This is a genomic window from Dactylosporangium sucinum (assembly GCF_014647515.1).
GTDB lineage: Bacteria > Actinomycetota > Actinomycetes > Mycobacteriales > Micromonosporaceae > Dactylosporangium > Dactylosporangium sucinum.
On the sequence record NZ_BMPI01000005.1, the window covers coordinates 167,975 to 223,370 of the forward strand.

54 protein-coding genes (1 of these 54 only partly in view) are annotated in these 55,396 nt (G+C 73.6%); 36 read left to right on the forward strand and 18 right to left on the reverse strand.

Annotated features, from left to right (window positions below):
- Positions 1–138: 138 nt before the first annotated feature.
- From IEZ31_RS06545 to IEZ31_RS06580, 8 genes are all read left to right on the forward strand, one after another.
- Positions 139–993, forward strand: coding sequence for an AAA family ATPase (locus tag IEZ31_RS06545; protein ID WP_190248823.1), 855 nt, complete (start codon positions 139–141; stop codon positions 991–993).
- The gene (locus IEZ31_RS06550) at positions 983–2,020 is read left to right on the forward strand and encodes a vWA domain-containing protein (RefSeq protein WP_190248824.1); all 1,038 of its coding nucleotides are present in this window, start codon (positions 983–985) and stop codon (positions 2,018–2,020) included. Before IEZ31_RS06545 ends, IEZ31_RS06550 begins: the two co-directional genes overlap by 11 nt.
- Positions 2,013–3,125: an XdhC family protein gene (locus IEZ31_RS06555; RefSeq protein WP_190248825.1), complete on the forward strand. Its 1,113-nt coding sequence runs from the start codon at positions 2,013–2,015 to the stop codon at positions 3,123–3,125. The genes IEZ31_RS06550 and IEZ31_RS06555 overlap by 8 nt, the downstream gene beginning before the upstream one ends.
- A gap of 191 nt (positions 3,126–3,316) precedes the next feature.
- Positions 3,317–4,519 carry a sensor histidine kinase gene (locus tag IEZ31_RS06560; RefSeq protein WP_190248826.1) on the forward strand — a complete coding sequence of 401 codons (1,203 nt, stop codon included), beginning with the start codon at positions 3,317–3,319 and terminating at the stop codon, positions 4,517–4,519.
- A gap of 135 nt (positions 4,520–4,654) precedes the next feature.
- Positions 4,655–5,185 carry a (2Fe-2S)-binding protein gene (locus IEZ31_RS06565; RefSeq protein WP_190248827.1) on the forward strand — a complete coding sequence of 177 codons (531 nt, stop codon included), beginning with the start codon at positions 4,655–4,657 and terminating at the stop codon, positions 5,183–5,185.
- Positions 5,182–7,545, forward strand: a complete 2,364-nt coding sequence (locus tag IEZ31_RS06570; protein ID WP_190248828.1) for a xanthine dehydrogenase family protein molybdopterin-binding subunit — start codon at positions 5,182–5,184, stop codon at positions 7,543–7,545. The genes IEZ31_RS06565 and IEZ31_RS06570 overlap by 4 nt, the downstream gene beginning before the upstream one ends.
- Positions 7,542–8,393 carry an FAD binding domain-containing protein gene (locus IEZ31_RS06575; RefSeq protein ID WP_190248829.1) on the forward strand — a complete coding sequence of 284 codons (852 nt, stop codon included), beginning with the start codon at positions 7,542–7,544 and terminating at the stop codon, positions 8,391–8,393. The genes IEZ31_RS06570 and IEZ31_RS06575 overlap by 4 nt, the downstream gene beginning before the upstream one ends.
- A gap of 5 nt (positions 8,394–8,398) precedes the next feature.
- Complete coding sequence (locus IEZ31_RS06580) at positions 8,399–9,121, forward strand: SRPBCC family protein (protein WP_190248830.1); 723 nt, start codon at positions 8,399–8,401, stop codon at positions 9,119–9,121.
- Between the two features lie 114 nt (positions 9,122–9,235).
- Here the strand turns inward: IEZ31_RS06580 and IEZ31_RS06585 are convergent, their stop codons facing one another.
- The 6 genes from IEZ31_RS06585 to IEZ31_RS06610 all read right to left on the reverse strand — a co-directional run bounded on the left by IEZ31_RS06585 (position 9,236) and on the right by IEZ31_RS06610 (position 14,271).
- Positions 9,236–10,684: a serine hydrolase domain-containing protein gene (locus tag IEZ31_RS06585; protein ID WP_190248831.1), complete on the reverse strand. Its 1,449-nt coding sequence runs from the start codon at positions 10,682–10,684 to the stop codon at positions 9,236–9,238.
- A gap of 9 nt (positions 10,685–10,693) precedes the next feature.
- The gene (locus tag IEZ31_RS06590) at positions 10,694–11,299 is read right to left on the reverse strand and encodes a hypothetical protein (protein ID WP_190248832.1); all 606 of its coding nucleotides are present in this window, start codon (positions 11,297–11,299) and stop codon (positions 10,694–10,696) included.
- A gap of 7 nt (positions 11,300–11,306) precedes the next feature.
- Positions 11,307–12,179, reverse strand: a complete 873-nt coding sequence (locus IEZ31_RS06595; protein WP_190248952.1) for an amidohydrolase family protein — start codon at positions 12,177–12,179, stop codon at positions 11,307–11,309.
- Entirely contained in the window at positions 12,179–12,988 is an 810-nt protein-coding gene (locus IEZ31_RS06600) for a metal-dependent hydrolase (RefSeq protein ID WP_190248833.1), read from the reverse strand. Before IEZ31_RS06600 ends, IEZ31_RS06595 begins: the two co-directional genes overlap by 1 nt.
- Before the next feature lie 43 nt (positions 12,989–13,031).
- Entirely contained in the window at positions 13,032–13,697 is a 666-nt protein-coding gene (locus IEZ31_RS06605) for an SDR family NAD(P)-dependent oxidoreductase (protein WP_190248834.1), read from the reverse strand.
- A gap of 64 nt (positions 13,698–13,761) precedes the next feature.
- On the reverse strand, positions 13,762–14,271 hold the full coding sequence (locus IEZ31_RS06610; RefSeq protein WP_190248835.1) for a DUF1707 SHOCT-like domain-containing protein: 510 nt from the start codon (positions 14,269–14,271) through the stop codon (positions 13,762–13,764).
- 184 nt (positions 14,272–14,455) lie between these two features.
- Here IEZ31_RS06610 and IEZ31_RS06615 point away from each other — a divergent pair, with 184 nt between their 5' ends.
- Positions 14,456–15,718, forward strand: a complete 1,263-nt coding sequence (locus IEZ31_RS06615; protein ID WP_190248836.1) for a sensor histidine kinase — start codon at positions 14,456–14,458, stop codon at positions 15,716–15,718.
- A complete protein-coding gene (locus tag IEZ31_RS06620) occupies positions 15,715–16,380 on the forward strand; it encodes a response regulator (protein WP_190248837.1) in 666 nt (221 codons plus the stop codon). The genes IEZ31_RS06615 and IEZ31_RS06620 overlap by 4 nt, the downstream gene beginning before the upstream one ends.
- Here IEZ31_RS06620 and IEZ31_RS06625 read toward each other — a convergent pair.
- Complete coding sequence (locus IEZ31_RS06625; protein WP_190248838.1) at positions 16,377–17,807, reverse strand: GH1 family beta-glucosidase; 1,431 nt, start codon at positions 17,805–17,807, stop codon at positions 16,377–16,379. The genes IEZ31_RS06620 and IEZ31_RS06625 overlap by 4 nt on opposite strands.
- Before the next feature lie 105 nt (positions 17,808–17,912).
- Entirely contained in the window at positions 17,913–18,119 is a 207-nt protein-coding gene (locus IEZ31_RS06630) for a hypothetical protein (protein ID WP_190248839.1), read from the reverse strand.
- A 223-nt stretch (positions 18,120–18,342) separates the two neighbouring features.
- On the opposite strand from IEZ31_RS06630, the gene IEZ31_RS06635 reads away from it, so the two are divergent.
- Genes IEZ31_RS06635 through IEZ31_RS06645 form a run of 3 tightly spaced genes read left to right on the forward strand, consistent with a single transcriptional unit; the run spans position 18,343 to position 20,746 of the window.
- Positions 18,343–19,311 carry an LLM class F420-dependent oxidoreductase gene (locus tag IEZ31_RS06635; protein WP_190248953.1) on the forward strand — a complete coding sequence of 323 codons (969 nt, stop codon included), beginning with the start codon at positions 18,343–18,345 and terminating at the stop codon, positions 19,309–19,311.
- Entirely contained in the window at positions 19,308–20,111 is an 804-nt protein-coding gene (locus IEZ31_RS06640; protein WP_190248840.1) for an SDR family oxidoreductase, read from the forward strand. Before IEZ31_RS06635 ends, IEZ31_RS06640 begins: the two co-directional genes overlap by 4 nt.
- Positions 20,108–20,746, forward strand: coding sequence for a nucleoside/nucleotide kinase family protein (locus tag IEZ31_RS06645; protein ID WP_190248841.1), 639 nt, complete (start codon positions 20,108–20,110; stop codon positions 20,744–20,746). Before IEZ31_RS06640 ends, IEZ31_RS06645 begins: the two co-directional genes overlap by 4 nt.
- A 45-nt stretch (positions 20,747–20,791) precedes the next feature.
- On the opposite strand, the gene IEZ31_RS06650 is transcribed toward IEZ31_RS06645, so the two are convergent.
- Complete coding sequence (locus IEZ31_RS06650; protein ID WP_190248842.1) at positions 20,792–21,760, reverse strand: helix-turn-helix transcriptional regulator; 969 nt, start codon at positions 21,758–21,760, stop codon at positions 20,792–20,794.
- Positions 21,761–21,815: 55 nt separating this feature from the next.
- Between IEZ31_RS06650 and IEZ31_RS06655 the strand changes: the two genes are divergently transcribed.
- From IEZ31_RS06655 to IEZ31_RS06665, 3 genes are read left to right on the forward strand one after another with little or no spacing between them, the layout of a single operon-like run.
- A complete protein-coding gene (locus tag IEZ31_RS06655) occupies positions 21,816–22,208 on the forward strand; it encodes a VOC family protein (RefSeq protein ID WP_190248843.1) in 393 nt (130 codons plus the stop codon).
- Complete coding sequence (locus tag IEZ31_RS06660; protein ID WP_190248844.1) at positions 22,205–22,762, forward strand: YdeI/OmpD-associated family protein; 558 nt, start codon at positions 22,205–22,207, stop codon at positions 22,760–22,762. Before IEZ31_RS06655 ends, IEZ31_RS06660 begins: the two co-directional genes overlap by 4 nt.
- A gap of 5 nt (positions 22,763–22,767) precedes the next feature.
- The gene (locus IEZ31_RS06665; RefSeq protein ID WP_229834330.1) at positions 22,768–23,151 is read left to right on the forward strand and encodes an alginate lyase family protein; all 384 of its coding nucleotides are present in this window, start codon (positions 22,768–22,770) and stop codon (positions 23,149–23,151) included.
- 41 nt (positions 23,152–23,192) lie between these two features.
- Here the strand turns inward: IEZ31_RS06665 and IEZ31_RS06670 are convergent, their stop codons facing one another.
- The 5 genes from IEZ31_RS06670 to IEZ31_RS06690 all read right to left on the reverse strand — a co-directional run bounded on the left by IEZ31_RS06670 (position 23,193) and on the right by IEZ31_RS06690 (position 31,953).
- The gene (locus tag IEZ31_RS06670) at positions 23,193–25,424 is read right to left on the reverse strand and encodes a transglutaminase TgpA family protein (RefSeq protein WP_373294518.1); all 2,232 of its coding nucleotides are present in this window, start codon (positions 25,422–25,424) and stop codon (positions 23,193–23,195) included.
- A gap of 32 nt (positions 25,425–25,456) precedes the next feature.
- On the reverse strand, positions 25,457–26,758 hold the full coding sequence (locus IEZ31_RS06675; protein ID WP_190248846.1) for a DUF58 domain-containing protein: 1,302 nt from the start codon (positions 26,756–26,758) through the stop codon (positions 25,457–25,459).
- Positions 26,759–26,842: 84 nt separating this feature from the next.
- Complete coding sequence (locus tag IEZ31_RS06680) at positions 26,843–27,787, reverse strand: AAA family ATPase (protein WP_229834383.1); 945 nt, start codon at positions 27,785–27,787, stop codon at positions 26,843–26,845.
- Positions 27,788–27,838: 51 nt separating this feature from the next.
- Positions 27,839–30,427 carry a fibronectin type III domain-containing protein gene (locus IEZ31_RS06685; RefSeq protein WP_190248847.1) on the reverse strand — a complete coding sequence of 863 codons (2,589 nt, stop codon included), beginning with the start codon at positions 30,425–30,427 and terminating at the stop codon, positions 27,839–27,841.
- A gap of 107 nt (positions 30,428–30,534) precedes the next feature.
- Entirely contained in the window at positions 30,535–31,953 is a 1,419-nt protein-coding gene (locus IEZ31_RS06690) for a fibronectin type III domain-containing protein (RefSeq protein WP_190248848.1), read from the reverse strand.
- 71 nt (positions 31,954–32,024) lie between these two features.
- Here IEZ31_RS06690 and IEZ31_RS06695 point away from each other — a divergent pair, with 71 nt between their 5' ends.
- The gene (locus IEZ31_RS06695; protein ID WP_190248849.1) at positions 32,025–32,756 is read left to right on the forward strand and encodes a TetR/AcrR family transcriptional regulator; all 732 of its coding nucleotides are present in this window, start codon (positions 32,025–32,027) and stop codon (positions 32,754–32,756) included.
- Between the two features lie 375 nt (positions 32,757–33,131).
- On the opposite strand, the gene IEZ31_RS06700 is transcribed toward IEZ31_RS06695, so the two are convergent.
- Both IEZ31_RS06700 and IEZ31_RS06705 read right to left on the reverse strand, forming a co-directional pair.
- The gene (locus IEZ31_RS06700; protein ID WP_229834332.1) at positions 33,132–34,052 is read right to left on the reverse strand and encodes an AraC family transcriptional regulator; all 921 of its coding nucleotides are present in this window, start codon (positions 34,050–34,052) and stop codon (positions 33,132–33,134) included.
- A 52-nt stretch (positions 34,053–34,104) separates the two neighbouring features.
- Positions 34,105–34,560, reverse strand: a complete 456-nt coding sequence (locus IEZ31_RS06705; RefSeq protein WP_190248850.1) for a hemerythrin domain-containing protein — start codon at positions 34,558–34,560, stop codon at positions 34,105–34,107.
- Between the two features lie 144 nt (positions 34,561–34,704).
- On the opposite strand from IEZ31_RS06705, the gene IEZ31_RS06710 reads away from it, so the two are divergent.
- The 16 genes from IEZ31_RS06710 (at position 34,705) to IEZ31_RS06780 (ending at position 50,419) form a co-directional block, all read left to right on the forward strand.
- Complete coding sequence (locus IEZ31_RS06710; RefSeq protein WP_268241654.1) at positions 34,705–35,055, forward strand: aldolase/citrate lyase family protein; 351 nt, start codon at positions 34,705–34,707, stop codon at positions 35,053–35,055.
- Positions 35,056–35,429: 374 nt separating this feature from the next.
- The gene (locus tag IEZ31_RS06715) at positions 35,430–38,195 is read left to right on the forward strand and encodes a sensor histidine kinase (RefSeq protein ID WP_190248852.1); all 2,766 of its coding nucleotides are present in this window, start codon (positions 35,430–35,432) and stop codon (positions 38,193–38,195) included.
- A gap of 30 nt (positions 38,196–38,225) precedes the next feature.
- On the forward strand, positions 38,226–38,621 hold the full coding sequence (locus IEZ31_RS06720) for a roadblock/LC7 domain-containing protein (protein WP_190248853.1): 396 nt from the start codon (positions 38,226–38,228) through the stop codon (positions 38,619–38,621).
- A complete protein-coding gene (locus IEZ31_RS06725; RefSeq protein ID WP_190248854.1) occupies positions 38,618–39,196 on the forward strand; it encodes a GTP-binding protein in 579 nt (192 codons plus the stop codon). Before IEZ31_RS06720 ends, IEZ31_RS06725 begins: the two co-directional genes overlap by 4 nt.
- Positions 39,197–39,239: 43 nt before the next feature.
- Complete coding sequence (locus tag IEZ31_RS06730) at positions 39,240–40,436, forward strand: ABC transporter substrate-binding protein (protein WP_190248855.1); 1,197 nt, start codon at positions 39,240–39,242, stop codon at positions 40,434–40,436.
- Positions 40,437–40,441: 5 nt separating this feature from the next.
- Positions 40,442–41,311, forward strand: coding sequence for a branched-chain amino acid ABC transporter permease (locus tag IEZ31_RS56125; protein WP_229834339.1), 870 nt, complete (start codon positions 40,442–40,444; stop codon positions 41,309–41,311).
- Entirely contained in the window at positions 41,308–42,246 is a 939-nt protein-coding gene (locus tag IEZ31_RS56130) for a branched-chain amino acid ABC transporter permease (RefSeq protein ID WP_229834341.1), read from the forward strand. Before IEZ31_RS56125 ends, IEZ31_RS56130 begins: the two co-directional genes overlap by 4 nt.
- Complete coding sequence (locus IEZ31_RS06740; protein ID WP_190248856.1) at positions 42,243–42,965, forward strand: ABC transporter ATP-binding protein; 723 nt, start codon at positions 42,243–42,245, stop codon at positions 42,963–42,965. The genes IEZ31_RS56130 and IEZ31_RS06740 overlap by 4 nt, the downstream gene beginning before the upstream one ends.
- Entirely contained in the window at positions 42,962–43,663 is a 702-nt protein-coding gene (locus tag IEZ31_RS06745) for an ABC transporter ATP-binding protein (protein WP_190248857.1), read from the forward strand. The genes IEZ31_RS06740 and IEZ31_RS06745 overlap by 4 nt, the downstream gene beginning before the upstream one ends.
- Before the next feature lie 1,005 nt (positions 43,664–44,668).
- Complete coding sequence (locus tag IEZ31_RS06750) at positions 44,669–45,868, forward strand: cytochrome P450 (protein WP_190248858.1); 1,200 nt, start codon at positions 44,669–44,671, stop codon at positions 45,866–45,868.
- A gap of 196 nt (positions 45,869–46,064) precedes the next feature.
- Positions 46,065–46,769 (forward strand): energy-coupling factor ABC transporter permease, encoded by a 705-nt coding sequence (locus tag IEZ31_RS06755; protein WP_190248859.1) that lies wholly within the window; start codon positions 46,065–46,067, stop codon positions 46,767–46,769.
- Positions 46,766–47,098 (forward strand): PDGLE domain-containing protein, encoded by a 333-nt coding sequence (locus tag IEZ31_RS06760; RefSeq protein ID WP_190248860.1) that lies wholly within the window; start codon positions 46,766–46,768, stop codon positions 47,096–47,098. Before IEZ31_RS06755 ends, IEZ31_RS06760 begins: the two co-directional genes overlap by 4 nt.
- A 1-nt stretch (position 47,099) precedes the next feature.
- Complete coding sequence (gene cbiQ, locus IEZ31_RS06765; protein WP_190248861.1) at positions 47,100–47,864, forward strand: cobalt ECF transporter T component CbiQ; 765 nt, start codon at positions 47,100–47,102, stop codon at positions 47,862–47,864.
- On the forward strand, positions 47,861–48,637 hold the full coding sequence (locus tag IEZ31_RS06770) for an energy-coupling factor ABC transporter ATP-binding protein (RefSeq protein WP_190248862.1): 777 nt from the start codon (positions 47,861–47,863) through the stop codon (positions 48,635–48,637). Before cbiQ ends, IEZ31_RS06770 begins: the two co-directional genes overlap by 4 nt.
- A complete protein-coding gene (locus IEZ31_RS06775; RefSeq protein WP_190248863.1) occupies positions 48,634–49,467 on the forward strand; it encodes a helix-turn-helix domain-containing protein in 834 nt (277 codons plus the stop codon). Before IEZ31_RS06770 ends, IEZ31_RS06775 begins: the two co-directional genes overlap by 4 nt.
- A gap of 10 nt (positions 49,468–49,477) precedes the next feature.
- Complete coding sequence (locus IEZ31_RS06780; protein WP_190248864.1) at positions 49,478–50,419, forward strand: DMT family transporter; 942 nt, start codon at positions 49,478–49,480, stop codon at positions 50,417–50,419.
- A 383-nt stretch (positions 50,420–50,802) separates the two neighbouring features.
- Here the strand turns inward: IEZ31_RS06780 and IEZ31_RS06785 are convergent, their stop codons facing one another.
- Positions 50,803–51,411 (reverse strand): hypothetical protein, encoded by a 609-nt coding sequence (locus tag IEZ31_RS06785; protein WP_190248865.1) that lies wholly within the window; start codon positions 51,409–51,411, stop codon positions 50,803–50,805.
- Between the two features lie 151 nt (positions 51,412–51,562).
- Here IEZ31_RS06785 and IEZ31_RS06790 point away from each other — a divergent pair, with 151 nt between their 5' ends.
- Positions 51,563–51,907 (forward strand): DUF2795 domain-containing protein, encoded by a 345-nt coding sequence (locus tag IEZ31_RS06790; protein ID WP_190248866.1) that lies wholly within the window; start codon positions 51,563–51,565, stop codon positions 51,905–51,907.
- Here the strand turns inward: IEZ31_RS06790 and IEZ31_RS06795 are convergent.
- Complete coding sequence (locus tag IEZ31_RS06795) at positions 51,904–53,550, reverse strand: RecQ family ATP-dependent DNA helicase (RefSeq protein ID WP_190248867.1); 1,647 nt, start codon at positions 53,548–53,550, stop codon at positions 51,904–51,906. The two genes, IEZ31_RS06790 and IEZ31_RS06795, sit on opposite strands and share 4 nt — an antisense overlap.
- A 47-nt stretch (positions 53,551–53,597) precedes the next feature.
- Here IEZ31_RS06795 and IEZ31_RS06800 point away from each other — a divergent pair, with 47 nt between their 5' ends.
- Both IEZ31_RS06800 and IEZ31_RS06805 read left to right on the forward strand, forming a co-directional pair.
- Positions 53,598–54,683 (forward strand): S-(hydroxymethyl)mycothiol dehydrogenase, encoded by a 1,086-nt coding sequence (locus tag IEZ31_RS06800; protein ID WP_190248868.1) that lies wholly within the window; start codon positions 53,598–53,600, stop codon positions 54,681–54,683.
- Positions 54,684–55,210: 527 nt separating this feature from the next.
- Positions 55,211–55,396, forward strand: the 5' portion of a protein-coding gene (locus IEZ31_RS06805; protein ID WP_190248869.1) for a PadR family transcriptional regulator. Its footprint extends 384 nt past the window's final position; 186 of the gene's 570 nt are visible here — the first part of the coding sequence; its start codon is at positions 55,211–55,213; the stop codon falls past the right edge of the window.

A 55,396-nucleotide genomic window follows, 5' to 3' on the forward strand; every position in this document is an offset into this window, starting at 1 on the left:
CGGCACCGGCAGATTGCCCGGGCCTCGCGTCCGGCGCGGCGCTGCCCTGAGCGGCCCGGTCGCGGTGCTGGCACCGAGGTGTTGCCGCTGGTTCGTTCGGCATTCGCTTCCGAATGAAAAGTGGCGCATAGTTGACGCGTGCCGGACTTCGCGTCGCCGGCCGCTGTGGCGGCGGGCCTGGCCGACGTGGGCTACCTCGCCGACGAGGGGCTCGCGATGGCGGGCTACCTCGCGCTGCGCCTGCGCCGGCCGATCTTCCTGGAGGGTGACGCGGGGGTCGGCAAGACGGCCTTCGCCGCCGCCCTGGCCGAGGCCGCCGGCGTCGAGCTCATCCGGCTGCAGTGCTACGAGGGCCTCGACGCCGCCCAGGCCCTCTACGACTGGGACTTCCCCCGCCAGGTGCTCCACCTGCGCGCCGTGGAGACGGCCGCGCACGGCACCCTGTCGGCGGCCGAGCTGGAGGCCGACCTCTACGACCGCCGCTTCCTGGTCGCGCGGCCCCTCCTGCAGGCGATCGAGCGCGCCCCGTGCGTGCTGCTCGTCGACGAGATCGACCGGGCCGACGACGAGTTCGAGGCGTTCCTGCTGGAGCTGCTGGCCGACGCCGCGGTGACCGTGCCCGAGCTCGGGCGGATCGAGGCGCTCGTGCCCCCGGTCGTGGTGGTCACCAGCAACCGCACCCGCGAGGTGCACGACGCGTTGAAGCGGCGCTGCCTGTACCACTGGGTCGGCCACCCGACCCCCGAGCGTGAGGCCGAGATCGTGCGGCGCCGCCTGCCCGGCGTCGGCGAGCGCCTCGCCCGCGAGGTCGCCGCCGCCACCGCCCGGCTGCGCACCCTCGACCTCGTCAAGCCGCCCGGGGTGGCGGAGGCGATCGACTGGGCGGCGGCGCTCAGCGCGCTCGGTGTCGCAACACCCGGCCCGGAGACGCTGGGCGTGGTGCTGAAGGTGCGCGAGGACATCGAGCTGGTGCGGGCCTCCGATGTGGTTTGAGGCGCCGCTCGACCGCCGGATCGCCTTCCTCTCCGCGCTCGACGAGGTGGGCGTCGAGCATGCGTACTGGATCGGCCGGCTCACCCTGTGCGGCTCACCCGAGGACATCGCCCGCTACGACGCCGCCTGCAGCGGCCAGGCCCGCGACCCCGACCCGCGCGGCAGCGCGTGGCAGGTGCGCCGGCTGCCCGAGCGGTCGCTGTTCCGCGCCACGATGCCCCCGTCGGCGGCGGCGACCGACGGCGACCCGGCGCTCGGCGTGCGGGCCGCCGACGCCGACGTGCTGCGCCACCGCGACCTCGCCACCTTGTCCACTGTGGAGCGATCGGAGGCGGCGCGGCTGCTGGCCCGGCTCGCGGGCGCGCACCCGCAGCGGCCCGGCCGGCGGTACCGGAGCGACTCCCGCGGCGCCGTCGACCGCCGCCGCACCGTGCGCGCGATGCTGCGGGCCGGCGGCGAGCCCCGACCGCTGCTGCGCCGCTCGCGGCGCCCCCGCCCGCGCCGCCTGGTGCTGCTGCTCGACGTGTCCGGCTCCATGTCGCCGTATGCCGACGCGCTGCTGCGCCTCGCCCACGCGTTCGTCCAGCACCGTCCACGATGGACGGCCGTCTACGCGCTCGGCACCCGGCTCACCCCGCTGACCGCGGCGCTGCGCACCCGCGACGTCGAGGCGGCGCTGCGCGAGGCCGGCCGCGCGATCCCCGACTGGCGCGGCGGCACCCGGCTCGCCGACACCGTCACCGCGTTCGTCCGGCGCGACGGCCACCGCGGCGTGGCCCGGCGCGCCGTCGTGGTCATCTGCAGCGACGGCTGGGAGTGCGGCGACCCGGCCCGGCTCGGCGCCGCCGTCGCCCACGTCCACCGGCTGGCCGCGCGGACGATCTGGGTCAGCCCGCACGCGGGCCGGCCCGGATTCACCCCGTCGGCGGCCGGGCTGGCCGCCGTGCTGCCGCACGTCGACGCCCTCGTCGCCGGGCACACGGTGGCGGCGATCGAAGCACTGGTCCAGGAGGTTCGCGATGCGTGAGGTGTTGACCGAGCTCGTCGACTGGTGGCGCGCCGGCGACCCGGTCGGCGTGGCCACCGTCGTGCGGACCTGGCGCAGCTCGCCCCGCCCGGCCGGGGCGACGATGCTGGTCGGCCCTGACGGCACCGCGGTCGGCAGCGTCTCCGGCGGCTGCGTCGAGGGCGCGGTCTACGAGCTCGCGCAGGAGGTCGTCGAGTCCGGACAGCCGGTGGTCCAGCGGTACGGCGTGAGCGACGACGACGCCTTCGCGGTCGGCCTGACCTGTGGCGGCATCATCGAGCTCCTGGTCGAGCCGGTGAGCCGGGAGACGTTCCCCGAACTGGAGGCCGTCGCCCGCGCGATCGAGGCGCACGACCCGGTCGCCGTGGTCTCGGTCGTCGAGGGCCCGGCCGACCGCATCGGCCGCCGGCTGGTGGTCTGGCCGTCGTCGTCGAGCGGCACGCTCGGCTCCCCGCGCCTCGACGCCGCCGCCACCGACGACGCCCGCGGCCTGCTCGCGGCCGGCCGCACCGAGACCCTCCACTACGGCCCCGACGGCGAGCGCCGCGGCGAGGGCCTGACCCTGTTCGTGGCCTCGTACGCCCCGCCCGCGCGCATGCTGGTCTTCGGCGCGATCGACTTCGCCGCCTCGGTGGCCCGCATCGGCTCCTTCCTGGGGTACCACGTCACCGTCTGCGACGCCCGCCCGGTCTTCGCCACCTCGAAGCGCTTCCCCGGCGCCGACGAGGTCGTGGTGGACTGGCCGCACCGGTACCTCAGACAGGAGCTCGACGCGGGCCGCGTCGACGACCGCACGGTGGTCTGCGTCCTCACCCACGACCCGAAGTTCGACGTCCCGGTCCTCCAGGTGGCCCTCGCCGAGCGCTTCGCGTACGTGGGCGCGATGGGTTCCCGCCGCACCCACGACGACCGCATGGCCCGCCTCCGCGAGGCCGGCGTGACCGAGAAGGAGCTGGCCCGCCTGTCCTCGCCGATCGGCCTGGACCTGGGCGCCCGCACCCCGGAGGAGACGGCGGTGAGCATCGCGGCCGAGATCATCGCCGGTCGCTGGGGCGGCGGCGGCGCCCGCCTCAAGGAACTGGCCGGCCGCATCCACCACGACTGACCGCCCGCACGCCCCGCGCGCCTCTCTCCGCGTCTCTCTCCGCGTCGATCTTGCAGTTGTGGTGCCAGGACGCTCCCGTGATGTCCCGGTTTGTCAGGCACCACAACTGCAAGATCGACGCGGCGGGGTTGGGGTGGCGGCGCGATGGACTTGTAACCAAACGGGCTGCCAGGGCGAAGTACCGTAGTGAAATGCACCGATATATCAGCGCCGCCGGCGTCGTGGCGGTGGACAGCGTGCTGCTGGCCGCCGCGCATCCCGGCGGCGTGGAGCCGGTGCTCGTGCCGGTGTACGTGCTGCTCGTCGGCCTGATCGCGGCGCTGCGGTGGCGCAGCGCCCGCGCTGCGTTCGTAGCCGCGCTCGTGCCCGCCGGGCTGACGGGCGGGGCGTCGATGCTGCTGGCCTGGACCGGCTTCCAGGCCGGCCGGGAGCTGGCCCGGCCCCGCCACCTCGGGGTCGCCGCCGGCGCGGTGGCCGGCGCGCTCGGCGCCCAGCTCGCGTTCCGGGCCGACGACGGCCGCCGGGTCGCCGTGCTGGTCTCCACCTACGTGGTGTTCGCGCTGCTCCCGCTGCTGTCCGGCCGGTACGTCGCGCAGCAGGACCGCCTGGCCGCCGCCCTCGACCGCCACCGCGCCGAGGTCCGCCGCCGGCGGGAGGCCGTCGCCGAGCAGGAGCGGCTGCGCGAACGGATCCGGATCGCCCGGGACCTGCACGACTCGCTGGGCCGCCGGCTGGGGCTGGTGTCGCACCAGGCCACGGCCTTCGAGCAAGAGTACGAGGGCGAGCATGAGGGGGTGCGCCGGCTGGCCGCGTCGGTGCGCGGCGCGGTCACCGAGTTCCAGCAGCTGGCCGGTGTGCTGCGCACCGGCGACGAGCGGCGCCCCCGCGAGCCGGGCCTGGCCGCGATCGGCCCGGTCGTCGAGGAGTACCGGGCGGCCGGCGTCCCCGTCGCCCTCCACCGGCGCGGCGTCCCCGGGACGATGACCAGGGCGTCCGAGCGGGCCGCCTTCCTGGTCGTGGAGGAGGGGTTGCGCAACGCGGTCCAGCACGCGCCCGGCCAGCCGGTGACGGTCGACCTGGAGTGGGAGCCGGACGCGCTGCTCCTCTCGGTGGCGAACCCGGCGCTGTCCGACGGCGACACCGGACTCGGCCGCGGGCTCGCGGTCCTCGCGGAGCGGGTGCGGCCGGCCGGCGGCTTCCTCGACCACCGCCTGGCCAACGGCGTCTTCCGGCTCTGGGCGGTGCTCCCGATCGGCGCCCCGCCCCCCGAGCCCGACGAGGCGCCCGAGACCGCCCCGGCCGAGCCGCCGGCCCGGGCCGGGACGGTGGCCCTGGCGGTGGTGGCCGCGGCGGCGATGTTCGTCGCCCTCCCGCTCACGCTGATGATCCTCTGAGAACGCCGGCGGGCCGAAAGTCAAGACCGGTGGAGGGTTGCGTTGATCACCGGTCGTGGGGTCTGCTGATCAGGAGGTGGCCCGTGGGCGTCCGCCGCGCGACGGGCCGTTCCGCACGTCACCGCGGGAGGCTTTATGTCCTCGTCTCACCGTGTCCGGGTCAGTGTCGACGTCGACGGCACGCGCTACGTCGACGACGTCGAGCCCCGGACCCTCCTCGTTCATCATCTCCGTGAACAGCTCGGCAAGGTTGGCACGGTCGTCGGCTGCGACACGAGCAACTGTGGATCCTGCACCGTTCTCATGGGCGGCGCCGACGGTCCGCAGCACAGCGTCAAGAGCTGCTCCGTCCTCGCCGTGCAGGCCGACGGCGCCAGCGTCACCACCGTCGAGGGGCTGGCCGGGCCCGGCGGCGAGCTGCACGCCGTGCAGCGGGCGTTCCACGAGCTCCACGCCCTGCAGTGCGGGTTCTGCACCCCCGGCATGATCATGTCGGCGGTCGACCTGCTGCGGGACAATCCGGACCCGTCCGACGCGGAGGTCAGGGAGGGGCTGTCGGGCAACCTGTGCCGGTGCACCGGCTACCAGAACATCGTGCGCGCCGTGCAGTCCGCGGCCGCCGCGCTGCGGGCGCAGGCCGAGCTGCCGGAGGAGGCGACCGTATGACCTCCACCATCGAGCCCCAGGTCGGCGCGGCCAGGAAGCGCAAGGAGGACGCGCGGCTCATCACCGGGCGGACCCGCTGGACCGACAACATCGCCCTGCCCGGGATGCTGCACCTGGCGATCCTGCGCAGCCCGCACGCGTCGGCCCGCATCGCGAGCATCGACGTCTCGGCGGCCAAGCGCCGGCCCGGCGTGGTCGACGTGTTCTCCGGCGCCGACGTCAAGGACATCCAGGGCAGCCTGCCCTGCGCCTGGCCGGTGACCGAGGACATCGTCCACCCGGTGCGCCCGCCGCTGGCCGACGGCTTCGTCCGCCACCACGGCGAGGCGGTCGCCGTCGTCGTGGCGCGCGACCGGGCGAGCGCCGTCGACGCGCTGGAGGACATCGAGGTCGAGTACGATCCGCTCGCGCCGGTGCTCGACCTGCGCGCCGCCTACGAGGACACCGGGCTGGTCCACCCCGACAAGGGCACGAACCGGTCGTACACCTGGATCTTCGACTCCGCCGACGCCGGCACCGGCAGCAGCGTGCGCGACGCCCCGGCCGAGGTCACGATCAACCGACAGTACGTCCAGCAGCGCCTCATCCCGGCGTTCATGGAGCCGCGCAGCGTGGTCGTCGACCCGGGCATGGGGGAGTACACGATCTGGTCGGCCACCCAGATCCCGCACATCCTGCGGGTCTTCTACGCGCTGCTCACCGGCGTGCCCGAGCACAAGATCCGGGTCATCGCGCCGGACGTCGGCGGCGGCTTCGGCGGCAAGCTCCAGGTGACGCCCGAGGAGCTGATCGCCTTCCTGGCTGCCCAGCGCGTCGGCAAGCCGGTCAAGTACACCGAGACCCGCAGCGACACGATGCTGTCCGCGCACCACGGCCGCGACCAGTTGCAGGACATCACCCTGACGGCGAAGCGCGACGGCACGCTCACCGGCATCCACGTGAAGCTGATCGCCAACATGGGCGCCTACCTGGGCCTCGTCGGGCCGGGCGTGCCGATCCTCGGCGCGTTCATGTACAACTCGATCTACAAGGTCCCGGCGTACCGCTTCGAGTGCGTCGGCGTGTTCACGAACACGACGATCACCGACGCGTACCGCGGGGCCGGCCGCCCCGAGGCCACGTACGCGATCGAGCGGGCGATGGACGAGCTCGCCGCCGAGCTGGACATGGACCCGATCGAGCTGCGCCGCAAGAACTGGATCAACGCCGACGAGTTCCCGTTCACGACGGTCGCCGGCCTGGTCTACGACTCGGGCGACTACGACGCCGCCACCGACAAGGCCCTGGACCTGTTCGGCTACGCCGAGCTGCGGGCCGAGCAGGAGCGCCGCCGCGCCGCCGGCGATCCCGTCCAGCTCGGCCTCGGCGTCTCGACCTACACCGAGATGTGCGGCCTGGCACCCTCGCGGATCCTGGGCGCGCTGCGGTACGCGGCGGGCGGCTGGGAGAGCGCGTCGGTGCGCGTCCTGCCGACGGGGAAGGTCGAGGTCGTCACCGGCACCAGCCCGCACGGCCAGGGCCACGTCACGGCGTGGAGCCAGATCGTCGCCGACGAGCTGGGCGTGGCGTTCGAGGATGTGGAGGTACTGCACGGCGACACGCGAACCTCGCACAAGGGCCTCGACACCTACGGGTCCCGCAGTCTCGCCGTCGGCGGCGTCGCGCTCGTCGAGGCGTGCCGGAAGGTGCGCGACAAGGCCCGCGTCGTCGCCGCCCACATGCTCGAGTGCAGCCCGGACGACCTCGAGTTCACCGGCGGGGCGTTCCGTGTCCGCGGTACACCCGATGCGGCCAGGACGGTGGCGGACGCGGCGTTCGCCGTGTTCGCGGCCCACGACCTGCCCGACGGGGTGGAGGCGTCGCTCGACGCCGACGCCACCTTCGACCCGCAGACGTTCTCCTTCCCGCACGGCACCCACCTGTGCGCGACGGAGGTCGACACGCAGACCGGCCACGTGCGGATCCGCTCGTACGTCGCCGTCGACGACGTCGGCCGGGTGGTCAACCCGCTCATCGTCGAGGGCCAGGTCCACGGCGGCGTCGCGCAGGGCATCGCGCAAGCGCTGCACGAGGAGGCCGTGTACGACGCCGGCGGCACCCTGCTGACCGGCTCGTTCGTGGAGTACACCATCCCCAGCGCCGCCGACCTGCCGACGATCGTCAGCGACCGCACCGAGACCCCGGCGACCTCCAACCCGCTGGGCGTCAAGGGCGTCGGCGAGGCCGGCGCCATCGCGGCCACGCCGGCCGTCGTCAACGCCATCGTCGACGCGCTGCGCCCGTACGGCGTGCACGACGTCCCCATGCCCTGCACCCCCGAGCGGGTGTGGCGCGCCGTCAAGCGCGGAGGTGTCGCGTGATCCCCGTGGCGTTCGACTACGTCCGTCCGTCCACCGTGGACGAGGCGGTGGCGGCCCTCGGCTCGGACGAGGACGCCAAGGTGCTGGCCGGCGGCCAGTCCCTGCTGCCGGTGCTGCGGCTGCGGCTCGCGGCCCCGACGGTGCTCGTCGACCTCGGCGGCGTGCCGGGGCTGACCGGGGCCCGGCTCGACGGCGGCGACCTGGTGATCGGGGCGATGACCACCCACGCGGAGGTCGCCGCCGACCCGCTGATCCGCGAGCACGCCCCGCTGCTGGCCGTCGCGGCCGGCACCGTCGGCGACCGCCAGGTGCGCCACCGCGGCACGCTCGGCGGCTCGCTCGCCCACGCCGACCCGGCCGCCGACCTCCCGGCGGTGGCGGCGGCCCTGGACGCGGTGTACGAGGTGCAGGGTCCTTCCGGCCGGCGGACCATCCCGGCCGCGGACTTCGCGGTGGACCTGTTCACCACCGCCCTCGGCCCCGACGAGGTCATCGTCGGGGTCCGCGTCCCGGCCGCCGCCGGCTGGGCCACCCACTACGAGAAGTTCCATCGGACGGCCCAGGCGTGGGCTATCGTCGGGGTGGCCGTGGCCGTCGCACGGTCCAACGGGACGATCTCCGAGGCCCGGGTCGCCCTGACGAACATGGGCCCGGTGCCGCACCGGGCCCGGGGCGTCGAGGCGGCCCTCGCCGGGGCGCCGGCGACCGCCGAGGCGGTCGCGGAGGCGTGCGCATCGGTCGCCGCGGGCACCGATCCGGTGGACGACCTGTCGGCCTCGGCGGACTATCGTCGGGAGTTGGCCCGGGTGCTCACCACGCGGGCCGTGTGCCGAGCGCTGGGGGTCTGACGACCGTGCTACTGGAACACAGCTTCACCGTGCCCGTCCCCGTCGACCAGGCGTGGGCGGTGCTGCTGGACATCGAACGCATCGCGCCGTGCATGCCGGGTGCCACGCTGACCGGCCACGACGACGAGGAGGGCACGTTCACCGGCACGGTGAAGGTGAAGCTGGGTCCGGTCAGCCTCACGTTCAAGGGCTCGGGCCGCTTCGTCGAGCGCGACGAGGCGGCCCACCGCGTGCAGCTGACCGCCTCGGGCGCCGACGCCCGCGGCGGCGGGACGGCCGCGGCCCGGGTGACCGCATCGCTGCACGAGGAGGGCGACGACACCCGCGTCGAGGTGAAGACCGACCTCGACGTCACCGGCAAGGCGGCCCAGTTCGGCCGCGGCCTGATCGGCGACGTGAGCGGCAAGCTGATCGGGCAGTTCGCCGACTGCCTGGCCGGCAAGCTGGCCGCCGGGACCGAGCCGGCACCCGCGGCAGCGGCGCCCGCTGCGGCGGCGCCCGCGGCAACGGCGGCCGCCGCGGCGGCCGAGGCCTCGGGCCCGGTGACCGAGCCGGCGGTCGCTCCCGCGCGGGTTGCCGAGCCGGAGCCCGAGGCCGTCGAGCCCATCGACCTGCTCGCCGTCTCCGGCGTCGGGTCGGCCGTCCGCCGCGCGGTGCCCTACGTGCTGACGGCCGCGGCCAGCTTCGCCGTCGTCCTCGGCATCATCTGGTGGATCAAGCGCCGCTGACCACCACCCGCGTCGATCTTGCAGTTGTGGTGCCGGGACACTCCCTGAATGCCCGGGTTTGTCAGGCACCACAACTGCAAGATCGACGCGGGTGGGCGGGTGGACGGGTCGCGGTCACGGCTCCAGGCCGGCGACCAGGCGGCCCAGCCACGGCACGCCCAGCTCGCTCGTGACCAGCGCCTGCAGGTGGGCCGGGACCTGCTCGCGGCTCCACGCCATCGCCTCGCCCAGCGAGTCGCACGGATAGTCGCGCAGCGCCGCCCGGAACGCCTCCGGGTCCCACGGCTGGCCCGGCCGGACCACCGCCCCGGCGACCAGCGCGTCGATCTCGGCCGCCGACAGCGGGCGCCGCGAACCGATGCGGGTGGTCAGGCGGTCGGCGACCAGCATGCCGGCGAGCCAGCTCTGCGCCGCCGCCGGGGACTTCGACGGCATCGGGTCGAGGCCGTTGACCCAGGCGGTGACCACCCCGCCGACCAGCCGGCCGGCGAAGTGGCTGGGCCGGTGCGAGGTGCCCGGCTCGGCCAGGTGCCACTGGTTGGCCGACACGACCACGGCCACGCGCGACGACGGCCAGCCGCGGGTGAAGCTGCTCCAGCCCCAGAAATACTCGCCGCCGTGGCCGACGTACCCCTCGTCGAGGCCGCCGTCGAAGACGTTCCAGACCAGCCCGACGGTCGCCGCCGGGTCGGGGCCGCGGCCGGCCTGCGGGGTCAGCATCAGCCGGGCCGTCTCGGGGGCGAGGATGCGGCCGGAGGGCAGCGCGCCGCCGCCGAGCACGGCCAGGACGAACCGGCAGTGGTCCGACGCGGTGGTGAGCGCGGTGCCGGCCGGGTAGTCGCCGACGTAGACCGGCGGGAGCACGAACTGCAGCCCGCCCACCGTCGCGTAGCCGGTGCTGCGCCGGGAGAGGGCCTCCGGCGGCGCCTCGGCCGGCGGGAACCACGCCGAGCGCATCCCGAGCGGCGTGAACACGCTGCGGCGGACCCACTCGTCGAACGGGACGCCGGCCGGGTTCGTCCGCTCCACCAGATAGCCCACGAGGGCGATGCCGGTGTTGCTGTACTGATACTGCACGCCGACCGGCGTCGACCACAGCGGGACCAGGTCCCCGCCGTACAGGTCGCTGCGGCCGCGCCGGAAGACCTGCCGCAGGTGCTCGCCCAGCGGGGCCGGCGGCACCCGGTCGGCGAACCCGAACGTCGTGCCCAGCCCGCTGCGATGGGTCAGCAGGTCCCGCAGCGTGATCGGGCGCGCCCCGTGCGGGTTGACCACCCGCAGGTCGCCGAGGTGCGGCCCGATCGGCCCGTCGAGGTCGAGCAGGCCGCGCTCGACGAGCTGCATGGCCGCCGCGGCCGTATACGTCTTGCCGTCGGAGCCGATCGGGTTGACCGTCTCGGGCGTCATCGGGGCGCCGGTGCCGAGGTCGGCCACGCCGTAGCCCCGGGCCAGCACGACCTCGTCGCCGACGCCGACCGCGACGGACACGCCGGGCGTGTCGGTGTGCTCGAGGATCTCCGGCACGAGCACGTCCAAGGCGCGCGCGAGGGCGGCGACGTCCATGCGCGCAGACTACTCGGCGGCCCGGGAGCGCCCCTCCTCGAAGAACGCGAAGACGCCGGCCGTGTCGCCGAGGTCGCGCAGCGGCACCGCCGCGCCGAACGACACGTTCCAGAACGCGCCCTCGCGCGGCTTCCACGGGCCGACGTAGGCATACGGCTCGTCGATGGCCGAGTCGCCGGTTGACACCCCGTAGTTCACCTCGTCGAGCGACACCCCGACGTCGAAGTGCTCGGGCCACAGCACCGGGGCGGCGTCGGTGGTGAGCCGGCGCAGGGCGGCGTCGCCGGTGGTGAGGGCGGCCAGCAGCTCGGCGGCGCCGTCGGTGACGACCCGGTCGCCGGGGCTCGCGCCGGAGCCGTCGGAATACAGGTCCTTCGGGGCGCCGACCTCCACGTCCGCCTCGGTGGCGAGGTCGGCCAGGGTCTGGCCGGCCAGCGGGAACCGCCGGTCGCCGACCACCAGCGCGTCCGCCTCGACGGCGAGGACGGGGTCGGCCACGGTGGCGAAGCCGGTCGGCGTCACCCGGAGCCGGATGGTGCCGCTGCGGCGGTGCTGGGGGCCGGCGAGAACCAGCTCGGCCAGGCCGTGGAAGGAGCGTCGCGTCTCGTTGGTCACGAGCCCATCATGCCGCGCCCGGGAACAGCGCGAGGCCGTTGGACCAGCAGACGGACCGCAGCCAGTCGTCGCCGAGGTCGAGCCGGGTGAGGCCCTCCAGCTGGTGGGCGTAGGCGTAGGGGATGTTGGGGAAGTCGGTGCCGAGCAGCACCCGGCCGGCCAGGCCCAGGTCGCGGACCAGCGGCAGCAGCGCTCGCGGCGGCGCGCCGAAGAACTCGGTGAAGACCATGGTGGTGTCGAGGTGCAGGCGCGGATGGCGCTCGGCGAGGGCGAGGAAGCCTTCGTACTCCGGGGCACCCATGTGGGCGACGACCGCCACCAGGCCCGGGTGCCGGTCGAGCACGGCGCCGAACGGGCCGGGGCCGGTGAACCCGTTGGCGACCGGCCCCGAGCCGGCGTGCACGACCACCGGCGTCCCGGTCTCGGCGAGGCGGCCCCACACCGGGTCGAGCAGCGGGTCGCGCGGGTCGAAGCCGCCGACCTGGAGGTGCACCTTGAACACCCGGGCGCCGGCGGCCAGGGCGGCGTCGGCGACGGCGAGCGCCCCCGGCTCGGGGAAGCAGGTGGCGCTGGGCAGGCAGCCGGGGGTGCGGGCGGCGAAGTCGAGCGTCCAGGCGTTGAGGTCGGTCGACATGCCGGGGCGGTGCGCGTACGCGAGGGCGGAGTAGTGCCGGACCCCCAGCGCGGCCAGGGTCGCGACGCGGTCGGCGTCGCTCCCGCGGTACCGGATGGGCCACGGACGCCCGACGAGCGGCCCGGCGCTGTCGAAGTAGGCCCACACCTTGCGGAGCATGCGCTCCGGCAGGAAGTGGGTGTGCACGTCGAACAGGCCGGGCAGGCCGAGTGAGCGCCAGAAGCCCGGCACCGCGGCGTCGTCCATCACAGGCCTATGTTGAACCGCTCCAGCAGGATCGGCGCAACCAGCAGCGCCCCGGCGAAGACGGCGACGGTGGCGAAGACCGTGCGCAGCAGGACCGTCTCGGTCTTGTCGCCGGCCCGCAGCGCGATCCGGTGGGGCAGGCCGATGTTGCGCCACATGCGCCGGCCGGTCGGGATCGGCCAGAAGATCGGGCATCCGTGCCGGGTGATCATGTCGCCGGCCAGATGGACCAGGCCGCCGATGCCGACGGCCACGCCGAGCAGCGGGTAGCCGCGGTCGCCGGGCAGCCGCTCGTAGACCACGAACGCGGCGCCGGCCGCGGCGAGCGTCACGATGACCCAGCCGGCCCGCTCGGCCCAGCTCTCGAACAGCCCGCGCAGGGCGAGGGCGAACGAGAAGAACAGCACGCCCATCACGGCCCATTTGCCGTACGCGTTGCACAGGGCGAGGGTGCCGTAGCCGACGCCGACGTTGAACACGATCGTGTGGGTGAGTGTGCGGTGGCCGTTGCGGCGGTGCGGGTCGTACTTCATCCGGGTCAGCTTGTAGACGCCGAGCGAGAACTTCTCGACGCACTCGGCCAGGAACAGCGACAGGACGCCGAACGTGTGCGCGACCGTGGCCCCGCCCTTCCGCGCGGTCACGCGGCCGGACAGGTCGAGGTCGGGCAGCAGGGCGCCGCCGGCGCAGATCGCGGTGCCGACGGCGAGCTGGAGCGGGGTCTGGTGAAACCCGGCGAGCTGGTCGAGCGCCAGCGAGCCGCCCAGCCAGACCGCCGCCCCGGAAAGTGCGTGCGACGAGCCCATCATGCCCTGGGACTATCCCAGGTGGACGGTCATTCGTACATAGGATCTACAGACGTATCGATGTGCCCGCTACGTCGAGTGTCGTTGCCGTCATGCTCGCGGCGGCGTCCGAGGCCAGGTAGAGCGCGGCGAACGCGACATCGTCCACGATGGACGCTCGCGGTGTCCAGGTTACGACATTCGCCCGGACTCCCGACCCGGCGACCTGCCGGGCGAAGTGCTGCGTGAGGGCGGTCACACCGCCGCCGACGGCCGTCGACGCCGGGTCCGGGCCGGCCGGGGCGAGGGTCACCACCGCGCCGGTGCGCGCCTCGACCATCGCCGGGACGAACGCCTGCAGCGCCTGCAGCGTCGTGGTCAGCCCGCTGTCGACCATGTCGTGCCAGCCGGCGCCGGCCCGGTTCGTGCAGGTGAGCACGAACAGCAGGTCGGGCGCACCGAGCTCGGTCAGCACGCTCGCGCGCACGGCGTCCATCGCGGCCGCGCCGCCGCCGTGCTGCCCGCCGGACGCCGCGACGATGCCGACCGCCTCGGCGCCGAGCCAGTGCAGCTCGTCGACGAGGTCCTCCAGCTCGTCCGGCTGTTCGCCGATCACGGCGATGCGCACCCCGCGGTTGGCGAGCATCCGGCACACCGCCCCGGCCACCCCGTCGGAGGGGCCCAGCACCACCGCGACCCGGCCCTTGAGCTCGGGAAACGTCGATCCCCACATGAACACAGCGCCCCTCTCGGTCGAGGGGGCCGCCGCCCCCACGCGGCGGCCCCCGGGTGGTGGGTCAGCGGCTCCAGCCCTGACGGTCGGACGCGGCGGCCCAGGGACCGCGGTCCCACCGGCCGTGCCGGTGCCCGTGCTCGCGCCCGTGCCACGGCGGCACGCCCCCGTTCTCCGCGACCCAGCGCCGCCAGCGTGCGTGCTTGAAGACGCTGAGGACGAGGAAGAACAGCGGGATCGCCGGCCAGAAGAAGTGGGCGCCCGAGAGCCACCACAGCCCGGTCAGCAATATCGCCAGCGCGAACACGAACCCGGCGTGCCGCCGCAGGTGCCGGCGGCCGTCGTGCATGAAGGCCTGCTTGGCCTCGGGCGTCTCGCGCAGTCCGCGCCGGCCGCCCTCGGGCAGGTCGGCGGTCAGCGGCGGCAGCTCGTCGCGGTACTTCGCCGCGTACACCTGCCCGAGCCGCTCCTCTCCCTCTTCGAGCGTCAACCGGCCCTCGGTCATGCCGGCCCGCACCATGTTGGCGTACTGTTCGCGTTCCGCGTCCGAGGCACGCACCCGCTCGCCGGTCATCTCGGCCCCCTTCCTCGTGATGGACTCCAGCGTGCCGATCGCGAGCGCTCGGCGCGTCGCACCGGGGTCGTCTCGTGCGGTACCTCGCCCGGCGCAGCGCGGCGCCCCGTCTACTCCCGCTGGAGTACACGGCGCGAACCGGGAAGGCGATGTCGCCGCCGACCCCCTCCACTACGGTCGACCTGTGACGAGACGACGGCCCTGGCGCGACGACCTGCGCGCGGCCCGTCACGCCCACCGGATCGCCCACCGGCAGGCCCGCCTCCAGCAGCGGCTCGACCGGCTGGAGAAGCGGCACTGGCGCGGGCCCAGCCCGGTAGCGATCGCGGTGTTCATCGCGCTCGTGCAGGTCTTCGGCACCCGCGCCGCCGCCTACGGCACGACCGAGCACGTGCTGGACAAGACCGGCTACCTGCTGCTCGTCGGCGGGGCGGCCGCCCTGGTCTTCCGGCAGAAGCTGCCGCTGTTCGCGCTGGCCGGCGCGCTGGCCGCGACCGTCGCGTACTTCAGCCTCAGGTACCCCGACGGACCGGGTTTCATCGCGGCGATCGTCGCCGTCTTCACCGCGCTGGCGGCCGGCTACCGGGCGCTCACGCTGCTCGCGGTCGCCGCCGCCTACACCGTGTTCGTCGTGCGCGTCCACGACGTCGAGTCGACCGCCCGGCTGGTCGTCGTCGGCATCTGCGCCCTCATGATCCTGTCGTTCGGCGAGGCGGCGCGGGTGCGCGGGCTGCGGTACGCCCAGCTGGCCCGCGAACGCGAGGAGCAGGAGGCCCTCGCCCGGGCCGAGGAGGAGCGGGCCCGCAAGGAGCAGAAGGCCCGCCGGGCCAGCGACGAGCGGCTGCTCATCGCCCGGGAGCTGCACGACGTCATCGGCCACCACCTCTCGCTCATCAACGTGCAGGCGGGCGTCGGCCTGCACCTCATGGACGACAACCCGGAGCAGGCCCGCACCGCGCTCGCCGCGATCAAGCACGCGAGCGCCGAGGCGCTGCGGGAGACCCGGGCGGTGCTGGCCGGCCTCAACCCGGGCGAGGCGGCCCCGCGCACGCCGGCGCCGGGACTGGCCGACCTGGAGCGGCTCGCGGCCGAGGCACGCGGGGCCGGGCTGCCGGTCGCGGTGGAGACGGTCGGCACCGTCGTGCCGCTGCCGCCGCAGGTCGACCGCGCGGCGTACCGCATCGTGCAGGAGGCGCTGACGAACGTCCGCCGGCACGCCGGCCCCGACGCCTCGGCGACCGTCGTCGTCGGCTACGCGCCCGGCGAGGTCAGCATCCTGGTGTCCGACACCGGCACCGGCGCCACGGCCGCCGTGGAGGGCAACGGCATCGCCGGCATGCGGCACCGCGCCGCGACCTTCGGCGGCACCGTCGATGCGGGCCCGCGCGACGGCGGCGGCTTCGAGGTCCACGCCCGCATCCCCCTGCGCGAGGAGCAGCCGACATGATCAAGGTCCTGCTGGCCGACGACCAGGCGCTGGTCCGGGCGGGCTTCCGCGCCCTGCTCGACGCCCAGTCCGACATCGAGGTCGTCGGCGAGGCGGCCGACGGCGCCGAGGCCGTCCGGATGGCCGTGCAGACCCGGCCCGACGTGGTGCTCATGGACATCCGGATGCCGGTGCTCGACGGGCTGGAGGCCACCCGGCAGATCGCCGCCGACGCCCGCCTGGCCGACGTGCGGATCGTCATCCTGACCACGTTCGACCTCGACGAGTACGTCTTCGAGGCGCTGCGCGTCGGCGCCAGCGGCTTCCTGGTCAAGGACACCGAGCCCGTCGACCTGCTGCGCGGCGTGCGGGCCGTGGCCGGCGGCGACGCGCTCCTGTCGCCGGGCGTGACCCGGCGGCTGATCGAGGAGTTCGCCAGCCGGTCGCGCGCGCCGCTCACCCCGATGACGCTCGACGCGCTCACCGACCGCGAGCGCGAGGTGATGGCCCTGGTCGGGGCCGGACTGTCCAACGAGGACATCGCGGCCAAGCTGTTCGTCAGCCCGGCCACCGCGAAGACCCACGTGAGCCGCGCGATGATCAAGCTCGGCGCCCGCGACCGCGCCCAGCTCGTGGTCTTCGCCTACGAGGCCGGCCTGGTCCGGCCCGGCTGGCTGGGCTAGAGACCGTTGTTCGCGATGACGCTCTTGTACCAGTCGTAGCTCGCCTTGCGCGAGCGCGTCTGCGTCTCGTAGTCGACGTGGACGATGCCCCACCGCTGCGAGAACCCCTCGGCCCACTCGAAGTTGTCGAGCAGCGACCACACGTGATAGCTCTCCAGCTTGACGCCCTCCTGGATCGCGCGGTGGGCCGCGGTCAGGTGATCCCGCAGGAACGTGATGCGGTCCTGGTCCTGGATCGCGTTGGTGGTGGGCATCCCGTTCTCGGTGATGATCAGCGGGATGTCGCCGTAGTCGCGCTTGATGCGGGTGAGCAGGTCGTAGAGGCCCTCGGGGTAGATCTCCTGCCACGACGCCTGCGAGGTCTTGTGCTTCTTCACCCGGGCGCCCTTGGCGGTGACGTAGGCCGGGTTGTAGTACTGCACGGCCAGCAGGTCGCTGCGGGTGCCGATGACCGCCAGGTCACCGTCCTGGATCGCACCGCGCACGGGCGCGTCGGCGGCCTGGGTGGCCAGCCAGTCCTGCGGGTAGCTGCCCTGCAGCACCGGGTCGAGCCAGCGGCGGTTCTCCTCGGCGTCGGCCGCGGTCGCGTGCTTGCGGGCCGCCGCCGAGTCGTCGGCCGGATACGCCGGGGACAGGTTGAGCGCGGCGCCGATCCGCCCCTTCGCGCCGGTGGCCCGGTAGGCCTGCACGGCCAGCCCGTGCGCGAGCAGCAGATGGTGCCCGGCGACGTTGCCGATGCGCCGGTCGCGCTTGCCCGGCGCGTGGATGCCCGACGTGTAGCCGGCGTCGACCACGGTCTTCGGCTCGTTGAGCGTGAGCCAGGTCGGCACCTTGTCGCCGAACGAGTAGAACATCGTCGACGCGTACTCCGCGAACCACTTCGCGCAGTCGCGGTGCTCCCAGCCGCCCTGCTCCTGCAGCGCCTGCGGGGTGTCCCAGTGGAACAGCGTGGCGACCGGCGCGATCCCGCGGGCGACCAGCCCGTCGACGAGCTTGTGGTAGAAGTCGATGCCCTTGGCGTTGACGGGCCCGCGCCCGGTGGGCAGCACCCGCGACCAGGAGATCGAGAACCGGTAGGACTTCAGGCCGAGGTCCTTCATGATGTCGAGGTCCTCGTAGAAGCGGTGGTAGTGGTCGGCCGCCACGTCGCCGGTGTCGCCGCCCTTCGTGCGGCCCTTCTGGTGGCTGAAGACGTCCCACACCGACGGCCCGCGGCCGTCCTCGGTCGCCGCGCCCTCGATCTGGTACGCCGACGTCGCGGCGCCCCACCCGAACCCCTTCGGGAACGCCCGCGCGGGCGGGCTCGCCGCAGCGCCGGTTGTGGCGTCGGCCGGGCTCGCCTTCGCCTGCGGCGGGGCGTCGTCGGACCCGCAGCCGGCGCTGACCGCACCGGCGGCGGCCAGGGTGAGCAGGTGACGCCGTCGCATGCGGGAAACCGTAGCCTGACGGCGCCAGCGGCAAGCAGAGCGGTGCCTTGTCAAACAAAACGGCCGCCCCCTGGAGCGGGAGCGACCGTCCGTAACGCAGGGTGATCAGTCGGCCAGCGCGACGATGCCCTGCGCCCAGCGGAAGTACTTGTTCGTGCCCAGGTCACGCACGGTCTTGATGTTGAACGCAGCGGCGAGCTTCTCGGCGTCGCCCTCGGACACGCCGGCGATCGCGGTGACGGGGGCGTCGGCGAGCTCCTGCGCGCTCTTGCCTTCCCACTCCTTCATGAGCTTCTTTTCCAGACCAAGCATGTTGTGCTCCTTCTCTCAATGGAAACCCGCGCCAGGCTACGTCGCTCTCTTCCCGGGCGCAAAGGGAGCCGGTTCCGTTCTGCTTGCCACACGGCCGACTCCCTGGAGATGATCGGGGAGTGGCCGGTCCGTAGCGAAGCGGAGGGGCCGGCCACCATAGGCGCAGACACCGAGGTCAAGGCGCCCGGAGCGAAGCGGAGGGTGCATGACCGGCCAATGGGGGCTGACGGTGCCGCTTGCTGGCGTGCCGCTGCCCGATCACGCAGCGTTGCTCGCCCAGCTTCCCTCGTTGGGATACACCGACGTGTGGACCTCCGAGGTCTCCGGGACCGACGCGTTCACGCCCCTCACGCTGGCTTCTGTCTGGTCTCCGACGTTACGCCTCGGCACGGCGATCGTCCCCGTTTTCACCCGCGGGCCGGGCCTGCTCGCCATGCAGGCGGCCGCCCTCGCCGAGGTCGCGCCCGGGCGGTTCGCGTTCGGCATCGGCGCGTCCTCGCCGGTCGTCGTCGGGGACTGGAACGCCGTGCCGTTCGACCGGCCCTTCGAGCGCAGCCGGGACGTGCTGCGCTTCCTGCGCCAGGCGCTGGCCGGCGAACTGGTCGACGGGGCGTTCGAGACGTTCACCGTCCGGCGGTTCCGGTTGGAACGGGCTCCGGCGGTACCGCCGAAACTCCTGCTCGCGGGTCTGCGTGCCCGGATGCTCCGGCTCGCCGCCGCCGAGGCGGACGGGGCCATCCTCAACTGGCTGTCGGCCGGCGACGTGGCGACCGCGCGGGCCGAACTGTCCGGCGCGCCCGACGGCTTCGAGGTCGCGGCCCGGATCTTCGTGTGCCCGACCGCCGACCCGGCCGAGGCGCGGGAGACCGGCCGCCGGCTCATCGCCGCGTATCTCACCGTGCCCGCCTACGCCGCCTTCCACCGCTGGCTGGGGCGCGGCGAGGTGCTGAAGCCGATGTGGGACGCGTGGGCCGCCGGCGACCGCAAGGGCGCGGTCCGGGCCATCCCCGACGAGGTGGTCGACGACCTGATCGTCCACGGCTCGCCCGACGCGTGCCGCGAGCACGTGCGCCGCTATGCCGAGGCGGGCGTGACCACGCCGGTCATCGCCCTGCTGCCGACGCGGGAGCTGACCGCGGGCGGCGCCCCGGCGCTGCTCGACACCCTGCGCGCGCTGGGGGGCCGGTCGTGAACCTCGAGGGATCGGTCGTCGTCGTCACCGGCGCCGCCGGCGGCATCGGGGCCGGGCTGGCCCGGCGGTTCGCCGCCGAGGGGGCCGCCGCCCTGGTCCTGGCCGACCTCGACGGCGACGCCGCGGCCGGGCTGGCCGCCACGCTGGCCGCCTCGGCGGACGTCGAGGCGTTCGGCGTCGCCTGCGACGTCACCAGCGAGGAGCAGATCGCCGAGCTGGTCGGCGAGACGCTGTCGCGGTACGACCACATCGACCTCTTCTGCGCCAACGCCGGCATCACCACCGGCCTCGGCCTGGAGGCGTCCGCCGAGGTGTGGGAGCGGGCCTGGGCGATCAACGTGCAGGCGCACATCCACTCGGCCCGGGCCGTCCTGCCGTCGATGCTGGAGCGCGGCGCCGGCTACCTGCTGCACACGTGCTCGGCCGCCGGCCTGCTCACCTCGGTCGGCGACGCGCCCTACGCGGTGACCAAGCACGCGGCCGTCGCGTTCGCCGAGTGGCTGGCGATCACCTACGGCGACCGCGGCATCCGGGTCAGCGCCCTGTGCCCGCAGGGCGTCGACACGCCGATGCTCCGCGACGGGCTGGCCGCCGGGCACATCGGCGCGAAGGTCACCGCGGCCGGCGGAGCCGTGCTCACCCCGGAGCAGATCGCCGACGCGGTGGTCGAGGGGCTGGCCGCCGAGCGGTTCCTCATCCTGCCGCACCCCGAGGTCGCCCGGTACTACCTGCACCGCGCCACCGACACCGACCGCTGGCTGGCGGGCATGCGCGGCCTGGCCGCCTCGCTCGACTCATGAGGGTCCCCGACACCCTGCAGCCCGCGCTCGACGTCGTCGTGCCCTACGCCCGCGGACGGGAGGGCCGGACCGTCGTCGGCATCTGCGGGCCGCCCGCGGCCGGCAAGTCCACCCTCTCCACCGCGTTGGCCGACGCGCTGAACGTCCACGATGGACTGTCCAGCGTGGCCGTGCCGATGGACGGCTTCCACCTGTCCAATGTGGAGCTCGACCGGCTGGGCCTGACCGAGCGCAAGGGCGCGCCGGAGACGTTCGACGCGGCCGGGTTCGTGCACCTGCTGCGCCGCCTGCGCGCCATGGAGGAGCTGGTGTACGCGCCGAGCTACAGCCGGACGCTGCACGAGTCGATCGGCGGCGTGATCCCGGTGCCGGCGTCCGTGCGGGTCATCGTGGTCGAGGGCAACTACCTGCTGCTGGACCGGGGGCCGTGGGCGCTGGTCCGGGAGCTGATCGACCTGGCCCTGTACCTCGACGCGCCCGACGAGGTCCGCCAGGACTCGCTCGTGCGCCGCCAGCTGGCCCGCGGCCTGGACCTGGAGCGCGCGCACGACTGGGTCTTCCGCAGCGACGAACGCAACGCGGCCGTGATCGCCGCCACCCGCAACCGCGCCGACCTCATCCTGACCCGCGCCTGACGCCGCCCGTCGCGCGGACCGCATGCGGCCTCGCCGCCGGCCGGGTCACGCGTCCGGGCCGCCGCCGGTCGCGGCCCGGTAGCGGGCGGCCAGGGCGCGCAGGTGTTCGATGAGCGCCGGCGGCTCGAGCACGGTGAAGGGCATCTCGAAGCCGTTGAGGTACGCCGTCAGGTCGGCCAGCGAGTCGCTGCCGGTCACCAGCTCGCAGGTCTGGTCGTCGAGCGGGATCACCTCGCCCGACGTCGGCGTGCTGCGCTCGGCCACCGCCGCGGCCGGGGCCGCGAACCGGACGCGGACCCGGTAGGTCCACGGCACCGAGCGCACCCCGCGCAGCACGTGCGCCGCCGCGTCGCCGCCCGGCGGGTCGCGCGGCACGAACCGCGGGCCGGTCGGCATGCGCGGGCGCAGCCGGTCGGCGCGGAACGTCCGCCAGTCCCGGCGGTCGGTGTCCCAGGCCAGCAGATACCACCGCCGGCCGGTGTAGACGAGCGTGTGCGGCTCGACGTCGCGCTCGCTGACGGTACCGTCGAATCCCTCGTATGCGAAGCGCAGGCGCTCGTGCCGGTGGGCGGCGTCGGCCACCGTGGTCAGCGTGGCCGCGTCGACGACCGGCCCGCCGCCCGCGGCCGACACGGTGGCGCTGCGCAGCGCGTCGACCCGCGGCCGCAGCCGCTTGGGCAGGGTGCGCTCCAGCTTGGTCAGGGCCCGCAGCGAGGCGTCCTCGATCCCGCTCACCGAGCCGGCCGCGGCCGCCCGCAGCCCGACCGCGACGGCGACGGCCTCCTCGTCGTCGAGCAGGAGCGGCGGGAGCGCGGCGCCGGCCCCGAGCCGGTAGCCGCCCGTGGGCCCGGTCGCCGAGTCCACCTGGTACCCGAGCTGGCGTAGCCGGTCGACGTCGTTGCGCACGGTCCGCGTGGTGACCTCCAGCCGTGCGGCCAGCTCCGCGCCGCTCCACTCCCGCCGTTGCTGCAGCAGCGACAGCAGCCGCAGGAGTCGTACCGAAGTTTCGAGCATCCTGGCATCGTTATTGAGGAAGCTAATGTTCCGCAACCGCTTCTAGGCTCGTCGTATGAACCTTCGAGGCATGGCCAACGCGAGCTACTGGGCGGACGACTGGGCCGCGGCGCGGGAGTGGTACACGTCGCTGATCGGCTTTCCGCCGTACTTCGAGCGCCCCGGGTACGCGGAGTGGCGGCTCGGCGACGACCAGGACGAGCTGGGCCTGATCGACGCCCGGTACCGCCCGGCGGGGGTGACTCCCGGCGCGGGCGTGGTGCTGCACTGGCACACGGACGACGTGCACGCGCTGTATGAGCGGCTCCTGGCGCTGGGCGCGACGTCGCTGGAGGGGCCACAGGACCGCGGCGCGGGCTTCGTGACGGCGTCGGTCGTGGATCCGTTCGGCAACGTGTTCGGCATCATCTACAGCCCGCACTACGTCGCGCTCAAGGGCGCGTCATGACGCTGGTGTTCACGTCGGTCGCGGCGTGGGACGAGTGGCTCCTGGCCAACGCCTCCTCGGCCGGGGAGGCGTGGCTCCGGATCGCAAAGAAGGGCGCCTCCGGTCCGGGCCTGTCGGCGGCGGAGGCGGGGGACGTGGCGCTGTGCCACGGCTGGATCGACAGCCACCGCCGGGCGCTGGACGACCGGTACTTCCTGCAGCGCTACTCGCCCCGCCGCCCCGGCAGCCCGTGGTCCCGGGTGAACGTGGAGCGGGTCTCGGCGCTGGCGGCGGCCGGCCGCCTCCGTCCCGGCGGTCTTGCCTCGGTGGCGGCGGCGCAGTCGGACGGCCGCTGGGCGGCGGCGTACGAAGCCCAGCGCACCGCCGAGACCCCGCCGGACCTGGTGGAGGCGCTGGCGGCGAACGCGCCGGCCCGGGCGGCGTACTCGGCGCTGACCCGCAGCGCTCAGTACGCGCTGTTCCTGCCGCTGCTGAAGGCCCGGACGCCGGCGGCCCGCTCGCGGGCGTTGACCCGCGCCGTGGCCCACCTGACCCCGGGGCGAAACGATCCTTAATCCGCATGTGGGCGGTTGACATCGCGACGCATCGATGTTGGCATGGTCGGGCAACCTTCCTTACAGTTGCCTCGGGTGCCAGCAGGTACGCGTCGCTGTCGCGCACGCCGAAGCCGCGGGCGGTCGTCGAGTGCGGCTCGTACTCGAACCCGAACTACGGCTGCACCGACGAGCGCGAGGACGCCATCGCCGCCTACACGCTGTCGCTGGCCTGGTACATCACGCGCGACAGCCGGTACGCGACCAAGGCCATCGCCATCATGGACGCCTGGTCGGCCACCATCCAGGACCACACCAACAGCAACGCCCCGCTGCAGACGGGCTGGGCGGGATCGTCCTGGCCCCGGGCCGCGGAGATCACCCTGACCCACGCCGACAACCCCGCCTGACCCCACCCGACGCACGGGACGCCGCCAAGGGGCTCGGTGGGTCAGCGGCGGCGGTGCCAGCGCAGCGGGCGCGGGTCGAACGTCCACAGCAGGCGGCGCCACCACGGGCGCTGGGCGCGCAGGGCCGCCACGTACGCGACGGCCTGGTCCGCGGCCAGGCGGGCCTGCGGCTCGCTCACCGCCGAGGCCCCACGCGAGCCTGCAGCCGAGTCCGAGGTCGCGGCCAGCGTCGGGCCGGCGAACGCGACCGCGTTCACCAGCGCCGCCAGGTCGTCCACCGGCGGGACCGCGGAGCGTAACCGTGGCGCCCCGGCGTGGGCGTGCCGGATCGCGGCCGTCGACGCGTACTGCGCCACCTCCCGCGCCGTCAGATGGGCCGGCGCCGGGCGGCCGGCCAGCCGCAGGCCGGCCAGGACCTCCGACCAGGCGGCGTCGATGCGCTGCGCCGGGGGACCCTGCTCCAGCCGGCGGCGGCGCCGGGCGCGGTGCACCAGCGGTACCGATGCGAAAAAGGCCAGCACCAGGACCACCACGGCGGCGGAGGACGCCGCCGCCACCAGCGTCGCCGTGCCCGAGCCGGCCGGGGGAGCGGCGGCCTGGGCCGAGCCCGAGCGGGAGGCCGGCGGGCTGGCGGACACCGAGACCGGCGGCACCGACTGCGGCGGGGGCGGGGACGGCGGGGCCTTCGGCTTGAAGTCGTCCTCGACCGGGCGCTGGACGGTGTCGGACTTCGGCAGCGGGTCGAACGCCACCCAGCCGACGCCCTTGAACAGGATCTCGGGCCAGGCGATCGCGTCGCCGCCGCGGACCGCCGGGTCGTCCTTGCGGGTCTGGAAGCCGACGACCACCCGGGTCGGCAGGCCGGCCAGCCGGGCGAGCACCGCGAACGCGGCCGTGAACTGCTCGGACGTGCCCTTCTGGCCGCCGGCCTGTTTGGGCCCGAACAGGAAATACTCGACGTTGGGGTAGGCGTGGCCGCTGGGGGCGTCGGCGACCAGCCGGTAGTGCTCCTCCAGCCACTGCTGGATCGCGAACGCCCGCTGGTACGGGTTGGAGACGCCCTCGCCGAGGTGCGACGACAGCTGGCTGATCGAGTCGGGCACCTTGCCGGGCAGGGCGACCAGGTCGCCGGCCTCCTCGGGCGCCGGCACCTCGGCGACGAACAGCGCGTTGTCGTCGGGGCGCGGGTCGCGGCGGGAGGTGACCGTGTACGTCAGGCCCTTGTGCAGCGGCTCGGCATAGGCGATCGTCCCCGTCTCGGCATCGAAGGCCACGCGCACGCCGTCGACCCGCTGCGGGGTGGCGACGCCGGGGAGCAGCCGGCCGTCGAGCTCGTCGATGGTGATCCGCTGGGTCACCTCGGGGCCGGTGCCCTCGGGGCGGCCCAGCACGCGGCCGGCGTTGCGGTACACGGAGTCGATGCGCCAGGTCACGCCGTCGTAGTCGGTGAGCACCGCCAGGCGGATCAGCGGCTGCGCCTCCGGCGTCACCACGGCGTCGAACAGGTGCTGGTCCTTGTTGAGGTTCCAGCCGGACAGGCGCACGAGCGGGTTCTCGTCGAGCGAGTCGAGCTGGGGCGGCGTCACGTAGTTGCGGGGATCGACCGGGGTCGAGCTGCCCTGCTCGGCCACGGCCGGGCCGAGGAACTGCGAGAGCACCACGATGATCGCGAGCCCGGCGGCGGCGCCGGCCCCGACGCGCAGCCGGATCGTGCGGCGCTGGTCCGCCGTGAGCTCGCCCGGCTGCGGCTCCCGGCCGCTGGCGATGAGCCCCAGCGCGGCGAACGCGGCGTAGGCGAGCGGCACCCAGGTCGTGGCCCGCGCGGCGGTGGTGTCCGGGCCGACGAGGTAGAGGGCGCCGCCGAACAGCAGCGTGGGCGGGAGATAGGAGAGCAGCACGCGACCGTACCGCACGCCGAGCTCGGTGGCGGCCAGCCCGGCCAGCCACGTCGCGATCACCGGCAGCACCACCGTGTCGGGCTGCGGCTCGATCGGGATCAGCGCGGTGAGCAGCCGCGGGATGCTGTTGCGCAACGCCTCGCGGGCGATGTCGGGCACGCTGCCCGGCACCTGGCCGGCCGCGGCCGAGACGCGCACGGCGACGAACGTCAGCACGGCCAGCCCGAGCACGGAGGCGGGCGCCGCCGTCCAGGCCGGCAGCCGCCGCACGCCGGTGCCGACGAGCACGGAGCCGGCGGCCGCGGCGGCCATGAGCACCGGCAGCAGGGTGCCGTTGTAGATCGGGGCGAGCGCGAACGCGCTGAGCACCAGCATGCCGGCCAGCGCCACCGGAACGAACAGCCGCCTCACCACGACCGGACCCCGTCCCACGCCGCGGCGAAGTCGGCGCCGTCGCGCGCCGCGAGCACCGTGATCCGCTCGGGTCCGGGGGCGTCGCCGTCGCCGAACACGCCCGCGACCACGGCCGCGTAGGCGCCGCGCAGGGTCGCGACCCGCCCCAGGTCGGTGCTGCTCCCGGTGAGGTAGATCAGCGTGTCGCCGGCCTTCCGCGTGCGCAGCTCGGCGACCGTCGCGTCGAGCCCAGTGACGGTGCCGCGCGCGGCGTCGTGCGGCCCGGGGCCGTGCGTGTCCCGGTTCCGCGCCTCGTGCGGCCCGGGGCCATCGGTGGCGCGGCTGCGCGCCTCGTGCGGCTCGTGCGGCTCGGGGTCGTGCGCGGCGCGGCCCCGCGCGCCGGGGTCGGCCGACGGCGGGTCGTGCAGCGACGCCTCGGCGAGCACGTCCAGGAAGCTCCGGCTGCCCTTGCCGCCCGCGTGCGCGCCGCCGACCAGGCGCAGCGCCACCGGCAGCTCCTCCCGGAACGCCGCCATGACGATCGACGCCGCGGCCTCGCACGCCGCCTCGAAGCGCGCCGACTCCCCGGCGCGGTCCACGTCCGGATACGCGCCGCGGCGGTCGTCGAGCAGCACCACCAGCCGCGGCAGGCTGGTGTCGAGGTGCTCGCGGACCATCAGCTCACCGATCCGGGCGGTGGTGCGCCAGTGCACGTGCCGCAGCTCGTCCCCGACGACGTACTCCCGCAGCGTGTCGAACGTGATGCTGCCGTGCGGCACGCGGTCGACCCGGCCGTCGAGGGACCGCGCCACGCCGGTCGGCACGGCGGTGAGCCGGTGCACGCGGGGGTAGACCCACACCGTGCTCGTCCCGCCGTACCCGCGCGAGAGGGCCAGCAGCCCGAGCGGGTCGCGGCGCACCACGCGGAGCGGGCCGATCGCCACCACGCCGCGGCGGGCGGTCGGCACGGGATACGACGCCGTGGTCGTCCCACCGGCCTTCAGACGCAGCAGGGGTACCGGCACCGCCGCGGATCCGCACCGATCGTGCGCGATCAGCGTCGCCCCGCGCAGCCGGCTGGTGTTGCCGACGTGCAACGTGACGGTGCTCGACTCGCCGCGCATGACCCGGTCGGGCTCGACCTCGCGCGCGACGGTCAGCCGGGGCCGCCACCACACGTAGCCGCCGGCGAACAGCAGCGCGGCGAGGCAGGCGGTGCCGAGCACGACCAGGTGCGGATAGCCGAAGGCGAGGCCGGTGCCCAGCAGCACGGCCGCGCCGGCGGCGAGCCCGGCGCCGCGGGCGGTGACACGCATCGGAACCGCTCTTGCGCCTTTCGCTTCGGTGCGGGCGCCTGAGCTCCACCCTGTGCTCATGCTGAGCGGCCTCCTGCGCTGCGCTCAGGCCGCGACGGGGGCCGGGACCGGCACGGCGTCGAGGATCTCGCGCACCACGTCGCCGGGGGCGACACCGCGGACCTGCGCGTCCGGCGACAGCACCAGCCGGTGCGCGAACACCGGCTCGGCCAGCACCTTGAGGTCCTCGGGCACCACGTAGCCACGGCCGTCGGTGAGCGCGTAGGCGCACGCGGCCCGGGTCAGCGCGATGACGCCGCGCGGGCTGACCCCGATGCGCACCCGCGGGTGGCTCCGGGTGGCGTTGGCCAGGCGGACCGCGTAGCCGTACAGCGGGTCGGCGACGTGCACCCGCCGCGCGAGGGCGACCAGCTGGGCCACGACCTGCGTGTCGGTGACCGGCGGCAGCGCCTCGGGGGAGCGGCTCACCGCGCCGCGCAGCACCTCGATCTCGACGGCCTCGCTCGGGTAGCCCACGGCGAGCTTCATGAGGAACCGGTCGAGCTGGGCCTCGGGCAGCCGGTAGGTGCCGTCCATCTCGATCGGGTTCTGCGTGGCGACCACCAGGAACGGGCGGGGCACGCCGTGCCGGACGCCGTCGACGGTGACCGTGCGCTCCTCCATGACCTCCAGCAGCGCCGACTGGGTCTTCGGCGACGCCCGGTTGATCTCGTCGGCGATGACGATGTTGGCGAAGACCGGGCCCGGGTGGAACTCGAACCCGCGGGTCGCCTGGTTGAAGATCGTCACGCCGGTGACGTCGGACGGCAGCAGGTCGGGCGTGAACTGGATGCGCCGCCACTGCCCCTGCACGCTGGCCGCCATGGCCCGCGCGAGGGTGGTCTTGCCGACGCCGGGCACGTCCTCCAGCAGGACGTGCCCCTCGGCGAGCAGCGCGGTCATCGTCAGCCGGACCACGAGCGGCTTGCCGAGCACGATCGACTCGACGTTGCGCGCGAGCCGGCCGACCAGGCCGGCCGCGGCCGCGATCTCCTCGGTGCCGGGCGGGTCAGTGGGCGTTTCGGGGGTCACGGTGCTCCATCAACATTGCTTCAACGGTCCGGTGCCGTTGGGGAGATTGAACCAGGCGTAGGGGATGTAGTTCTCCCCCTGGAACTGGATCTTGATCCAGACGGTGCTCTTGCGCCCGCCCCACGGCTCGGCGTTGATGGTCGTGCCCGTGTTGACCTGGCAGATCGCGACATAGCTGTCGGGCGCGTAGACGTCGCCGACGGAGGAGCCGTTCTGCGACGGCGTGCGATACACCCAGATGCCGCCGTTCGGCGCGCCCCGGCCGCAGTAGCTCGTGTCGCCGCAGATCACCGTGCCGCGGTAGGTCGGCGTGGTGAGCGAGCCGGTGCCGCTGGCCGTCATGCCGGCCGCGTTGGTGATCGTCACGGTGTAGCTGTAGGCGGTCGCCGGCCACAGCCCGTTCATCGTCATGGACCCGGCGCACGCGCCCTCGATCGCGCCGGCCCCGGCCACGTCGAGCCGGCACGTGGCCGGCGCCCCGCCGCCGTCGGTCGCGGTGAACCGCACCGTGATCGAGTTGAGCGCGGCGCTGCTGTTGGCCGTGTCGACGGTCATCTTCGGCTGGGCGAGCGTGTCGGCCGCGCCGGTCGCCACCGCGCCCGGGCCGGCCTTGTTGACCGCCCGCAGCTGGATCGTGACGTGCTCGGCGTCCTTGAAACCGGCGAACTCGTGGCTGAGCGCCGTGTCGAGCGTCTGCTTCTGCCCGTTGACCGTCGCCTCGTAGCCGGTGATCGGGGCGCCGTTGTCCTGCGGCGCCCGCCAGGCCGCGACGACCGTGCCGCGCTTGGTCGCGACCGCCTTCACGGTCAGCCCGCCCGGCGCGGACGGCTTGTTGAACGGCACCACCGACGGGCTCAGCGGCGACTGGGTCGAGCTGGCGCCGATGTCGTTGACCGAGGCGACCCGGAACGCGACCTGCGTCCCGTACGGCAGCTCGCCCGCCGGCACGGTCAGCGTCGGCTGGCCGGTCTCGAACGTCTTGCCCTCGCCGGTCGACACGCTCGTCACCACGTAACGCGCGATCTTGTGCCCCTGCCCGTTCGCCGCCGGCCAGGTGACCGTGACGGTGCCGTCGGGGTTGGCGGTGGCGGCGACGCTCACCGGCGGGTCGGGGACCTCGGACGTCGGGGTCACCGGGTTGGCCTGCCGCTTCGGCCCGGCGCCCTTCGCGTTGACCGCGTGCACCGAGAACTTGTACGACTGGCCGTTGGTCAGGCCGGTGACGTCGAGGGAGCGCACGGTGGCGCCGACCTCGTGGGTCTTGCCGTCGCCCTCGACCACGTACTTCGTGATCGCGCTCCCGTTGGCCGGCGCCGCCGTCCACACCACCCGGGCCTGCGCGTTGCCGGCCGTCGCGGTGACCCGCGGCGGGGCGCCGGGCGGGCCGACCGGCGGCTTGGCCGGGGGCGGCGGCGGGGGAGCCGGCGGTGCCTCGCCGCCGACGACGTCCTTCGCATACTTGTCCACGGTGCGCACGTGGTGCCGCTCGTCGACGACCCGGGCGGTCGAGCCGCCGGGCGCGTTGATGAACATCCGATTCTCCCGGACCTCCAGCTCCAGCGGCTTCCCGCCGGCCTCGATCCGGATCGGGTCGAGCGCCTTGCCCTGCCCGTCGAGCACGTAGACCGTGCCGGTCGAGTCGTCGGCGCAGTAGAACCGGCTCGACCAGGCCACGCACGGCTGCAGCTGAGGGCTCTCACCGGGCACCGCGAAGTCGGCGACCCGGTCGCCGTTCACCACGTAGACATGGCGGTCGTCGACGACCGTGACGGGCACGTCGTTGCCGACCGTGCGCTGCGGCATCGCGCCCGGGCCGCCGAGGCGCAGCGGCACCTTCCGGACCGCATCGCCGCGCAGCGTGGTCAGCGTGGTCGAGGTCTTGTCGAGCACGGCCACGCCGGTGTCGAGGATGGACAGTGCGAGGTCGTGGCTGGGGTCGGCGACGCCGACGGTCTTGACGATGCCCGGGCTGCCCCCGGTGCCGCCGCCCTGGCCGCCCTGGGCGCTCGCGCTCGCGGCCGGCTTGCGCGCCGCCGGCTTCACCGCGACGACCGTGCCCTCCGACGGCACGAGCAACCAGAGCCGCCCGCTGTCGTCGAACGCGCCGCCGGAGATCCCGGGCGGGAAGCTCAGCGTCTCGCCGACGGGCAGCAGCGTCGCCGGGTCGAGCTGGCGGACCAGGCCCTGCACGGCGTCGACGATGAACGCCACGTCCTCGTGCACGGCGACCGTCACGCCGAGCCCCGGCGTCGACTGGGTCGTCGCGCCGAGCGTCAGGCTGGACAGGTCGAGCACGCTGATCTTGCCGGTGTTGAGGTCCCGCAGGATCACGAAGCGGTCGCTCTGGCTCACCTGCATCGTGTGGCCCTGGGCGTCGGTGATCTTCGTGCGGGTGTCGACCTTGCCGGTCACGCCGTTGACCCGGGCGACCTCGCCCTTGTCGCCGCTCCACAGCCAGGAGCTGACGTCGAAGCTGGCCACGGCGTTGTTCGCCGCCCCGGTGCCGAACAGCGTGAGTCCCAGGACGACCACGAGGCCGACGACCGTGCTGAGCGTCACCAGCCCGCCGCTCTTGCGCGAACGCAGGCTCAACCTCATCTCCGGCCCCCTCCCCGAAACCGGCGCCCATCATATTCCCGTCGATGCCTCGGCACACGCGGGGTGTGCGGTGCGTGCATCGGCCGACACGGTGGGTGTCAGATTCTTCAGGCTCTGTTTGTACACGCCAGGTCTGACAGTTCGACGCTGTCCGTGCTGTAGACCGCGGCGACGGTGAAGCAGTAGTCGAGCTTCGGATTCAGTCCGTTGATCGTGTACGTCGTCGATCCGGCCGGCATGACCTGCAGTTGACGCAGCGCGCCCTCCTGGCCGCCGGCCACGATGAACGGCACGGTGCCCGCCGATGGATCGATCCAGGTCAGTGTGATGGCGGTACGGTCGTCGCGCAGCCTCAGCTGTGTCGGCGCCCTGGGGTTGCCGGTGGGTCCGCCGCCCTGCGAGGGCGCCGGTCCGGAGGTGGCCGTCGCCAGTGGCGGAGCGGCCTGGTCCGTTCCTCCGGGCCGTGCGACGACGAACGCCACGACGGCCGCCGCGGCCCCGCCGACGAGGGCGACGAGGGCGATCACGAGCAGCGCCGTGACCGGCGAGCGCCGCTTCGGCTCCCAGTCGGTGACGTCGGCCGGCTCCTGCTCGGCCCACGGCGGCGCCGAGGCCGGCGGCCCGGAGGCCGGCGGCGCCGAGGCCGGCGGCCCGGAGGCCGGCGGCGCCGAGGCCGGCGGCGCCGAGGCCGGCGGCGCCGAGGCCGGGTAGCCGGTCGTCCCGTAGGGCAACGCCTCCGCCGACGGCAACGACCCGTGGGCCGGCGGCGTGGACACGGGCGGCGGCCCGTACAGGGGCGGCGTGGAGACAGGCGGCGGCCCGTACGACGGCGGCGCACTGAACGCCGCCGGGACCGATACGGGTGGAGTCGATGCCGGTGGAATCGACACCGGCGGCACCGAGATCGGCGGCACCGAGACCGGCGGTGGCCCGTAGGCCGGAGGGCCCGACGGCTGCATCTCGGGCCACGGCGAATGCGGCTCGAACACCGGCCGATCCTCGGCCGGCCAGATCTGCGGCCCGGCGGCCCTGGGCGGCGACACCGGGTCGAACGGCGCCGGCGCCGTCGTGTGCGGCACGTGCACCGGCGGCGCCTGCTCGGCCAGCCCGAGATACCGCCGAGCCGCCCGCACACTCGGATGGTCGTCCCCGAGCGCCTGCGGCCCCAGCCGGACCAGTTGCCCGTAGCGCCGCTTCGCCTCGAAGACGTTGCCGAGCTCGTCGGCGATGCGGGCCAGCTCGTACGCCAGCCCGAGCATGACCTCGTGCCCGTCGCCGAGCCGCTGGTAACCGGCGGCGAGGCTCTCCTCCAGCACCCGCCGGGCGTCGGCGAGCTCGCCGAGGTCGGCGTGGAACTTCGCGAGCAGCCCGGTCGCCGCCAGCACCTCCGGATCGTCGGTGCCGAGCTGGGCGCCGGCCCGGTCGACAGCCTCGTCGAGCAGCGCGAACGCGCCCCGCGTGTCGCCCTGCGCGGCCACCGCCCGCGCACCCTGCACGGCGGAGGCGAGTCGGGCGGTCGTGGACACGCCGATACTCTGCCCTGTCCCGAGCCCCGGGCGCCACCCCGCGGCTTGCCCGCACGATCGATACTTGTCAGATGGCGAACGAACAGCTTGCCCCGCTGCCCGGCGCGCGCGAAGGACGCGATCCCTCCCGGGCCATCAAGCGGGGCCCGAGCCGGGTGCCGCCCGAGGTCGTCGCGGCCAACCAGCGCGACCGGCTGTTCGACGCGCTCGTGCACACGGTGGCCCAGAAGGGGTACGCCAACGCGACCGTCAGCGACATCTGCCGGGCGGCCGGCGTGACCCGCCCGGCGTTCTACGCGCTCTTCGCCGGCAAGGACGACGCCCTCATCGCGACCTACCGCCACGGCACCGACCTGCTGCTCAAGCTCATGGAGGACGCGTACCGCGCGGAGCCCGACTGGCGCGACGGCGCCCGCTCCGCGCTGCGGGTGCTGTTGCAGGTGCTCGCCGAGCTGCCCGCCTTCGCGACCACGGCGGTCGTCGAGATCGACGCCGCCGGTCCGCTGGCGAGGGAGGAGCGCGCCCAACTGCTGCGCCGCTTCGACCGCTTCTTCGCCGACGCGCCCCGCGCCGCGGACCTGCCGATGCCGGAGGAGCTGGTGGAGACGATCGTCGGCGGCATCTACGCGACGATCTACCGCTACGTGGCGAGCGGTCGCGTGGACCAGCTCCCCGGCCTGCTCCCGACGCTGTCGTACTTCACGCTCGTCCCCTTCGTCGGCCGCGAGGAGGCGGCGCTGGAACTCGACGACGCCCCGCCCCAGGGCCAGGCCCGCCCGAGCGGCTGCCCAATCACCCCCTGACCGCCCGCCCAGCCCCCGTCGCCGCGCGATCTTGGGGTTGTGGTACCGGGAATATCCGATATGGGCGACAAATCCGGGACCACAACCCCAAGATCGCGGGCGGTGGCGTCGGCGGACGCGGCGCGGTGGCGGCGGCGCGGTGGCGGCGGCGGACGCGGTGGCGGCGGACGCGGTGGCGGCGGCGCGGTGGCGGACGCGGCTCGGCGGCGGCGGAGGCGCGGGGCGGGCGCGGCACGGCGCGGGGCGGGCGGCAGGCGCGGGGCGGGCGCGGCACGGCGCGGGGCGGGCGCGGCACGGCGCGGGGCGGGCGGCGCGCGGCGGGCGGCAGGCGCGGGGCGGGCGCGCGCGGCGCGCGGTTGGTCGGTGGGAGCGGAGTCAGGCGGAGCGTGGAGTCAGCCGGCCCGGCAGCGCCGAGCGCTGATGCGGCACCCGCGGCGCGGGGGAGCGGCGCAGCGCCGCGCGGAACGCCCCCGGCGACTGCCCCGTCTCGCGGGCGAAGAAGCGCCCGAAGTTCGTCGGCTCGTCGAAGCCCAGCCGCCGCCCGACGTCGGCGACCGGATCCTCGCCCGTGGCCAGCAGCCGCTTCGCCTCCAGCGCGATCCGCTCGTCGATGAGCTGCTTCGCGCTGCGGCCGGTGACCGCCAGGCTGGCCCGGGTCAGCGTGCGGACCGAGCAGCGCAGCGCGTCCGCGTACTCCTCGACGCGCCGATGCGTGACGTCCCGCTCCAGCTCGGCCCGCAGCAGCCCGAGGAGCAGCGCCGCCGGACCGGCCGGCGGAGGCGGTGCGAGGGCCGCGATACGCATCAGCAGTACCGCCATCGAATGCGCGAGCAGCGCCGTGCCCAGCCGGGTCCCGCCGTATCGCGCCTGGTCCACGCCGATCTGGGCGATCTCGGCGACGATCGCCTCCTCGTCCTCGCCGGCCGGCTGCCAGCAGGTCGCCGCGAACGGGTCGGCCACCAGGTCCCGCAGCCCGTCGATCTCCGGCATCGTCGGCAGGATGCCGGGGGAGAACGCGAGCACGGTGGCGTCGAAGCCGGTCTGCCCGCCGAACTGGTGCACCTGGCCGGGCCGGCCCCACAGCAGGGTGCCGGGCCGGCACGCGTACGTCACGAAGTCGAGCGTGTGCGTGCCCTGCCCGGCGGTGACGAGCATGACGACGTGGTCCTCGGTGCGCTGCGGCATCCGGTCCACGGGGAGGTCGCTCAGCCGCGCGGCGGCGACCGGACCGGCGAGTGGCTGCACTGCAGCGACCGCCGCGCCCGGGGGCTGGGTGCGCGGGCCCGAACTGACCATGACCAGCCCGACTGTACCGAAGCAGGGCCAGTCGGCAAGCCGGGCGAGCCGGTCACTGACGCAGGCCGAGACCGGCCACCTCCAGCTCCCGCAGCCGGACCTCCTCGAAGGCCGCGCCCAGCTCGTCGAGCCGCTCGGCCGACAGCGCCTCCTGCAGCGCCGGCAGCATCTGGGACTCCTCCTCCTCGACGTGGTGCCGGACCGCCTCGATGAAGTCCTCCAGCCGGTCCTCGAAGTCGGGTCCCTCGGGCGACATCCGCTGCAGGTCGTGCAGCATCCGCTCGGCCTGGTGGTGCTCGCCGGCGCCGTGATGGGCCTCCTCCTGCTCGCCGATCTCGGCCAGCACGGGGTACACCCGCTCCTCCTCGGCGTGGCTGTGCGCCGTGAGCCGGGCGGCGCACTCGTCGAGCAGCTGCTGGCGATCGCCGGTGCCGGAGCGCAGCTTGTCGAAGAGCCGCTCCATGATCCGGTGGTCCTTCACGATCAGCGTGACGGCGTCGGTTGCCATAACCCCTCCCGAAACGTTGCCAGTGACCTCTACGGTCGCGCGTACCCGGGGCCAAGCGGGGCCAAACGGGCGAATGAGACGAGCCAACTGCGCGGCTCGGCGTGCGGGGAGCGCTCTCCACCCCGATGATCGACCCATGCGGTCCTGGCGCACACCCCCGGCGACCGGCCCGGCGAGACGGCGGCCGCCGTGCTCGCCGCGGCCGGGCTCGCCCGGGCGCCCCGGGTCGCCGGCCTGCAGCTGGGCGAGGCGGCGCTCGCCGCCGAGATAGGCATCGAGCCAAGTGCTGGCGAGCGCGAGCTGTTGTGGATAAGATCGATGGTTGTCGTCGCGAGGTCTGCCGCCGGAATCGCCGCGCCGGTGGCGGGCGCGTGCGCCGGCGGCGCCGACCTCCGGACGTCGACCGAACGACTGCGCCGGATGGGTTTCGGAGGCCGGGCCTGCGCTGGTGAACACCAGGCGGCCGGGGTCGGCGAAATCTTTGCGAACGCATAGACATTGTCGCCCGAACATATTGCCGAATGGCAATTGATCACACTATGCATTGTCGACAATGCTTAGTGTAACTATTTCGAGCACGTAACTTCTGCGTCACGCGGAGGTTTCAGACCGCGGCGAACTAACCCCCGAATCCCACCAGAAGCAGCCGTTAGGGTCCGTACGTCTTCCGGAATCCGAGGCGAACGGATGAGTGAGAAAGAGGCGATCGTCGCTGGGTGGCGTACGTCGGTATTGACACGGATCGGCCGACCTGTGATTGTGCTCAACGTCGATGCGCAGAGTGGGAAGATTGAGCGCCGATCGCGCTGCCTCCCGCTCGTCTGCGCTTGACCTGCATTGTCAACCTCGGATGCTTGCGGGGACTTTTCGTGACCCAAAGCCAGAGTGCGCTGCCCGTGCCCGCCCAACGGCAGGGCCGCGACCCTCGGCAGATCGAGCGCCGACCGACCCGGCACAACCGCCACGACCAGCCGGTGCCCGGCGGTGGCGGGGGACGCGGGCAGCGCGCGGGCCGCCGGATCATCGACCAGCTGCGCCTCATCGTCGCCGTGCCGCTCGTCGCCGTCGTGGTGTTCGCCGGCATCGCCCTCATCACCACTGTCCAGCAGGTGAACCGGAGCCGGAGCCTGCAGAACCTCGCCTCCCTCGCCTCGGAGGCGGGTGGCCTCGCCCATGCGCTCCAGCGTGAGCGGGCCGCGGCGGTGAACGTGGTGCTGAACAACTCGCCCCAGCAGATCGACGCCTTCAACCAGCAGGCGATGCTGACCGACGACACCGCCCGCAGCTATGCGGAGAAGCGCGGCTCGGTCACCGGCAACGACCTGCTCAACCGCATCGACAGCAGCCTCGCGTCGCTCATCAAGGTCCGCGAGCAGGTGCGGAACAAGGACGCGAAGGTCACCGTCTCCGGTCTGGCCTTCACCTACCGCATCCTCGTCGCCGACCTGCTCACCTACCGCGAGTCCGTGGCCCGCTCCGGCGCGCCGACCGACCTCGCCGACGAGATCCGCGCCGCCGCGGCGCTCTCCCGGGCCGCCGAGTCGCTCGGCCAGCAGCAGGTCGCGGTGCTCCGCGCCCTCGCCGCGGGCGGGCTGACCCCCGCGCTCCAGGTGGAGATCACCGCGACGCGCACGAGCTTCACCGAGGCCTCGGTGTCGTTCAACCAGCTCGCGCCGGCCGAGTGGCGGACCTGGTACGAGCAGGCCAGCACCGGTGACCAGGTCGTCGCCGCGCAGCGCTTCCAGGACCAGGTCGCCCGCACCGCGGCCGGACAGCCGATCGCCCTCGACTCGGTCGGCTGGATCAACGCGATGTCCGGCTGGTCGGGCCTGCTCTACCAGGTGGAGCAGAAGGCCGACGACGCGGTCGTCGCCGCCGTGGCCGAGCTGCGCGACGACCAGATGACCCAGGCCGCCATCCAGATCGCCGCTGTGGCCGCCGTGCTGCTCATCGCGATCATCCTGACCGGTATGGTCGCCCGGCGCATCACGCGGCGCCTGCGGTACCTGCACGACGCCGCCCGCACCGTCGCCTTCGAGCAGCTGCCGGCGGTCGTCTCCGAGCTGCGGGCCGCCGCGCCCGGCACGGTCGACCCGGACGAGGTCGCCGACCGCGCCTCGGCCACGCTGACCGTGGGCGGCGCCGACGAGGTCGCCGACGTGGCCAACGCCTTCCGCGCGGTCCACCGCGAGGCGGTCCGGATCGCCGGTGAGCAGGCCGTCATGCGGTCCAACGTCGCCGAGATCTTCGTCCACCTGTCCCGCCGCGAGCAACGACTGGTCGACGCGGTGCTGGCCCAGGTCGACCGGGTCGAGCGGGACGAGACCGACCCCGACCGGCTGCAACAGCTGTACCAACTGGACCACCTCGCCACCCGGATGGCCCGGATCAACCTGAGCCTCCTGGTGCTGGGCGGCTCCGGGGCCGCCCGCGTCCGGCGCGAGGACGCGCCGCTCGGCAAGGTCCTCCAGGCGGCAATCTCACAGATCGAGCACTACGTCCGGGTCCGCTTCGGCAGCATCGACGACGACGTCGCCGTGGTCGCCGAGGCGGTCGACGAGATCGTGCACCTCCTGGCCGAGCTGCTGGACAACGCGACCGGCTACTCCCCGCCGGAGTCGGAGGTCTGGGTCACCGCCCGGGGGCTCGGCGACCGGGTCATCATCCAGATCGTCGACTCCGGCGTCGGCCTGGCGCCGGCCCGTCGCGAGCAGCTCAACGACCTGCTGGCCGAGCCGCCGGCGATCGACATCGCCGCGGTCCGCGCCATGGGTCTCACCGTGGTCGGGCACATCGCCGCGCGGTACAACATCCTCGTCCAGCTCCGTCCCGGCCAGCACACCGGCACGCTCGCCGAGGTGACCATCCCCAGCACGGTGTTCCGCCCGATCATGGCGTCGGAGCGGCAGCCGCAGCTGGCCCCGGTGGGCGCCGGCTCCGGCGGCCAGGGCGCGCCGCCGCGCCCGGCCAACGACCTGTTCACGCCGCAGACCCAGCAGCAGCCGGCGGTCGCGTCGCCGGAGAGCAGCCTCTTCTCGGTTCCCACGCAGGAGCTCCGCGCGGTGCCGCACGCACCGTCGATGCCGGCGGCGCCGCAGGCATACCAGCCGCAGGCGTACCAACCGCCGATCGCGATGCCGGCGGGGCCCGTGTCCCCGCCGCCGCCACCCGCGTCGCCGCCGCCGCCCGGCCCGGGCGCGTGGCCCCCGTTGCCGCCGCCCGACGTGCCGGCCGTGCTCGCCGCGGTCGCCGACGAGTCGATCGAGCTGCCCATCTTCAAGTCGGTCAACGGGTGGTTCCGGGTCGAGTCCTCGTCGCCGCCGCCGCCGGTGTCGGCGCCGGTGGCCGCGGTGGAGACCACGTTCGCCGAGCCGGTGAACTGGGAGACCAGCGCCGACGTCGGCTGGCGGGCGGCCCAGCAGGCCGCGACCCCGCAGGTCAGCTCCACCACCTCGTCCGGCCTGCCGGTCCGGTCGGCGGGGCGGCACCTCGTGCCCGGCGCCGCCGAGCCGACTCCGGCTGAGCGTGCGGCCGCCACCGGCAGCGGTGCGCCGCGCCGCGACCCCACCAAGGTCGCCGCTGCGATGTCTGCTTACGCCCGCGGTGTGGCCAACCGCCGTACCTCGGCGAACTGAACCACGTGAGGAAACGAGAGGACCACTTCTGTGACCGACCCGAGGGATCTCGGTTGGCTGCTGGACAGTTTTGCGAGCCGCACGCCTGACGTCGCCCACGCGCTGGCGATCTCGACGGACGGACTCGTGCTGGCCCATACCCGGGCGCTGCCCCGCGACCGGGCCGACCAGCTCGCCGCCACCGGCAGCGGCCTTGTCGCGCTGCTCGCCGGCGCGGCCCGGTTCTTCGAGGCCGGTAGCGTGATCTCGAACGTGACGCAGCTCGACGGCGGCTTCATGTTCTGCATGGCGTTCAGCGACGGCGCCTCGCTGCTCGTGCTCGCCTCGCCGAACGCCGACGTCGGCAAGGTCTCCTACGAGATGACCGAGCTCGCGAACCGCATCGGCGACGCGCTGACTCCGGCCGTGCGGGGACCGTCGTTGTGACCGAGCCAGCGCATCGCGGCCGTCCCACCGCAGTCAAGATCATCATTGCGGGTGGCTTCGGCGCGGGTAAGACCACGCTCGTCGGCGCGATCTCCGAGATCCCGCCGGTCACCACCGAAGCGCTGATGACCACCGCCAGCATGGCGCACGACGACGCGTCGCTCGTGCCCGACAAGGGCAGCACCACGGTCGCCATGGACTTCGGTCGCATCACGCTCTACCAGGACCTGGTGCTGTACCTCTTCGGCACCCCGGGTCAGAAGCGGTTCTGGTTCATGTGGGACGAGCTGTGCCGCGGCGCCATCGGCGCCGTGGTCATCGCCGACACCCGCCGGCTCGCGGACTGCTTCGGGGCCATCGACTTCTTCGAGAACCGGCGGCTGCCCTACGTCATCGCGGTGAACAACTTCGAGGGGGCGCCGCGCTACCACCTCGAGGACATCCGGGAAGCGCTGGCCATCCATCGCAGCGTGCCCATGCTCGACGCCGACGTGCGCTCCCGGGCGTCGGCGAAGGAGATTCTCGTGACCGTCACCGAACACGCACTGGCGCTGCGCACCGGCGTGCGCCGGTAGCACGTCAGCTCAGCCACGAAGAATGCACATCAAGAGGAGACCCATGTCCCTGCACGGACGCTGGACCAGAGCGGTCAGCGCAATCCTGGCGACCGGCCTGCTGCTCGCCGCGGCCGGCTGCGCCAAAGACGAGGAGTCGGGGAGCAACGGCACGGCCTCGACCCTGAAGATCGGCTTCCTCGGCTCGCTCAGTGGCACCTACCAGGCGGTCGGCACCGACCTGAAGAAGGGCTTCGAGCTCTACCTCAAGATGCACGACGGCAAGCTCGGCGGCCACCCGATCGACCTGAAGATCGCCGACGAGGGCGACGGCGCGGACACCGCGGTGCCCGCCGCAACGAAGCTCATCAAGGACGAGAAGGTCCTCGCGCTGACGGGCATCGTCGGCGGTGGCTCGGTGGCCGGTGTCGTGAAGCTGCTCGACGAGGCGAAGGTGCCGCTCATCGGCTCCAACGGCCGCCCCGAGCTCAAGGACCAGACGCAGCACGTGTGGACGACGAGCTTCATGTCGACGGACCCCGGACAGTCGATCGCGCAGTTCATCAAGGACAAGGTCAACGGCCCGGTCTTCGCGATCGGCCCGAACTACCAGGGTGGCCACGACGAGGTCGGCGGCTTCACCACCGAGTTCGCCAAGATCGGCGGCAAGCTGGCCAACCCGAACGGCGAGACGCTGTGGACGCCGTTCCCGACGACCACCAACTTCCTGCCGTACCTGTCGCAGGTCAAGGCGGCCAACGCGAAGGCCGTCTACACCTTCTACGCCGGCAAGGCCGCGATCGACTTCGTGAAGCAGTACAAGCAGTCCGACGCGAAGGACATCCCGCTGTACGGCGCGTTCCTCACCGAGGGCTCGGTGCTGCAGGCCGAGGGTGACGCGGCCATGGGCGTCTTCACCGTCTGCAACTACTCGCCCGACCTCGACAACGAGGAGAACCGCAAGTTCGTCGCCGCCTGGCAGCAGTCCTACCCGGACGCGACCCCGACCACGTACGCGATGGCGTCGTACGACGCGGCGGCCGTGCTCGACCGGGCCATCGCGGCGGCCGGCGACAACGTCACCTCGGAGACGATCAACGAGCAGGTCGGCAAGCTGGGCCAGATCTCCAGCCCGCGCGGCCAGTGGCAGTTCGGCAAGAACCACGCGCCGATCCAGAAGTGGTACCTGCGTGAGGTCCGCAGCGACGGCCGGGCCATCGCGAACGTGCTGGTGCAGGACCTCGCGACGGTTGGTGCCTAGCTCAGTTGGACGCATACCTGATCCCGGCGGTCGACGGCGTGGCGTACGGCTTGTTGCTGTTCGTCGTCGCCGCCGGGCTCACCCTGGCCTTCGGCGTGGGTGACGTGCTCAATCTCGCGCACGGGACGCTGTTCGTGTTCGGTGCGTACGCCGCCGCCAAGGTCAGCGACGGCAGCTGGCTCTCGCTCGCACTCGCGGTGCTCGTCGGCACCGCGGCCGCGGGAGCCGGAGGCGTCGTGCTCTCCCTGATGCTCGCCCCGATCTCCGGCCGCGGCCACCTCGCGCAGGCGCTGCTCACGTTCGGCGTCGCGCTGGTCGTCGGCCGGCTGCTCGTCCTCGCCTTCGGGCCGGACGACCTGCCCGTGGTCGTCCCGAAGTCGATCGACCGGGCGGTGGACTTCGCCGGGCACAGTTACCCGGGGTACCGGCTGGCCTTCATCGGCGTCGCGGCGCTCATCGCGGTCGTGCTGTGGCTCGTGGTGACCCGGACCCGCGCGGGCAGCTTCGTCCGCGCGACCGTCGACGACCGTGACATGGTCGCCACCCTCGGTGTCAACCCGGCCGCGGTGCGCATCAGCGTCCTGGCCGCGGGCGGCGCGCTCGCCGGGCTGGCCGGCGCCCTCGGCGCCCCGATCATCGGCCCCGGCCCGCGCACCGCCGACCTGGTGCTGCTGCTGTCGCTCGTGGTCGTCGTCCTCGGCGGCATGGGCTCGATCGGCGGCGCCTTCCTCGCCGCGATCGCCGTCGGCGAGATCCAAACCATCGGCGCGGCGAACGCCGACTTCCAGATCTTCCAGCCGTTCGCGATGTTCGGTGCGATGGCGATCGTGCTGGCCATCCGGGCGAGCGGCCTGTTGCAACGGCGGACCGCATGAACCGCAAGGTGCTTCGTGCGTCGGGGATCGCGGCGGTACCGCTGGTCCTCGCGCTGCTGGTGTCGTTCGCCTGGACGCTGACCGACTACGCGCAGGTGACCATCGCCAAGGTTCTCATCATCGCCCTGCTCGCGGTCTCCGTGGCCCTGCTCACCGGCACCGCCGGACTGCCGACGCTCGGCCAGACCGCCCCGTACCTCGTCGGCGCCTACACGGCGGCCAACCTGGTCGACGCGGACATGGACATCGCGGCCGTGCAGCTGCTGGCGGCGGCCGGCGCCGGCGCGCTGTTCGCGCTGATCACCGCCCCGATCGTGGTCTACGCCCGGGGCGTCGTGGTACTCATGATCACGCTCGCCCTCGGCGAGCTGACGTACACCCTGGCCGGCCAGTGGAAGGCGATCACCGGCGGCACGGACGGCAAGCTCGCCTTCGCCCGCCCGTACCCGCTGCCCGGCCTCAGCAAGTTCGACTCCGACGCCGACGTGTACCTCTACGTCCTCATCGTGGTGGCCATCCTGGTCGGCGTCGTCCTGCTCGTGCTGCGGTCCCCCGCCGGCACCCTGCTGCGGGCGACCCGCGACGACGACGCCCGGATGCGCGCCAGCGGCCACCCCGTCGCCGGCTACCTCACCGCCGCGTACGTCGGCGCCGGCGCCCTCGCCGGAGCGGCCGGCTCGCTCGTCGTCACCGTCGACCAGTTCGTGTCGCCGGGCACCGGCGGGTTCGAGGTGTCGGCGCTGATCCTGCTGGCGGTGACCATCGGCGGCGCGACGTCGATGCTCGGCGCCGTCGTCGGCGCGGCCCTCGTGGTGCTGACCCGTGACTGGCTGGGCAGCTACTGGCCCGGCAACGCTCCGCTCCTGCTGGGCGTGCTGTTCATCCTGTGCGTGTACCTCCTGCCGCGCGGCCTGCTGGGAAGGCGGAACGCATGAGCTCGGAGTTGTTGTCCGTGCACGGATTGGGCCGGCGTTACGGCGACCTCACCGCGCTCGACGACGTCAGCCTGCGGCTGGAGCCGGGCGAGCGCCGGGCCCTCATCGGCCCCAACGGCGCCGGCAAGAGCACCCTGCTCAACCTGGTCGCCGGCGGCCTGCGCCCGACGGCCGGGAAGATCCACTTCGGCGGCCGCGACGTGACGTCCCTCGGCGCGGCCCGCCGGGCCCGGCTCGGCGTCGGCCGCACGCACCAGCACCCGGCCGTCTGGTCCAGCCTGTCGGCGCTCGACAACGTCCTGGTCGCCGGCCGCCGCCCGTGGGGCCGCCTGCGCCCCGGCGGCCGCGACCGCGCCCGGGAACTGCTCGCTTCGGTCGGCCTCGACGCCGTGGCCGGCACCCACGCCGGCGCACTGTCGCACGGCCAGCGCCGCCAGCTGGAGCTGGCCGTGGCCCTGGCCGGCGAGCCGCGCCTGCTGCTGCTCGACGAGCCGGCCGCCGGCCTGGCCCCGCCGGAGGTCGAGCTGCTGGCCGGCCTGCTCGCCGCCCTGCCGGGCACGGTCGCGATCCTGCTCGTCGAGCACCACCTCGACCTCGTCTACGGCTTCGCGGACCGGGTGACCGTCCTGCACTCCGGCAGGCACGTCCACACCGGCACGGTCCCCGAGATCCGCGCCTCGCCCGAGGTCGCCGCCGCCTACGCGGGAGTCGCCCCATGACGCTCACGGTCTCCGGCCTGCACGCCGGCTACGGCGGCGGCACCGTCCTGCACGGCGTCGACCTCCAGGTCGAGGAGGGCACCGCCCTCGCCGTCCTCGGCCGCAACGGCGCCGGCAAGACGACGCTGGTCCACACGATCGCCGGCCTCCTGCGCGCCCGGCAGGGCACCGTGGTCCTCGACGACACCAACCTGACCGGCCGCCCGGCCCATAAGGTCGCGCGGGCGGGCGTAGGGTTGGTGCCGCAGGGCCGCCGGGTGTTCGCCAGCCTGACCGTCGCCGAGCACCTGCAGCTGTCCCGCCGCTCCGGCGAGTGGACGGTGCCGAAGGTGCTGGAGCTGCTGCCCCGGCTCGGCGAGCGCCTGCGCAACAAGGGCAACCAGCTCTCCGGCGGCGAAGCCCAGATGCTGGCCATCGCCCGCGCGCTGCTCACCCAGCCCCGCCTCCTGCTGCTCGACGAGCCCTGCGAGGGCCTGGCGGTGGAGCTGGCCGCCCGCGTCCGCGCTGTGGTCGCCGAGCTCTCCCGGGGCGGCCTGACGGTCCTGCTGGTGGAGCAGCAGCCGGAGCACGCGCTGGCCGTGGCCGACCACGTAGCCCTGCTGTCCGACGGCCGCGTGGTGGCCACGCACACGGCCGACGAGCTGCGCGCCGCCCCGCACCTGACCGACCAGGTCCTGAGCGTGACGACCCACGCCTGACCCCGGCCCGCCTGACCCCCGCCTCCCGGCTCCGCAACCGTCCGTTGCGGCTCGACCCATTCCGTAGACGTCGGTCGATCTACCCTCGAAACGATCACCATTCCTGAGGGTGGATCGACCAACGTCTACCCGAAGATGGCGGGACGGTGGGGCATGCCGGCCTGCCCGCGCCTGCTTGCCCGCGCCTGCCCCCGCGCCTGTCCGTGCCCGTCCGTGCCTGTCCGCGCCTGTCCGCGCCTCCCTGATCCGTGCGGCGCCGCCAGGGGGCGCACCGTAGACGTCGGTCGATCTACCCTCGAAACGATCACCATTCCTGAGGGTGGATCGACCAACGTCTACCCAGAGATGGCGAGGCGGTGCGGCATGCCGGCCTGTCGCGCCTGCCCCCGTGTCTCTCCGTGCCTGCCCGCACCCGTCCGCGACGGCCCGCACCCGTCCGCGACGGCCCGCACCCGTCCGCGACCGCCCGCGCTGTCCGCGACCGCCCGCGCTGTCCGCGACCGCCCGCACCCGTCCGCGACCGTCCGCGCCCGTCCGCGACCGCCCGCACCCGTCCGCGACCGTCCGCGCCCGTCCGCGCCTGCCTGATCCGCGCGGCGCCGCCAGGGGGCACACCGTAGACGTTGGTCGATCTACCCTCGAAACGATCACGAATACCGAGGGTAGATCGACCAACGTCTACGGCTCAGTCAACGCTCCAGGCGCGGCGCAGCTCAGGATGGCGCAGCCCCAGGCGGCACCGGTCGAGCTTGCCATGATCGCGGAAGTCTTGTCTGTCACGGGCGACCGGAAACTTCCGCGATCATGCAGGGTGCCCAATGCGTGCACCGCACGACGCCGAGCTCTGCCCCCGTAGCGCTCCTCGCGCACAGACGTTGGTCGATCCACCCTCGCGCCGACCGCCATTTCTGAGGGTAGATCGACCAACGTCTGTGCAACGCTTCCAGCCGTCACGCAGCGCGATCGGGGCGCCATAGATCGTGAAACTTCGATAGGTTGCCGAACATGGCCAACCTCTCGTATCCGTTGCCCAACGCCCCGACGCTGTACGCGCCGCTGCCCGAGCTGTCCGACATCCAGCGCGACCAGGCCGTCGCGCAGGTCGAGGCGGCCGACGGCAGTGTCGCGTACGTCGTCACGCGCTACCAGGATGTCCGCACCGTTCTCGTCGACCCGCGGTTCAGCCGGGCCGAGGCGGCCAAGCTCCAGGACGGCGCCGCCGAGTTCGGCCTCGGTGACCTCTCCAGCGAGTCCATTGTCGCCATGGACCCGCCCGAGCACACCCGCCTGCGCAGGCTCGTCGCCCGGGCCTTCACCGCCCGGCGCGTCGAGGAGCTGCGGCCGCGCGCCGCGGCCATCGTCGACCGGCTCATCGACGAGCTGGAGACCAGGCGGCGGCCCGTCGACCTGGTCGAGCACTTCTCGCTGGCGCTGCCGGTGCAGGTTATCTGCGAGCTGCTGGGAGTGCCCGCCGGGGACCGCGACCGCTTCCACGGCTGGTCCGACGCGCTCATGAGCGGCCCCGGCGCCGACCCGCGGGTCACCGGCGCCGCGCTGCGGGCGATGGGGGAGTACTTCGGCGGACTCGTCCACGCCAAGCGCGCCCAGCCCGCCGACGACCTCATGACGGCGCTCATCGCCGCGCGCGACGAGCAGGACAAGCTGACCGAGAAGGAGCTGGTGACGCTCAGCCTCGGCATCCTCATCGGCGGCCACGAGACGACCGCGAACCAGATCAACATGATCCTGCTGACCCTGCGCCGGTTCCCGGAGGAGGACGAGCGGCTGCGGGCCGACCCGTCGCTCATCCCGGGCGCGGTGGAGGAGCTGATGCGGTTCGTGCAGCTCGGCGACGGCGCGACCTCGCTGCCGCGGGTCGCGACCGAGGACGTGGTGCTCAGCGGGGTCGCGATCCCGAAGGGCTCGATCGTCCTGCCGGCCATCGCGACCGCGAACCGCGACCCGCGCAACACCGATGCGCCCGAGCGCCTCGACGTGGCCCGGCCCGACGTGTCGCACCTGAGCTTCGGCGCCGGCGTGCACCACTGCCTCGGCGCGCAGCTGGCCCGGATGGAGCTGCAGGAGGCGCTGCGCGGGCTGTTCACCCGGCTGCCCGGCCTGCGGGTCGCGGTGCCGGACGAGGAGCTCCGGTTCAAGCAGGGCATGATCGTGCGCTCGGTGGAGGCCCTACCGGTCCTGTGGTGATCCACTCCGCAAGAGCGACAGCGACGTGACCCAGTCCGCAAGAGCGACAGCGACGTGACCCAGTCCGCAAGAGCGACAGCGGACTGATCCACTCCGCAAGAGCGACAGCAGAGTGATCCACTTCGCAAGCGCGACGCTGTTGCAACCTCTTGGCAACAACGTAACCCCGGCAATAGGCTGCGCGCGGGAGGAACTCATGCCAGCAGTAGCCATGCACATCTCGAACGGGATCATCGACAACCCGATCGCGCTGCTCTTCGCCGGGGTTGCGCTCGCGGGGCTCGTCCTGTGCTTCGTGATGGGCCGCCGCGAGCTCGACGACCGCCTCGTGCCGATGGCCGGGCTCGTCGCCGCGTTCATCTTCGCGGTCCAGATGCTGAACTTCCAGGTCCTGCCCGGGGTCAGCGGGCACCTGCTCGGCGGCACGCTCGCCGTCATGCTCGTCGGTCCGTACCTCGGCGCCATCTGCGTCGCGATCGTGCTCATCGTCCAGGCGCTGGTCCTCAGCGACGGCGGCGTCACCGCCCTCGGGCTGAACATCACCAACATGGCGCTGATCGGCGCCGCCGCCGGCTACCTGCTCGTCGCCCTGCTGCTGCGGGTCCTGCCCCGCACGACCTGGGCGCTGACGGCCACCGCGGTGGTCTCGTCGGTCGTGTCGGTCACGGTCGCCTCGCTGGGCTTCGTCCTGGAGTACGCGCTGGGCGGCGCGACCGACGTCGGCCGCTCCATCGGCGGGATCGCCGCCGCGATGGCCGGCGTCCACCTGCTCATCGGACTCGGCGAGGGCATCATCACCGCGATCACCGTGACGTACGTGGCCAAGGTCCGCCCGGACCTGGTCTACGCCGTGCGGAACCTTCAGCGTCCGGCCGGCACCCCGCAGGAGGTCACGGCATGAAGAAGTCGACCTGGTTCATCCTGAGCGGTCTGCTCGGCGCGCTGCTGCTGGCCGGCGTCGTGAGCAACTTCGCCTCCGGCCACCCCGACGGCCTCGACTCGGTCGCCCGCGAGGGCTGCACTTTCGACGACCAGGACCAGATCACCGGCGGCAACTGCATGGCGCAGGCCGAGACCGACAACCAGACCAAGGACAGCCCGCTCGCCGGCTACTCCGTGAAGGGCATCTCCAACGAGTTCCTCTCCACCGGCCTGTCCGGCGTGATCGGCGTGCTGCTGACGTTCGGTGTCGGCGCGGGCGCGTTCTGGCTCCTCAAAAAGAAAGCCTGAGATGGGCGCCGGCCACAGCCACGCGCTGTTCGTGCACCGGCACTCGCCGGTGCACGACCTGCCGCCCGAGGTGAAGATCACCGCGAGCGTCCTGTTCACCGTTGCCGTCGTGGCCACGCCCCGCGAGGCGATCTGGGCGTTCGGCCTCTACCTGCTGGTGGTCGTGGCGGTGGCGCTGGTCGCCCGGATCGGCCTGGGCTGGCTGGCGCTGCGCTCGCTCATCGAGCTGCCGTTCATCCTGCTCGCGTTCGCCCTGCCATTCCTCGGTACCGGAGAAAAGGTCCATTTCCTGGGCCTCAGCCTCTCCGAGGACGGACTGTACGGCGCCTGGAACATCCTCGCGAAGGGCACCCTCGGCGTCTTCTCGTCGCTGCTGCTCGCCGCCACCACCAGCCCCCGTGACCTGCTGCTGGGCCTGGACCGGTTGCGCTGCCCGCAGCTGGTGACCCAGATCGCGACGTTCATGCTGCGGTACCTCGACGTCCTGGCCGAGGAGGCGCGGCGCATGCGCATCGCCCAGCGCTCCCGCGGGTACGACCCGCGGTTCCTCTGGCAGATCAAGGGCTTCGCCACCGGCATCGGTGCCCTGTTCCTGCGGACGTTCGAGCGCGGCGAGCGCGTCTACCTCGCGATGGTCTCCCGCGGCTACGAGGGCCGCATCCCGCTGGCGATCGCCGGCACCGGCGCGACGGCCGGCCAGTGGGCGGCGGCGGCCGGCGTCCCGCTCGTGGCGGCGGCGATCGCGACGGTAGCGTTGCTGCGGTGACGACCCCCAGCCTCGACACTCCCAGCCTCGAGGTCCGTGACCTGCGGTTCGCCTACCCCGACGGGCACGTCGCCCTGCGCGGCGTCGACCTGACCGTCCCGCCGGGCGAGCGGGTCGCCGTGCTCGGCCCGAACGGCGCCGGCAAGACCACGCTCGTGCTGCACCTCAACGGCATCCTCCACGCGACCGGGGTGGCCGGCTCGGGCGGCACGGTGACGGTCGCCGGCCTGACCGTCGACCCCCGGGACCGGGCCTGCCTCAAGGAGATCCGCCGCCGGGTCGGGATCGTCTTCCAGGACCCCGACGACCAGCTGTTCATGCCGACCGTGGGGGAGGACGTGGCGTTCGGCCCGGCCAACCTCGGCCTGCGCGGCGACGAGCTGGCCGCGCGGGTCGACGAGGCGCTCGCCGCGGTCGGCATGAGCGAGCACCGCGACCGCGCGCCGCACCACCTGTCGTTCGGTCAGCGCCGCCGGGTCGCGGTGGCCACCGTGCTCGCGATGCGGCCCGAGATCCTCGTGCTCGACGAGCCGTCGTCGAACCTCGACCCGGCGAGCCGCCGCGAGCTGGCCGGCATCCTGCGCGAGCTGCCGGTGACGGTGCTCATGGTGACCCACGACCTGCCGTACGCCCTGGAGCTCTGCCCCCGCTCGGTGATCCTCGACGACGGCCGGATCGCGGCCGACGGCCCGACCCGCGAGCTGCTCGCCGACGCCGACCTGCTGGCCGGGCACCGCCTGGAGCTCCCGTTCGGGTATACCGTCGCCATATGAGCGAGTCGGCGTCGTGGACCAGGGTTCACGACGGCTGCTTCGAGCTGGACCTGCTCACCGCCAGCTACCGCCGGCACGCGTTCACCCGGCACAGCCACGCCACGTTCGCGATCGGCGTCGTGGTGCGCGGCGAGGAGCAGTTCCACTACCGCGGCGAGCTGCGCCGCGCGGGCGTCGGCAGCCTGGCCATCCTGGAGCCCGAGGAGCCGCACGACGGGATGGCCGCCGCGGCCGAGGGCTGGACCTACCGGGTGCTGTACCCGAGCGAGGCCATGCTGCTCGAGCACCGGCCGGTGCGTCCGTCGTTCCCCGAACCGGTCGTGTACGACGCTCATGCGGTACACCTGCTGCAAACGGCGCACGAGGAGCTCACCGCGGGCGTGGACCCCCTCGCCGCCCACTCGAAGCTGGCCTGGGCGTTCGAGGCGATCGTCGCGCGGCACGGCAGGGGCCCCGTCGGCGCGCCTCCGCTGAAGGCGTCCGACGCGGCCGCCACCCGCAAGGTCGCCGAGATCCGCGACCGGCTCATGGCCGACCTGCGCTGCGCGCCGAGCCTGCGGGAGCTGGCGGCGGGGGTCGAGCTGTCGCCGTATCACATGCTGCGCGTCTTCCGCGACGCCACCGGCTTCCCGCCGCACACCTGGCTGGTGCTGGAGCGGGTCTGCCGGGCCCGCCACCTGCTCGCGGCCGGCCTGACCCCGGCCGAGGTGGGCAGCGCCGTCGGCTTCGCCGACCAGGCCCACCTCACGCGCTGGTTCAAGCGGGTGACGGGGGTCACTCCGGCGGCATTCCGCAACAGCGTTCAAGACCCGGTGCGCCGCCCCGCGTGATGCTGCGGGCATGAGTCGTCGTGGATGGATCCTCTTCGCCGCCATGTGCGTCGTGTGGGGCATCCCCTACCTGCTGATCAAGATCGCGGTCCGCGAGATCGGCCCGGCCGAGCTGGTCTTCATCCGCACCGCCCTGGGCGCGGTCCTGCTGCTGCCGATCGCGCTGGCCCGCAAGGAGCTGCGCGCCTCCCTGAAGCCCTGGCTGCCCCTCCTCGTGTACACGGTGGTCGAGATCGGCCTGCCCTGGCTGCTGCTCTCCGACGCCGAACGGCACGTGGACAGCTCCTTCACGGGCCTGGTCATCGCGGGTGTACCACTGGTGGCCGCGGTCCTGGCCCGCCTGAGCGACCACACGGAGCGCCTGACCGCAACGCGCGTGGGCGGCCTGCTGGCCGGCTTCGCGGGCGTGACCCTGCTGCTGGGTTTTCATGTGGGTACCGGCGGGATCGTGCCGATCCTGGAGCTGGTCGGCGTGGTGGTGTGCTACGCCGCCGGCCCGCTCATCATCGAACGCTGGCTGACCGACGTCCCCCGCTACGGCGTCGCGGCGGCGTCGTTGGTGGTGGGCGCGGTCCTGTTCGCCCCGGTGGCGGTCCCGTCGCTGCCTTCGCTGGCCCGCACGGTGTCCACGGCTCCGGCGCTGGCCGCCCTGGGGCTGGCGGTGATCTGCACGGCACTGGCGTTCGTGCTGTTCTTCGCGCTGGTCGCCGAGGTGGGCGGGGTCCGCGCCACGGTGATCACGTTCGTGAACCCGGCGGTGGCTGTCGTGCTGGGCTTCCTGATCCTGGACGAGGAGGTGACGGCGCTGACGGGGCTGGCGTTCGTCCTGATCCTGCTCGGCTCGTTCCTGGCCACCCGCGCCACCCGCCGCCGTCCCGACCCGGCGGAGGCCGCCGACCCGGCTCCGGCTCCGGCGACGACCGCTCCGGGCCACGGAGGCGGCTCCTCGTAGACGTTGGTCGATCTACCCTCGGTTCGATCTCCGATCGTGAGGGTAGATCGACCAACGTCTGTGCATTGCGGGAGCTCGTGCCGAGCGTGCGTTGCGTGCGAGCTCGCGCCGAGCGTGCGCTACGTGCGAGCTCGCGCCGAGCGTGCCCGCCCGTGGGTGCGGCGCCGCCCGGGACGAGGGTCGAGCGCCAAGCGGAGCGCCGCCCGGGCCGGTCATGGGGTCCGGTCCCGGGCGGCGCGAGGGGCTCAGCGGGCCGTGGCGGTAGCGCGACGGTTCGCCTTCGTGAGCGCCTCGACCAGCTCCGCTGTCGTCATCCGGGAGCGCCAGGGAACGTCGAGCCGGCGGGCCGGCCCCAGCAGGTGCTGCTTCGAGGCGTTCGCGTGTTACCAGTCCTTCATCCACGGGAGCTTCGCGTCCAGCCAGCCGTTGAGCCGCGCGACCTGGTCGACGTTGCTGTCGAGCCAGCTCACCTGGCCGGTCATGGCGATGATCGCGAACACGATCGCGGTGCCGCTGGCCAGCACCCCGAGGGTGCCGAGGCCACGGCCGGCGACGCCGGGGCGGGCGCCCGCGACGATGCCGGCGAACGAGAACATCAGGCCCAGCGCGCCGACCGGGATCGCCCACGGTGCGAGCAGGCCGGTCAGGGACACCGCGACCGCCGCCATGCCGAGCATCAGGCCGAACGTCGCCAGCAGGCTCGCACGGGCCGGGACCGGCCGCAGGTCCGGCGCCGGCCCGGGCGCCGGGCTGACCGGCGCCGCCGGCACGGTCGGCGACTCGCGGTCGATGCTGCGCCGCGCGGCGAGCCGGTCGGTGTCGCCGTCCATCGTGCCGGCCGCGGGAATCCGGGTGGTGTTCCGCTCCGTCGTCTCGAGGCGGTCGTCGACGCCGTCGCGATCCCGGTCGATCTTGCGTTCGGTCGTCTCCAGGCTGTCGTCTCCGACCCCGTCGCGGGTGCGGCTGCCGAACAGCTGCCCGATACGTGCCACGTGAGTTCACCTCCAAGGTGCGCCCGGCCCGCACGCCCGGGGGTCGGTGTGCGGCGAAATCGGGCGGATGCCCCAGCAGGTACCCAGGGCCGCTCGGTCTCAATCCGGGGGTGAACCGTTTGGGGGGATTTCGCCCGGGTACTCCCGGCGCATGGAACGTGGGAACACGAAGCACGGAGTGGCCCTGGACGATCAGATGCGCGACGCGGCGGCGGGCGGCGGCGCGCCGGACGCGACGCTCGGGCGCGCCTTCGGTACACCTGCCGGAATGACGCCCGAGGACATCGAGGCCCGCAGCGAGCTCGGCCGGTTCATCCCGAAGGCGAGCCTGCCCGGCGACCGCGACGACCTCATCGCCGGCGCGACCGAGATGAACGCGCCGGACGAGGTGATCGACGTGCTGAGCCGCCTGCCCGAAGGCGAGGTGTACGACACGGTCTACCAGGCCTGGGCCGCGCTCGGCGGCCGCAACGAGGACCCGTCCCGACGGCCCTAGGAGACCCTCTTCAGCAGCCGGTGCTCCTCGACGACCGGCACCGAGAGGGTCTTGTACCCGACCTTCTCGAACAGCACGGTCATCTGGTCGCCGGCGTAGGAGAGCACGACGCCCTTGCCCCACTCGCCGTGCCGCACCTCGCTGTGGATCGGGAACGGTACGTCGCCCGCCGCCGCCTCCCCGGCGGCGGCGCTGCCGTCCGCGCAGTTGTCGCAGTGGCCGCAGATCGCCGGCAGGTGCTCCCCGAAGTACGCCAGCAACGCCTGACCACGGCAGAGCTCGGTCTCGGCGAAGTTGCGCATCATGTCCAGCCGCGAGCGGGACACCGTCTGCTGCCGCTCGGCCTGCGCCTCGGCCAGCTCGGCCGCCCGTGCGGGGACCGGCGCCCAGCGGGGCGCCTTGACCTTGCCGCCGCTGAGCATGCGCGCGCCGCCGACCTCCTCCAGGAGGGTCAGCAGCTGGCCCAGCTTGCGCGCGCCGAGCCCGGTCTTCTCCTCCAGCTCGTCGCGGGTCAGCGGGCGGTCGGCGGCGCGCAGCAGCGCGGCCAGGTCGGCGACCTCGTCCCGGTCGACGGAGACGTTGGTGAAGAACTTGCGCAGGCCGCTGTCCTCGGTGCGGTGCAGCAGCAGCACGTGGGCCGGCTGCCCGTCGCGGCCGGCCCGGCCGATCTCCTGCAGGTACGAGTCGGGGGAGTCGGGCAGCGAGACGTGGTTGACCCAGCGGATGTTCCGCTTGTCGATGCCCATGCCGAACGCCGTGGTGGCCACCATGATCGGCACCTCGTCGGCGAGGAACGCCTCGTGTGCGCGTTCGCGCTCGCCGGCGCTCATGCCGCCGTGATACGCGACGGCCTCGAAGCCCTCGCCGGCCAGGCGCTCGGCCAGCTCCTCGGTGGCGCGGCGGGTCGGCGCGTAGACGATGCCCGGCGGGGTCGACTCGCGCAGCCGCGCGACCAGGCGCCGCCAGCGGGTCTCCTCGTCGGGGCAGTGCACCGACTCCAGGAACAGGTTCGGCCGGTCCAGCCCGGTCACCACGACCTCCGGGTCGCGCATGCCGAGGCGTTCGACGATGTCCTCCCGCACCGGCGGAGAAGCGGTCGCCGTCAACGCCACCACCGGCGGCCGGCCGAGCTCGCGGATGAACTGGCCGAGCTGCAGGTAGTCGGGGCGGAAGTCGTGCCCCCAGGCGCTCACGCAGTGCGCCTCGTCGACCGCGACCAGGCTGGGCTTGAGCGCCTTGATCAGCGCGGCGCGCGCCGGGTCGGCGAACTGCTCGGGCGTCAGGAACACGAACTCCGCGTCGCCGGCCCGCAGTGCCTCCAGCGCCTCCGCCCGCTCGGTCTTCCCCTCCGCGCTCGACAGCCGTACCGCCACGAGCGACTCGTGGTGCCGCGCGGTCAGCGACGCGATCTGGTCCTGCTGCAGCGCGAGCAGCGGCGAGATGACGATCGTCGGCCCCGGCAGCAGCGGCGCCGGCACCTGGTAGATCGCCGACTTGCCGGCCCCGGTCGGCAGCACCGCGAGCGCGTCGCGGCCCGCCATCAGGGCCTCCATCGCGCGCACCTGCTCGTCGCGCAGCCGCTCCCACCCGAAGCGCTCCCGCGCGACCCGCCGCAGCTCGTCCGTGCCCGTCATGGCCGCCATCCTGTCATCCGCCGCAATCCGGGGCTTTCTCTGGTAGGACGGTAACCATGCCTATCGAGACGCAAGGCGTGGTCGCACTGGGCAAGGGCCGCCCGGTCAGCCTGGAGACCGTCGTCGTTCCCGAGCCGGGCCCTGGTGAGGCCCGCGTCGAGGTGCAGGCCTGCGGGGTCTGCCACACCGACCTGCACTACCGCGAGGGCGGCATCACCGACGACTTCCCGTTCCTGCTGGGCCACGAGGCCGCGGGCATCGTCGAGTCGGTCGGCCCGGATGTCACCTCGGTCGCACCGGGCGACTTCGTGATCCTCAACTGGCGCGCGGTCTGCGGCGAGTGCCGCGCCTGCCTGCGCGGGCGTCCGTGGTACTGCTTCAACACCCACAACGCCAAGCAGAAGATGACCCTCGCCGACGGCACGCCGCTGACCCCGGCGCTGGGCATCGGCGCATTTCTGCAGCACACGCTGGTGGCCGCGGGCCAGTGCACGAAGGTCGACCCGCGCGCCCCGGCGATGGTCGCCGGCCTGCTGGGCTGCGGCGTGATGGCCGGCCTGGGCGCGGCCCTGAACACGGGCGGCGTCCGCCACGGCGACTCGGTCGCGGTCTTCGGCTGCGGCGGCGTCGGCAACGCGTCGATCGCCGCGGCCCACCTGGCCGGCGCGACGACGATTATCGGCGTCGACGTGGACGTCCGCAAGCTGCAGTGGGCCCAGGACTTCGGCGCCACCCACGTGGTGAACTCCCGCGAGACCGACCCGGTCGAGGCCATCCGCGCCCTGACGGGCGGCTTCGGCGCCGACGTGGTGATCGAGGCGGTCGGCTCGCCGCAGGTCTACGAGCAGGCCTTCTACGCCCGCGACCTGGCCGGCACGGTGGTCCTGGTCGGCGTGCCGCGCCCCGACATGCAGCTCACCCTCCCGTTCCTGGAGGTCTTCGGCCGCGGCGGCGCGCTGAAGTCGAGCTGGTACGGCGACTGCCTCCCGTCGCGCGACTTCCCCACGATGATCGACCTGTACCTCCAGGGCCGCCTTCCCCTGGAGAAGTTCGTGACGGAGACCGGCGACCTGGGCGACGTGGAGGAGGCCTTCCACAAGATGGAACGGGGCGAGGTCCTCCGCTCGGTGATCATGCTGTAGCCCGGCCCCGGGCTGCGTTCGGTCCGTCGGTCCGGGGCGTCGCCATGATCAAGGGCGAGTTTTGGCTGTCCCAACGACCAGAAGTTTCCCTTGATCATGGCGGCGCCCGGGTCGATCGCGATTTGAGCCGGCTGCGCGGGTCGACCTCGCGCCGCGCCTGTGCCAGCGCCTCGCCCACCCCGGCCCGCGCCCGACTTCCGCCCGACCCCGCAGGCACCCCGCCCTATCCCAACCGCCTGCCCCTGACCCCGCCTGCCCGTGCCGCGTCTGCCCGTGCCGCGTCTGCCCGTGCCGTGCCGCGCGCCCCTCGCTGGCCGCGCCCCGGCCGCCCATCTCGTGCCGCCCGCCGTCTGCCTCGCGCGCCGCACTCACTCAGCCGGCCCGGGACCGCCTGCCCCCGTCCTGCGTCCGCCCCCCAACAGTTGCTGTGAGGGGGCTCAACTTTGTATCGGGAAGAGGTTGTCGGCGATAGGTTCCCGATATATCGTCGAGGTATCAACGATAGTCCTACTGGAAGGGGAAGCGACATGAGGTCGCGACACGGAGCATTCTTCGACGCCGGCGCCTGGCAGCGGGGGTTCGGCAGCTTGCTTCCGCCCGGTGCCGGGCGCGGGTGGGGGCATCACGGTCCCGGCGGCCGCGGTGGCGGCTGGGGGCGTGGCCGGGGCGGGCGCCCCAACGTCCGGCAGGCCGTGCTCGCGCTGCTGCACGAG

What these genes read in the sequence shown, in the direction of transcription:
- IEZ31_RS06550 (WP_190248824.1), top strand. Translation starts at nt 983, where the DNA reads ATGTGGTTTGAGGCGCCGCTCGACCGCCGGATCGCCTTCCTCTCCGCG.
- IEZ31_RS06555 (WP_190248825.1), top strand. Translation starts at nt 2,013, where the DNA reads ATGCGTGAGGTGTTGACCGAGCTCGTCGACTGGTGGCGCGCCGGCGAC.
- IEZ31_RS06560 (WP_190248826.1), top strand. Translation starts at nt 3,317, where the DNA reads ATGCACCGATATATCAGCGCCGCCGGCGTCGTGGCGGTGGACAGCGTG.
- IEZ31_RS06565 (WP_190248827.1), top strand. Translation starts at nt 4,655, where the DNA reads ATGTCCTCGTCTCACCGTGTCCGGGTCAGTGTCGACGTCGACGGCACG.
- IEZ31_RS06570 (WP_190248828.1), top strand. Translation starts at nt 5,182, where the DNA reads ATGACCTCCACCATCGAGCCCCAGGTCGGCGCGGCCAGGAAGCGCAAG.
- IEZ31_RS06585 (WP_190248831.1), bottom strand. Translation starts at nt 10,684, where the DNA reads ATGGACGTCGCCGCCCTCGCGCGCGCCTTGGACGTGCTCGTGCCGGAG.
- IEZ31_RS06595 (WP_190248952.1), bottom strand. Translation starts at nt 12,179, where the DNA reads ATGGACGACGCCGCGGTGCCGGGCTTCTGGCGCTCACTCGGCCTGCCC.
- IEZ31_RS06600 (WP_190248833.1), bottom strand. Translation starts at nt 12,988, where the DNA reads ATGATGGGCTCGTCGCACGCACTTTCCGGGGCGGCGGTCTGGCTGGGC.
- IEZ31_RS06605 (WP_190248834.1), bottom strand. Translation starts at nt 13,697, where the DNA reads ATGTGGGGATCGACGTTTCCCGAGCTCAAGGGCCGGGTCGCGGTGGTG.
- IEZ31_RS06610 (WP_190248835.1), bottom strand. Translation starts at nt 14,271, where the DNA reads ATGACCGGCGAGCGGGTGCGTGCCTCGGACGCGGAACGCGAACAGTAC.
- IEZ31_RS06620 (WP_190248837.1), top strand. Translation starts at nt 15,715, where the DNA reads ATGATCAAGGTCCTGCTGGCCGACGACCAGGCGCTGGTCCGGGCGGGC.
- IEZ31_RS06625 (WP_190248838.1), bottom strand. Translation starts at nt 17,807, where the DNA reads ATGCGACGGCGTCACCTGCTCACCCTGGCCGCCGCCGGTGCGGTCAGC.
- IEZ31_RS06630 (WP_190248839.1), bottom strand. Translation starts at nt 18,119, where the DNA reads ATGCTTGGTCTGGAAAAGAAGCTCATGAAGGAGTGGGAAGGCAAGAGC.
- IEZ31_RS06645 (WP_190248841.1), top strand. Translation starts at nt 20,108, where the DNA reads ATGAGGGTCCCCGACACCCTGCAGCCCGCGCTCGACGTCGTCGTGCCC.
- IEZ31_RS06650 (WP_190248842.1), bottom strand. Translation starts at nt 21,760, where the DNA reads ATGCTCGAAACTTCGGTACGACTCCTGCGGCTGCTGTCGCTGCTGCAG.
- IEZ31_RS06655 (WP_190248843.1), top strand. Translation starts at nt 21,816, where the DNA reads ATGAACCTTCGAGGCATGGCCAACGCGAGCTACTGGGCGGACGACTGG.
- IEZ31_RS06660 (WP_190248844.1), top strand. Translation starts at nt 22,205, where the DNA reads ATGACGCTGGTGTTCACGTCGGTCGCGGCGTGGGACGAGTGGCTCCTG.
- IEZ31_RS06665 (WP_229834330.1), top strand. Translation starts at nt 22,768, where the DNA reads ATGTGGGCGGTTGACATCGCGACGCATCGATGTTGGCATGGTCGGGCA.
- IEZ31_RS06670 (WP_373294518.1), bottom strand. Translation starts at nt 25,424, where the DNA reads ATGCTGGTGCTCAGCGCGTTCGCGCTCGCCCCGATCTACAACGGCACC.
- IEZ31_RS06675 (WP_190248846.1), bottom strand. Translation starts at nt 26,758, where the DNA reads ATGCGTGTCACCGCCCGCGGCGCCGGGCTCGCCGCCGGCGCGGCCGTG.
- IEZ31_RS06685 (WP_190248847.1), bottom strand. Translation starts at nt 30,427, where the DNA reads ATGAGGTTGAGCCTGCGTTCGCGCAAGAGCGGCGGGCTGGTGACGCTC.
- IEZ31_RS06695 (WP_190248849.1), top strand. Translation starts at nt 32,025, where the DNA reads ATGGCGAACGAACAGCTTGCCCCGCTGCCCGGCGCGCGCGAAGGACGC.
- IEZ31_RS06700 (WP_229834332.1), bottom strand. Translation starts at nt 34,052, where the DNA reads ATGGTCAGTTCGGGCCCGCGCACCCAGCCCCCGGGCGCGGCGGTCGCT.
- IEZ31_RS06705 (WP_190248850.1), bottom strand. Translation starts at nt 34,560, where the DNA reads ATGGCAACCGACGCCGTCACGCTGATCGTGAAGGACCACCGGATCATG.
- IEZ31_RS06730 (WP_190248855.1), top strand. Translation starts at nt 39,240, where the DNA reads ATGTCCCTGCACGGACGCTGGACCAGAGCGGTCAGCGCAATCCTGGCG.
- IEZ31_RS56130 (WP_229834341.1), top strand. Translation starts at nt 41,308, where the DNA reads ATGAACCGCAAGGTGCTTCGTGCGTCGGGGATCGCGGCGGTACCGCTG.
- IEZ31_RS06740 (WP_190248856.1), top strand. Translation starts at nt 42,243, where the DNA reads ATGAGCTCGGAGTTGTTGTCCGTGCACGGATTGGGCCGGCGTTACGGC.
- IEZ31_RS06745 (WP_190248857.1), top strand. Translation starts at nt 42,962, where the DNA reads ATGACGCTCACGGTCTCCGGCCTGCACGCCGGCTACGGCGGCGGCACC.
- IEZ31_RS06750 (WP_190248858.1), top strand. Translation starts at nt 44,669, where the DNA reads ATGGCCAACCTCTCGTATCCGTTGCCCAACGCCCCGACGCTGTACGCG.
- IEZ31_RS06755 (WP_190248859.1), top strand. Translation starts at nt 46,065, where the DNA reads ATGCCAGCAGTAGCCATGCACATCTCGAACGGGATCATCGACAACCCG.
- IEZ31_RS06760 (WP_190248860.1), top strand. Translation starts at nt 46,766, where the DNA reads ATGAAGAAGTCGACCTGGTTCATCCTGAGCGGTCTGCTCGGCGCGCTG.
- cbiQ (WP_190248861.1), top strand. Translation starts at nt 47,100, where the DNA reads ATGGGCGCCGGCCACAGCCACGCGCTGTTCGTGCACCGGCACTCGCCG.
- IEZ31_RS06775 (WP_190248863.1), top strand. Translation starts at nt 48,634, where the DNA reads ATGAGCGAGTCGGCGTCGTGGACCAGGGTTCACGACGGCTGCTTCGAG.
- IEZ31_RS06780 (WP_190248864.1), top strand. Translation starts at nt 49,478, where the DNA reads ATGAGTCGTCGTGGATGGATCCTCTTCGCCGCCATGTGCGTCGTGTGG.
- IEZ31_RS06790 (WP_190248866.1), top strand. Translation starts at nt 51,563, where the DNA reads ATGGAACGTGGGAACACGAAGCACGGAGTGGCCCTGGACGATCAGATG.
- IEZ31_RS06795 (WP_190248867.1), bottom strand. Translation starts at nt 53,550, where the DNA reads ATGGCGGCCATGACGGGCACGGACGAGCTGCGGCGGGTCGCGCGGGAG.
- IEZ31_RS06800 (WP_190248868.1), top strand. Translation starts at nt 53,598, where the DNA reads ATGCCTATCGAGACGCAAGGCGTGGTCGCACTGGGCAAGGGCCGCCCG.